The following is a 54,266-nucleotide window of genomic DNA, read 5'->3' on the forward strand; positions in this document are numbered from 1 at the left end:
GCCGCCGCGCCCGCGACGCTCGCCATGTTCAGCGGGCTGGTCAGCACCTCGCCCTGGCCGAACGCCTGCGAGGCGAACGCGGTGTCGTCCTTGGACGCCGGGAACGTGGCCCGGACGGCGGGCAGCCCGCCGACGATCGGCGCGTTGAACCCGAACTGCTGCGCTACCGACGTCAGCTTCTGCTGACCCAGCTTCTGCACCGCGAGCTGCGCGAACGTGGTGTTGCAGGAGTGCGCGAACGAGTCCCGCAGCGGGACCGTGCCGAAGCTCTCGTGCTGGTAGTTCTTGAACGTCCGGCCGCCGACGTTGATCGTCGCCGGGCAGGGCACGGGGGTCTGCGCGTCCATCCCTCCCGCGACGAGCGCGGCGGCCGTGACGACCTTGAACGTCGAGCCCGGCGGGTAGTGGCCGAGCAGCGCCCGGTTGAGTCCGCCCGGCTTGTTCGCGATCGCCAGGATCTCCCCCGTGGACGGACGCAGCGCGACGATCGAGGCGGGCTTGTCCGCACCGGTCAGCGCCTGCCCGGCCGCCCGCTGCGTCCTCGGGTCGATCGTCGTGCGCAGCGGCTGGCCGTCCTTGCCGCCGAACCGCTTGAGCGTCGAGACCGTCCGTCCGCCGGAATCCACGATGCGGACGGTCAGCGCGGGCGTTCCGGCGAGCCGCTTCTCGTACTGCTTGCTCAGGCCGTCCACGCCGACCGGGTCGCCCTTGCGGTAGGGCGCTCCGAGCTTCTTGGCCGCCTCGTCCGTCGCCGGGCCGACCGGCCCCACGATCTGCTGGACGGACCCCGATGGCGAGCCCTCCATGGACGAGCCGTCCGCATAGCTGACCTGCCCGCGGCTCGGCCACGTGCGGGAGGCGCTGAGGCGCTGGCCCTCCTTGAGGGTCGGGTAGAGGACGGTCGGCGACCAGTCCACCTTCCACTTGCCTCCGGACTTGGTGAAGCCGATCGTCCCGTCGTAGCTCCAGGTGCTGCCTCCGGCGAGCGTGAGCCGCGCGGAGTACGCGCCCCCCGCCTCGCCGCCCTTGGGCTTGCCGACCGAGGCGACCGTGTACTCCTGCGCCGTCGCGCCCAGGTCGTCGCGCTGCTTGGCGAGCCTCGTGGTGAGGTCGGCGGGAGCGTTGGCGGTGAGGTCGCGCATGGCGGCGTAGTCCCCCCTGGACCACGCCGCGGTGAACTTGCCGGCCGTGTCCTTCGGCCCGTCGTCTCCCCCGAGCCACCAGAACACCCCGGCTCCGACGAGAACGCCGACGGCGGCGGCGACCGCCGCCCACCGGGATCGCGTCATGACATCCCCCTCTTGGTGCGGTGAGCTCACAGAACACCAGGTCATCGAGGGTATGTCCAAGAGTGCTATCGATCCCGCAGCGTGACGGATTTTGATATCGTTCCAGGTCATGGACATTGTTGGGCATCTCGCCCACTTCGTCGTCGTCGCCGAGGAACTCCACTTCGGCCACGCGGCGGAGCGGCTCGGCATGGCCCAGCCCCCGCTGAGCCAGCGCATCCGCAGGTTGGAGGACGAACTCGGGGTGAGACTCTTCGACCGGACGAGCCGGAGGGTCGAGCTGACCGCCGCCGGACGGCTGCTGCTGCCGGAGGCGCGCGACGTCATCGCCCGCGTCGACCGGATCCGCGACCTCGCCGACCGCACCCGCAGTGGCGAGGTCGGCCTCGTGCGCGCGGGACTGCCTTCCGACCTCGGCGGCGACGTCGTCGCGGCACTGGTGTCGGCGTTCCGCGACCGGCGCCCCGACCTGCGGCTCACCCTGAGCGAGACGAGCACGGCCGAGCAGGTCCGCGCCCTCGCGGACGGCTCGCTCGACGTCGCCGTCCTGCGCCATCCGTGCGACACCCGCGGCCTGTCGCTCGGCCCGATGCTCGCCCAGCCCGTCGGCGTCCTGCTCGCGGCGGACGACCCGCTCGCCACCGCGGCCGAACCCCCGGTGGACGCCCTCGTGGGCCGTGACCTGGTGCTCTTCCCCCGCGACGAGGCCCCCGGCGTCCACGACGACCTGCTGGCCGCCTGCCGCCGGAACGGGTTCGATCCGCCGGTCGTCCACGAGGCCCGGCACCCGCAGTTCGCGCTGGGTCTCGTCCTGTCCGGGACGGCCGTCGCCCTCGTCCCGCGCCCGGCCGGCCCGGGCGACGCGAACGGCGCGGGCGGCGCGGTGTGGCGGCCGCTGGCCGGTGCGCCGCTGGCGCTGCGCACCTCGTGCGCCTGGCGGCGCGACGCGGAGGACGGACCGGTGGCAGACTTCGCGGCCGTGACCACCGATGTCCTGCGCGAGGTCGCCGCGATGCGGCCTCTCGACACCGCCCCGCCGCGACGCGTCGTCCTGCGCCCGTCCTCCGGGTTCCTGGCATGACCGCGCGCGACGCGGTCCTGGCGATCGAGCGGGCGTTCGCCGAGGCGGGCGTCTCCGGACGCCTCCACGCGGTGGACGTCGACACCGGACGCGAACTCGGCGTCGGCGCGGACGACCCGGTCGTCCTCGCGTCGGTCTACAAGGTGCCGCTGCTGGTCGCGTTCTTCCGGCTGGCCGCGCGCGGCGTCCTGGACCCGGCCGAGCGGATCACCCTGCGCGCAGGCGAGCGGTCCGAGGGCGGCACCGGCCTGTCGGTCATGCTGGACGACGTGACGATGTCGCTCCGCGACCTGGCCTGCCTGATGATCACGGTCAGTGACAACGCGGCGGCCGACGCCGTCTTCGCGCGCGTCGGGCGGGACGAGGTCGGAGCCGCCCTCGACGCGCTCGGCCTGCGCCGCGTCCACGTGATCGGCGACGGACGGGACGTGTTCGGCGCGCTGCTCGCCGACTCCGGCGCGGCCGACCTGGGCGAGCTGTGGCAGCGCCTGGACGAGCCCGGCATGATCGACCGGCTGAGCTCGCTGGACCCGTCCCGCACCAGCGACGGGACCCCGCGCGAGCTGACCCGCCTGCTGTCGATGATCTGGCGGGACGAGGCCGCCCCCGCGCCCGAGTGCGCGCTGATGCGCCGCCTGCTCGGCCTCCAGGTCTGGCCGCACCGGCTGTCCTCGGGCTTCCCGCGCGACGACGTCCGGGTCAGCGGCAAGACCGGGACCCTGCTCACCCTGCGTAACGAAATCGGTGTCGTCGAGTACCCCGACGGCGGACGCTACGCCGTGGCCGTCTTCACCCGCGCGTCCGAGCCGGTCGCCGTCGCGCCCCGTGCGGACGCCGTGATCGGCACCGCCGCCCGCATCGCGGTCGAGGCCCTGCGCCGGACGGTCTGAACCGGATCTGAACCGGAGGCGCGGAACGGCCGAGGAAGGGGACCTCAGCACGGCGGGATCCCGGACGGTTGGGGCCGTCCGGGATCCGCGCTGAGGGAGTGCCCGGCCAGAACGCAGCGGTCGTCATAAGGCCAGGCCAACGCTCGGCGCACCTGCCAACCCCCTGGAGGGGCGCCGACGTCGGTGACCCTGACACGAGTCGATCAACGCTGGATTACCGCGCAGCTCAGAGCCGGTTTCCGGCGGGGTTCCCCGGATGGCGGAGCGCGGCGCGGACGGCCGGTACCCGCCAACTGAGATTTCCACTCTCGACGGAACGGGTGGAAGGGCGGAGACTGACCGGGTCCGGCGGAGCACAGGCCGGGCCGGGCCGCGTGGTGCGGATCCCGGACCGGCGACACGTCCGGAAACGTAGGCTGTACCCCTGTTTTGGACGTCCCTGGGGAGAATGCGTTGCGGCTGCCGGAGCACCTGGAACTGCTGCTCACCGACGAGCCGGTCCTGGACGTGTACGCGCACGGCCCCTGGCGCGTCCCGGACGGCCTGTTCGAGGAGGTCGCCGCCCGGATCGACGCGCTCGCCGCGGACCCGCGCGCGGCGGGCCTGACGACCGACGAGCACAAGCTGCTCACCCTGCCCGCGTCCCTGGTCACGGCCGAGATCTTCGCGATCCTGGCGTTCCTGCCGGGCGGCGGCGCGATCAAGGCCGGGTCCTGGTCGCAGCTCCCCGAGCGGCTGCTGTACAAGCACCTGGCGAACCCGGCGCCGCTCAGCACCCGGATGACCCGCTGCGACGCGCCCGGCGGCCGGTGGCGGCCCCCGCTGGACTGGCTGGTCGAGGCCCCCGACCGTGAGCTCGCGATCGAACTGGCCCGCGAGTGCCTGGTCGCGCTGGAGGGCATCGAGCCGCTGGAGACCCGCCGCCGCGCGCTGATCGACCTGTACGACGCGCCGCCGTCCGGCGAGGTCAACCTGCCGAAGATGGAGCTGCGCGAGCAGTGGCACGCGCACGCTCCCGAGAGCGTCCTGGCGGCCGTCCCGGAGCTGCTCGGCCCGGTCGGGTACCTGGAGTGGGTGTGCGAGGGCCTGCTCGCCGCCCGCGAGCACCTGATGGCCGTCGCGCCGCGCGAGGAGTCGGTCGAGACCCACCTCGTCCAGCTGCTGCTGCAGGGCAGCATGGAGCACGTCCCGCCGGAGCTGGCGGTCGCGGTCGGCGAGGACCGGTACCGCGAGGTCCGCGCCCGCTTCCCGGTCGAGCGGCGCGGGTTCAAGGCGGCCGCGTGGCAGGAGCAGACCCGGTCGTGGCTGGTCGCGGCCCTGGTGTCGGGCGCGGCGGACGCCTGCCGCGCCTGGCTGGACATGTCGATGCGGTTCGTCGCGATCGTCCAGGGACTGCCCGGCGACCCCTGGTTCCCGCGTCCGGAGTGGATCCCGGTCGTGCAGTTCCAGACCGATCTGCGGCGGCTGTTCGCGCCGCGCCGCCGGGTGCCGAACCCGCTCGCCGACCGGCTGAGGCCCGCGCCGGGCGAGCCCGCGGCCGTGCCCGCCGCGCCGCCCACGGGCCTGGTGGACCAGCCGGAGCTGACCGCGGCCCTCGACGGCGTCCTCGCGGGCGCCACCGCGAGTGCGGGCGCGCCCCGTCCGGGCGTCCGGCTGCTGCTCGCCGGGCCGGACGGCACCGGCAAGCGGGACGCCGCGCAGGAGCTCAGCCGCGCCCTGTCCCTCGGCCGCGACCCGCTCTGGCTGACCGCGAACCTGCTGGTCGGGCAGCGCCTCCCGGACGCCGTCGCCAAGCTCCACGCCGACGTCCGGGACTGCGGCGCCGACCGCCTCCTGGTGATCGAGGGCCTGGACGCCGTCGTCGCCGACCCGAGCCTCGGCGAGGCCGTCGCCGAGGAGCTGCACCGGCTGCTCGCCATCCACCCCGAGCTGCACGTCGCCGCGCTCTGCGACACCGAGGGCGACCGCCGGATCGGCGAGGTCAACCCCGTCCTGCCGCAGCGGTTCCGGATCGCGCGGACCCGTCCGTTCACCGCCGACGGGCACGCCGAACTGTTCCGCCGCGCGCTCACCGTGCGCGGCGCCCGCGCGACCCGGCACGCCCTCGCCGCCGCCGGGACGCTGCTCGCCGCGACCCCGCCCGTCCAGACCCTCCGCAACGCCCGACTCGCCCCCCACCTGGCCGACCTGGTCCTCTCCGGCCTGAGGACCGCCGAGGGCGAGCAGCCGGTCGTCCGGAAGGGCGACGTCCCGGCGACGCTCGACACCGCGAAGGCCGCGGGCGACCCGATGGCCGAGCTCGCCGCGCTGACCGGGCTGGAGAACGTCAAGCACGAGATCGCGCTGCTCGCCGCGACCGCGCGCGTCGACCGGGCGCGCGTCCGCTCCGGCCTGCGGGTGAGCACGCCGACCCGGCACATGGTCTTCACCGGCAGCCCCGGCACCGGCAAGACGATGGTCGCCCGCCTGCTCGGACGGATCTACCGGCGGCTCGGCGTCCTGTCGTCCGGGCACCTGGTCGAGGCGTCCCGGACGCACCTGGTCGGCGAGTACATCGGCCAGACCGCGCCGCGCACCCGCCGCCTGGTCGAGCGCGCCGCCGGCGGCGTCCTGTTCATCGACGAGGCCTACACCCTCGCCCAGTCGCCGATGAAGGGCGACTACGGCCACGAGGCGATCGCCGAGCTGGTCAAGCTCATGGAGGACCACCGCAACGACCTCGTCGTGATCGTCGCCGGCTACCAGCGGGAGATGGCCGAGTTCCTCGCCGCCAACCCCGGCCTCGACTCGCGCTTCCCCAAGCAGGTCCACTTCCCCGACTACTCCGACGACGAGCTGGTCGCGGTGTTCGCCGCGCTCGCCGAGGACGACGGCTTCCGGCTAGACGACGAGCTCCCCGGCGTCCTGTCGGCCATGCTGCGCCGCGTCCCGCGCGGAGAGGCCTTCGGCAACGGGCGCCTCATGCGGAACCTGCTGGACATGGCCGTCGCCAACCAGGCGCAGCGGATCGCGTCCCTCCCGGACCGTCCGAGCCGCGACGCCCTGGTCACCCTCGTCTCCGACGACATGCCGCCCATCTGGGACCACCCCGAGGAGCTCTTCGGCCTCTACCTGTAGGCCCGCCCACGCGCCACCCTGTCTCAGTGAGAAATCCGCGCACGGACGAGAAGTCCGCGCGCCGCTCGTCCCGTGCCACCGACCGCTCACCGCAGGTGAACGACCGCTCAACGACGCGCCTTCGAAGCGAGTGAACCCGCGGTTCCGACCCCGCTAACTTCGTGCGCACCGAAGTGGATGGCCATCGCGCCAGGCCCAAGGGGGCGGAACGGAAGCGCTCGGGAAGGCGCGTCCGTTCCGGGCCTGACGCGCCGGGTCCGCCTGCGGTGTGGGGGGACGGGGTCACGGCGGTGCACCACCGCCGTGACTCCCCACACCCTCCGACGGGGCCGGGACAAAGCACCACCGAACCATCCCGCCCCGGCCCCTCACCCACGTCGTCCCGGTCGATCAGGACGGCATGTCGCGGCGCTTCAGCTTGGCCATCCGCCCGTCCGCCGCGTGCCACACGATCCCCTCGTACGGATGGGCGAGCAGCCACTCGCGCAACCCGTCGAAGTCGAGAGGGACGCCGATGAGGCGCTGCTCCCCGTGCGGGACGAGGGCGTGCGCGTCCACGCCCTCCGGGTTGCCGTTGACCTTCGGGCCGATCAGCTCGTAGGTGCCCGGCTCCCAGACGGCGTCCCCGGCGGCCTCGCGAAGGAACTTCTGGAACGAGGACGACTCGGCGGGCTCCCAGCCGACGGTCTTGCCGGTCGTCTCGTCCGTGGCGATCGGGACGAAGCCGTCCGGGGGCGTCCGGCCGGCGCGGACCTCGCGGCGGGTCCACCAGAGCTCGCCGTCGAACCGGGCGCAGGTGCCGTCGAACTTGCGGGTCGGGACGCCCTGGCCTGCGAAGACCCAGGCGCAGTCGGGGTCGGGGAAGCGGGTCACGTGCTTCGGATCTCCGGCCCAGTCACGGGTGAAAACGGTCGGAATCTTGCGCATGAGGTCGATTGTGCGGGATGCCTGGGCCTTCCTCGAGCGGTTTTCACAGGGCTAGGGTGCGGGCCATGATCCAAGATCACAAAGGCCGGGCGCGGCGGCTGACCGCGCTGGGAGCGGCGTCCGCGGCCGCGCTGTCCCTCCTCCTGGCCTCCCCCGCCTCAGCCTCCGCCGACACCGTCGGAGTCTCGATCCCCAAGGACGAGTCGCCGCACAACGCGACACGTGAGTGGTACTACTACACCGGCCACCTGAGCGGTGTGGACAGCAAGGGCAAGCGTCACGACTACGGCTTCGAGCAGGTCTTCTTCCGCAACCAGATCCAGTACCCGAGCCTGTCCGGGTACGCGGGGAACCTCTCGGTCACCGACCTCACGAACGACAAGTTCAAGTGGGAGTCGAAGGCCGCCGGTCTTCCGGACACCATCCCGGCGGACGGCGGATACGACATCGCCGTGGACGACTGGAACATGTCCGGGAAGAGCGGCAGCTACAAGCTGGGCGGCGGCTTCCAGGACGGCTCGTACAAGCTGGACCTGTCGCTCAACCAGAGCACCCCGCCCGCGCTGCACGGGAACTACCAGGGGGTGCGCGGCCTCATCGACTACGCCCAGTGGGGCCGGTCGTACTACTACTCGTACACCAACCTGAAGACCTCGGGCACGGTCTACGACCACGGTGAGGCCATCAAGGTCACCGGCCAGTCGTGGTTCGACCATCAGTACGGGGACTTCAAGTCCGGCTACGGCCGCTGGGACTGGTTCAGCATCCAGCTGACCAACGGCAGCCAGTACATGGTGTACCTGATCAGCGACAAGTCCGGCCTCGTCCGGCGGGCCGGGACCCTGGTCAAGCCCGACGGCTCGACCACCGACCTCGACCCGACCAAGCTGACGATGACCCCCGTCGGCAGCTGGACCAGCCCGGTCACCAAGCTGACCTACAGCAGCGGCTGGAAGGTCAAGGTCCCGGGCGGCCAGTTCACGGTCACCCCGCAGCGCAAGGACCAGGAGGTCGCCTGGGACGAGGCTCCCGGCGGCGGCTACTGGGAGGGCACCTCGACGGTGACCGGCACGGTCGACAACTGCAAGGTCTCCGGCCAGAGCTACGTCGAGATCACCAGCCCCGACACGGTCTTCTGACCCCACCGTCCGCGGCTCCGCCGTCCCGGTCTCGATCCGGGCGGCGGGGCTTCGGCTCGGGTTGCGGGGTTTCGCGCCGGGCGGCGGAGCTTCGGCTCGGACTGCGGGGCTTCGGCTCGGGCGGGGTCAGCCCGCCACGACGGGACGGGCCAGGGGCGTGCGGCCCCATTCGCGGAGCTGGGCGCTGAAGCGCGCGGCGTGCGCCTCCTCCGCCCAGGGCGCGGCGGCGGCCTCCAGGTCGCGGGCGCGCTGCCACACCGGACGGATCGGGACCGCACGGGTCAGTTCAAGCGCCCGGCAGCCGAGGCTCATGGCCCGCCGGACGTCCTCCCCCAGCAGCGCCGTGGCGACGTCGAGGCCGACGAGGGCCTCCGTCCAGCGGGATCCGGAGCCGCGCACCATCGGCTCGACGGCCGAGGCGTATTCGAGTGCCCGCTCCGTCTCGCCCATCGCGACGTGGACGGTGACGGCGCTGACCAGCGTCCGGGCCGTGCTGTAGGGGCCGAACGAGACGCACGGCGGGAATCCCGCGGGAAGCCGGTCGCGGCGTAGTTCCGACAGCTCAATGGCTTCGTCGAGCAGGCGTTCCGCGCGCGCGTGCGCGGTGGCGCCGCCAAGGCGGGCGAGCGGACGGGCCCGTCCGGTGGAGAGAAGGCGGATCGCCTGCGGGCCGGTCGGGTCCAGCCGGACGGCGGCCTCGGCGGCGGCGTCCGCTTCGCTGAAACGTCCCTGGTCGTAGAGGGCGAGCGAGCGCGTGCCCGCGGCCCACATGCGCGTGTCGACGTCGTCCGCGTACCCGGCGAGCAGTTCGGTCTCGGCGAGGTACGCCTCCGCGACGACCGGACGTCCCAGGTGGACGGCCATGTAGCCGAGCAGTCCGCCCGCCCGCGCGGCGGCGGCGAACAGCTCGCGGCGCTGCTTCGGGGGCTGCTGCCCGCGCAGCAGGACGTGCAGTGACCGGCGCAGCTCGCGCGCCTCGGGAGCGAGCGTCCAGGGTCCGAACTCCTCGTAACGGTCCACGATGCGGGCGAGGGACAGCCGCGCGATGCGCAACACGTCCGGGTCCGCGTTGGACGCGCCGAGCGCGCGGGCGTCGGCGAAGATCATGGTCGGGTCGCCCAGGTCGGGCAGCGTCCGGTCGTCCTCGGACGCGCCGCCCGGGTCGTCCTCGACGGGCTCTCCGGGCTCGGCGAACCAGGCCCGCACCCGCCCCGCCGGGACGTCCAGGATCCGCGCGATCTCCGCGATGTGCTGCGTCCGGGGCGCGCGCTCGCCCCGCTCCCACCGGGCCCAGGTCGAGGTGGCGACGTGGACCCGGTCCGCCGCGTCCGCCTGCGTCAGCCCCTGGAGCTCCCGTGCCCGCACGAGTTCCCGCCGCTGGTCGCTCATAGGAACCGCATTCTCACGCACGAGCACGGCGGAATGCCCGGGAAGTGCCTACTTTGTAGGCAAAAGATCACTGAGTGCGCCGGAGCCGGGCAGCGGATGCTCTCGCGCCCCGCCCGCGCGCGCCGCCAGCATAAGACGCCGAGGAGCCGCCCTTCCCCGCCACCGGGCCGGCCGGCGAACCCCCCGCTCGCCCTACCCCGAAAGGGAACATGAGTCCTTCCGCGCCCGCGTCGGACCCGTCCCTCTCCGCAAGGACGCTCTCGTACGCGCTCTGGACCTCGGCCGGCGCCACCCTCGCCCTCACCGCCGCCGGTCCGTGGCTGTCCACCGGCGGCGCCCGCTGGCCCGCCTGGGGCGTCGCCCTCGCCGCCGCGCTCGGGACCGCCGTCCTCGCCGTCCTGACCGCGCTGCGGGCGAACGCCCAGCGGACCCGGTCGGCGCGCCGGGAGGCCGGGCTGACCGCCGAACGGACCTCCCTGCTCTCCGAACGCGACGCGCTCACGACCGACCGGGCGCGCCTGCACGAGCAGTGGCGGCAGTACTCGGCGACGCTCACCGACGCCAACGGCCTGATGCGCAAGGGCGTCGAGCAGCTGCTCAGCGACGCCCTGCCCGCGGCGCTCGCCGACCGCGACGCGCCGAAGCCGCCGCCCGAGCAGGACGAGGCGTTCGGCGCCGACCTCACCGAGTTGCGTGACCGCGCTCTGGAGGACCTGCGGGCCACCGCGCGCGACAACGACCTCTCCCGCCGCGTCGCCGAGCGCGAGGCCCGGTACGCGCGGGAGGACGCCGCGGAGGCCGCCCAGGCCGCCGAAGCCGCCGCCGAGGAGGCGGCCAAGGCCGCGCAGGCCGCGCTCGACCAGGCCGCCGAGGCCGCGCAGGCCGCGCTCGACGAGGCCGCCGAGGCAGCGCGGATGGCCCTGGACGAGGCCGCGGACGCGACGCGCGCCGCGCTCGCGGACGCCGCCGAGGACGCCGACGGACGCCTCGACTCCCAGCGGATGGTCCTGGTCGCGCTCGGACGGCGGCAGCAGACGCTGATGCACCGCGTCCAGGCCGCCGCCGAACGCCTCGCCGAGTCCCGCCGCGACGACCCCGAGGTGTACGCCGCCGGGCAGGTCGTCGACCACCTCGCCGCGCAGGCCGCCCGGCTCGCGCAGAGCCTCGTCGTCGCCTGCGGGACGTGGGAGGGTCAGCACTGGCCCGAGCCGATGCGGCTCGCCGAGACCGTCCAGGCCGCGACCGCCCGCATCGAGGACTTCCGGCGCGTCCGGATCGAGGGCGACCCGCCGGTGGCCGTCCGCGCCGCCGTCCTGGAGCCGGTGATCCACCTGCTGGCCGAGCTGCTCGACAACGCGACCACGCTCTCCCCGAGCGCCACCGACGTCATCGTCGGGCTGTCGGCGGGGGCGGCGGGCGCGGTCGTCCGGATCGACGACCAGGGCACCGGCCTGGAGGAGCCGCGCCTGTCCGAGGCGCAGCTCATGGTCACCGGCGAGCGGGCGATCGACCTCGCCGAGCTGGGCGAGGTGCCGCGGCTCGGCCTGGCCGTCGTCGGACGCTACGCGAGCCGCCACGGCGTGCGCCTGGCGCTGGAGCCGTCCCCGTACGGCGGACTGCGCGTCGTCATCCGCGTCCCCGGCGACCTCACCACGACCGTCCGGTCGACCATCCTGGAACCACGGCCCGCCGTCACCGCACCACCGACGCCCGCACCCGCGCCAGCGCCCGCCGCCGCGCCAGCGCCCGCACCGACCGAGACGACCGTCGTCGAGGCGGCGGCCGCGCGGGACGGCGAGGAGCCGGCCGAGGTCCGCGGGCTGCCCAAGCGGACGTCGCGCCGCCGGGGCGAGTCACCGCGTCCGGCGTCCGAGCCGCTGGCCGAGCTCGCGCCCCCGCCGTCCAGCCCGGACGAGGCGGGCGCCTTCATCGCCTCGCTCTTCACCGAGCCGGAACCAGGACCCGAGCCCGACCGGCTGCCCGAGTTCGAAGACTCCGAACCGTCCGATTCGACACCGCACCCGTCCGAGGCCGACACGTCGGCCGAGACCTCTGAGCCGTCCCCTGGAGACGACCTTGACCGCTGACCAGGACTGGATGATCGACTCACTGGCCCGGGTCGCCGGCGTCCGCCATGTCGTGCTGTGCTCCCGGGACGGCCTGGTCATCGCGCGCTCGGCGTCCCTCGCCCGGGACGAGTCGGAGCGCCTGGCGGCGACCTGCACCAGCCTGCTGTCGGTGTCCCGGTCGGTGGCCGGGACGTACGGCACCGGCGGGCGCGCGCTGTACCAGGTGATGGCCCAGTACGAGGGCGGCGTGCTGTTCCTGCGCGGCGCCGCCGAGGGCACCTGCCTCGGCGTCCTCACCCAGGGCGTGATCGACCCGGCGCTGATCGGCCAGGAGATGCAGCGGCTCGTCCTGCGCTACGGCGAGACCGCGTTGCGGACGCCGCTCCGCGACGCCCCGGCTGGCGGCTTCGCCCCGGCCCCCGGCCCGGGCGCGGGCGCGTGAGGCCGCAAGTCCTTCGACAGCGAGTTCGTCGACGGCGTGCGGCGGCGGGTGCCTGACATGGCGGATGTCTGAGAAGGCGGGTGCGTGACATGACCGAACCGGACGAGGCCCGCGACACGCCACTGCGTCCGTTCGTGCTCACCCGGGGCCGCGCAGCGACCCGCCGCGGGCTCACGGTCGACACGCTGCTCAGCACCGCCCCGGCCGACGCGCCGCTCCGCGTGGACGCGCCGCCGCAGGCCCGCGACCTGCTCACGCTCTGCCGCCGCGGCGTGCTGTCGGTCGCCGAGGCCGCCGCGCACCTGCGGCTCCCGGTGAGCGTGGTGCTCGTGCTCGCCGACGACCTCATCACCTCCCACCACCTGACCGCACGCGCCGGCAGCACGACCGCCGCTCCCACCCCGTCCCTCCTGCAGGAAGTCCTGGATGGCCTCCGTCAGCTCTGAACCCGCCGCCGCCCCGGACACGCCCCCGGCCGCCGAAGAGGTCCGGTTCGTGCCGGGCACGGTCGAGCGCACCGCGAAGATCCTGGTCGTCGGGTCGTTCGGAGTGGGCAAGACGACCTTCGTCGGGTCGGTCAGCGAGATCGAGCCGCTGCGCACCGAGGAGCCGATCACCGCGGCCTCGGCCGGCGTGGACGACCTGCGCGGGCTGCCCGGCAAGACCACCACGACCGTCGCGCTCGACTTCGGCCGCGTGTCCCTGTCCGACCGGCTCGTCCTGTACCTGTTCGGGACGCCCGGACAGCGCCGTTTCTGGGACATGTGGGCCGGTCTCGCCGAGGGCGCCACCGGCATCCTGGTGCTGGTGGACGTGCGGCGGCTCGCCGACAGCTTCGAGGTCATCGACCAGCTGGAGGACGCCGGCCTGGAGACGTTCGCGGTCGCCGTGAACCACTTCCCCGACAGCCCCGACCACGACCCCGCCGCGCTGCGCGAGGCGCTCGACCTGCTCCCGCAGACACCCGTGCTGGCCTGCGACGCCCGCGACCGCGAGTCCGCCGTGGCGTCCCTGGTGCGGCTGGTCGAGCACGTCATCGACAGAAACGAGACCCGGTGACCGCCACCGATCTGTACGCGTTCCCCCAGGTGATGCCCCTCGCCGCGACCACCGCCGACCCGGACGCCGCGCTCGAGCGGCTGTGGCGCGAGCACGGCCCGGTCGCGCCCGTCGAGCTGATGCCCGGCGTCCGCGCCTGGCTGGTGATGGGGTACGCCGAGATCCGCCAGATCACCACGCAGGACCACCTGTTCAGCCGGAACGCCGACACCTGGCGCCTCGTCCAGGACGGCACGGTCGGCCCGGACTCGCCGCTCGGCCCGATGATGTTCCACCGGGACAACGTGATCGGCGCGGACGGCGACGAGCACCGGCGGCTGCGCCGTCCGATCGAGCAGGCCATGGCCGGGCTCGACCACCGCGCGCTGCGCCGCGCGGTCGAACGGCTGTCGACCGAGCTGATCGACCGGATCGCCCCGGCTGGACGCGGCGACCTCATCGCCGACTACGCCGCGTCCATCCCGGTGCTGGCGATCGGGGAGCTCATCGGCCTCGCCCCCGGGCGCGCGCGTGAGCTGCTCGAGGCGATGAACCTGCTGTTCTCCAGCGGCCCCCGCGCGCAGGAGGGCAACGCCAGATTCGAGGCGCTGCTGAACGAGCTGGTCACGTCCCGGATGGACGGCGGCTCACCCGACCTCACCGGATTCCTCGCCGCGCACGAGGACCTCGGGACGATGAGCGAGATCCTGCAGACGCTGGTCGTGGTCGTCTCCGCCTCCAACCACACGTCCATCTCGTGGATCGCCGAGACGCTGCGGCTGATGCTCGTCGACCCCCGGTTCGCCGGACGGCTCAACGGCGGGCGGCTGTCCATCGACGACGCGCTGGACGAGGTCCTCGCCCGCCAGCCACCGATGATCAACTTCCCGGCGCGCTACCCGCTCGCCGACACCGTCCTCGCGGACCGTCCGGTGCGCCAGGGGGACGCGCTGATCCTCGGCCTGGCCGCCAGCGCCCGCGACACCCGGGTCCACGCGTCCGACTGGTGGACGCGCGGCAGCCGCGCGCACCTGGCCTGGTCGGTCGGCCCGCACGCCTGCCCCGGCCGCGACCCGGCGCGCACCATCGCCCGGACCGCCGTCGCGACCGCCCAGCACCTGCTCGGCGACCTGCGCCTTGCCTGCGACCCGAGCGAGATCGAGTACCAGCCGAGCCCGTGGATCCGCACGGCCGTCGGCCTCCCGGTGACCTTCACCCCGCGAACCCCCGCCAGCACCTCGCCACCGGCCGCCCCCGCCACCGTCCCGCTCCCGACCACCCCGGAGACCGCCCCGCTCCCCACCTCGTAGACCGCCCGGCCCCGGAATCGTCATCCCGGGGCCGCGCCGCGGACGACAGCCTTGGAGACGCCATGACCTCAGTCCCGTCCCCCTCCGCCGAGATCCCCGTCATCGAACTCGACCCGACGGCAGCCGACCACCACGGCGAGGCCGCCCGGCTGCGCGCCGCCGGACCGGTCGTCCGCGTCGTCCTGCCGGGCGGCGTCCGCGCCTGGGCCGTCACCACGCACGAGCTGGTCGAACGGCTCGTCCGGCACCCGGACGTCAGCAAGGACTACCGGAACTGGACGGCGGTGAGGACCGGCGAGCTCGCCGACGACAACCCGATCATCGGAATGATCAAGGTGGACAACCTGGTCACCGCGGACGGCGCCGAGCACAGCCGGCTTCGCCGCCCGATCATCGGGCAGTTCACCCGGAACCGCGTCCAGGACATGGTCCCCGCGATCACCGAGGCCGCCACGACCCTGGTCGACGCCCTGCCGACCACCGAGGTCGTCGACCTCCGCGCGCACTTCGCCGCGCAACTCCCACTGCAGGTCATCTGCGAACTGCTGGGAGTCCCGGACGACCAGCGCCCGCGCCTGCGCCACCTCGTGGACGCCATCTTCCGCACCGACACGACCGCCGAGGAGGTCACCGAGGTCCAGGCCGCGATCCCGCGCCTGCTCGGCGACCTGATCCAGGCCCGCGCGGACGCCCCCGGCGACGACCTGACCAGCGCGCTCATCGGCGTCCACGCCGCCGACCCGGCCGCCCTGTCCGCCGAGGAGCTCGCCGGGACGCTCTGGGTGCTGCTCACCGCCGGCCACGAGACGACCATCAGCCTCATCTCCAACGCCGTCCGCGCGCTGCTCACCCACCCGGACCAGCTCGAGACCGCCCTGTCCGCCTCCGAGGACCCGTGGCCCGCCGTCGTCGCCGAGACCCTCCGCTGGGACGCCCCCATCGGCAACTTCCCGGCCCGCTACCCCCTGCACGACCTCACCATCGGCGGCGTCACCATCCCCGCCGGGGACGCGATCCTCGCCCCCTACACGGCCGTCAACCGCGACCCCGCCCACCACGGCGCGGACGCCGACCGCTTCGACCACACCCGCGAGCAGAAGGGCGACCTCGCCTTCGGCGCGGGCCGCCACAGCTGCCCCGGCTCACACCTCGCCGAGATCGAGGCGCGCATCGCCCTCTCCGTCCTCTTCGACCGCTACCCGAAGATGACCCTGGCCGTCCCGTCGGACGACCTCCCGCCCGTCCCCAGCCTCTTCACCAACAGCGTCGCCACCCTCCCCGTCCACCTCACCCCCTGACACCCCCGGTCCGGGCGGGCCTTGGGGCCCGCCCGGAGTGTTGCCCCAGGACCCGCCCGAACCGGGGGTTGAACCTCCCCTTGGGGGAGGTGCCAGGGTGAATCGCATGCAGGGCGAAGCGACCTACTCGATCGGCGAACTGGCCGACACGGCCGGCGTGACGGTGAAGGCCGTCCGCTTCTACACCAACCACGGGATCCTCCCCGAATCCCATCGGACGGCCTCGGGCCACCGCCGCTACGGCCCCGCCGCGGTCGCCCGCCTCGCCCTCGTCCGCACGCTCCGCGACCTCGGCCTCGACCTGGCCACCGTCCGGAGGATCGTCGACCGCGAGACCACCCCCGCCGAAGCGGCCGCCGCCCACGCCGACGCCGTGGCCGTCCAGATGCGCGTCCTGCGCCTGCGCCACGCCGTCCTCACCATGGCGGCCCGCCGCGACAGCACCCCGGAGGAACTGGAACTCATGCACCGCCTCGCCCGCCTCTCCACAGCCGAGCGCGACGAGCTCGTCGCCGGCTTCCTCGACGACGCCTTCGGCGCCCCCGACGGCCCCCTCCCCCGCCACATCCGCCGCTCCCTCACCCCCGAGCTCCCCGACGACCCCACGTCCGACCAGCTCGCCGCCTGGGTCGAACTCGCCGAACTCGTCCAGGACGAGGCGTTCCGCTCCTTCATGAGGACCCTGTACAACGAGCACAAGGCCGACCGGCCCGCCGGCCCGCCCCGCAAACACGCCGTGGCCGAGGTCACGGAGACCGTCCGTCCTCTCCTCGCCGAGGACGTCCCTCCCGACTCCCCGCGGGCGACCGCCGCGGTCACCCACGTCGCAGCCGCCTACGCCGCGTCCCTGAACATCCCGGACACCCCGTCCCTGCGCACCCGCCTGGCCGCCCACCTCACCGGCGCCAACGACCCCCGCCGCGAGCGCTACATGACCCTCCTCGCGACCATCAACGGCTGGTCCCCACCCGACCACCCCCGCCGCGAACTCACCTGGTTCCTCACCGCCCTCTCAACCACCTAGCCCCTCGCGAGGTCAACCGCCACCCGAACCTGGCCGGCCGCCGCCCCTGGCTCCGATGCGCTCGTTCAGGTCCCGGGGTCGGGATTGCCCTTGAGGCGGGCGGCGAGATCCCGAATCTTTTGCTTCGTCTCCTCGTCCCGAGTGTTGCGCGCCTCGGCCTCGGAGCGCTCCCTGCTCAGCCGACGGTCTCGCTCCTGCTCGTCCAGCCGGCGGAGGGCGTCGAGGCGAGCCTGGACGTTCTGGAGCTTGGCGTGCTTGAGGAAGACCTCGTGCGTCTCCATGTCGGCGGCGACATGGTCGGCCACCTGGCGGTCGTAGGCACTGAGTCCGGCCAGGCGCTTGGTCAGGATCGGCAGGCAGTCGAGGGTGATCAGGGCGATGCGAAGCAGCCAGACGAAGAGGAAGACCATCAGGTTCTGCCCCTGGAGGGCGAGCAGCGCGTCGTCCTCCTCCAAGATGCCGATCTTCCCGTCGGGACGCGGCAGCTGCTTGTCGATCTCCCTGGAGATCTCGGTCGCGTAGCGGGCGTTGACCGCGTCCTGGGCCTCGACGGCGTTCTTGGCCTTGGCCTGGAGTCCGGCGAGCTGCGCCTGCCGCTCCTGGAGCCTGGAGGTGCGCAGCAGCGACGCCCGCTCCTCCCGGATCTGACGGCAGTTCGGCCCCTCGCCGACGAGACCCGTGGTCTCGCCGCCGACGCGTTCGCCGCCGCATTCGGCGTGCCCCAGCCGCTCCAGCCTCTGCAATGCGGCCATGTCCTTGTCGATGCCCTTCGACAACGCCGACACCTGGTTGCCGAGCGAGATCACGGTGGCCGTCGCGCCCACCGGATCGGCGCTGACGGTGATGAGCAGCCTCCGGTCCCGGCACGACCTGGCGTCCTTCGATGGAAGCGTTCGGTAGGGGACGGGATTGCAGGCCGTCAGGGCGCTGAGCTTGTCCGCCCGCTCCACCCGCCGGTCCTCGGCCACCTGCCGGTGGATCGCGGGCTCGAACATCTTGATCAGCAGCGGTTCGGCCACCACGAACCCCAGCACGACGGCCAGCAGGACCCGGGCGAGGAACACCCCGCGGTTGCTCTGCGTCCCGTGCGAGCTGGCGATCAGCCACCGGTCCATCGAGAAGATGACCCAGCCCCAGAACAGCGCGATCGGCAGGACCAGCACGAACCGTGCGTCCGTGAACTTCTGCACCATGACGGACATGGACACGGAAGCGAGGATCCCGGCATTGACCACGATCAGGGCCATCGCGGTGTAGCGTCCGCGATCCAGCGGAGCCATGCTCAGCACCGACTCGTCCACGCCGATCAACGAGCGGAGCCACACACCCGGCCCTTTCGGGCCGCGCACCGGCCGCCGAGGCCGCTCTGTCTCGACCTCAGCGGCGGGGGCCGGCCGAAGCACCGTCATCAGAGGTCTTCCTCCCGATACGGAACGTCGTCATCCTCGGGCTCGGAAGCCGCCCGCAACTCGACGGGTTCATCCCGGGACTGCTCGGCCGGCGCCTCGATCTTCCTGTCGGGCTCCTGCCCCGTCGGCAGCCCCGTCGCCTGCCCAGAGGTGAGTTCGGCGAGAATGCCGTCGATCTCCTTCATGTTCCGCTCGTCGAGGAGGCCCTTCCTCACCATCTCCTTGACGACTTCGAACCGAGCCGCGATGCCCTGCATCATGGTGTCCCGGGCGAGCTGTGCGTTCTTGACCGAGTCGTCGTAGGCGCGGTCCTCACGCAGCCGTTCCAGCGCGTTCACCCGGTTGGCCTCATCCTGGTGGACGTCGGCCAGTTCCCTGATGCCGAGCTCGCCCCGCTCGGCGGCGAGGGCGTAGGCCAGCCGGGGATCGTCGCCCACCGCGTCGGTCAACTTCGCGGCCTGGTCGATGGTGAAGACCGTCTCCTGGTCGCGCCTGCGGTGCTCTGCGGCCAGCGCCTCCTCCTGGTGCTGCTCCAGCTGCGCCTCCTTCAGCCGGTCGCTGCGGAGCTTGTTGAGTTCTGGCTCGGTGCTCAGCTCATTCAGCCTGAGCTTCTGCAGCGTCGTCTCCGTCTCCTCCACCGCGTGAGCCCGGTCGTACTTCCCGCCCCGCGCCAGCGTCGCGAGCCGGTCCTGGTGGTCGAGGTCGTCCCGGACGGCCTTGTCCACATAGCCCCTGACCTCCACCGGCGCCGGGATCTCGACGTTCCCCAGGACCGCCGCCATTCCGGAGAGCGGGACCGGCAGGTAGTGGTTGTAGGCCAGCAACTCGGCGCGAACGTCCACCTGGGCCTTCAGGAAATCGGCGAGCCGGTACTTCGCCCCAGCCTTGAAGACGTCGTCGTGCGCCCTCAGATAGGCGGCCAGAGCCTCCCGGACGTCCCCGATCCCCGCCTCCACCACGGCGACCGGATCGTGGACGCGGCAGGCGAAGTCGACGTGGACGCTGAACTCGCCGCCCTCGGCCGAGGGAACGGAGATGTCGACCCTGACCTGCCTGTTCTCCGTCATGTCGACGACGCTCACGTGCGTCGCCGCCAGGACGGTCTCGTCATCCAGGCCCAGCCGTCCGTTGTCGAGCACGTACCTGCCGCCCGAGCGGAGCACGAGCACCTGGCCCGCCGTCGGGTTCGGGACCTCCGAGCTGTCGCGGCTCCGGGACCCCAGCCCGAGGAAGCCGGACTTCGGCACCGGCGGCAGGACCTTCTGCGTGATGATCGGGTAGGTCATGCTTCTTCTCCCATACGACGGTTCGCTCGATCGATGGCCGTGAGCAGGGCGGCGGCGACCTGGTCCGTTCCGTCCCGCCGGTCCGCGGGGAGCCCGGCGAGCTTCGAGAAGTCCCTGGCCAGGTCCTCCTGGTGTTCCTTGTCCATCAGCTCGCCCAGGACGTCGCCGAGTCGCTGGGCGACCAGCTCCGGGTTCTCGGTGTGGCGTGGCAGAGCGTCGAGATTGGCGTGCAGCGCCACCAGCGCGGCGTGCCTGACCGGACGGTTCACCAGCAGCATCGCCCAGGAGCCGCCGATGACGCCCGTCAGGTCGGGGCGCTCGCACAGCAGTTGCGCCGCCAGCGGCCGTCCCGTCGCGTCCTCCGTCTGGAAGACGGCGAGCATCGCCCGGAGCGCGGCGTTGTACGTCTCGATCCGCGGCAGATCACCGTGAAGCGTCCTGATCTTCCTCTCCAGGAACCGGATGACGCGTGCGCGCCCCTCCGCGTCGTCCTGGGACAGGAAGAGGCCGCCGAACCCCTCGATCGCGAGCGGCCCCAGGACGGCCCCCCGGTTCCGCGCCAGCCGCCACAGGTTCTTCACGGCCTCGATCGGATAGAGCCGCCCGAGAACTCCCGAGAACGCGATGATCGCGTTGTACTTCTGCCCGGGTGTGCGGCCCTTCGCGGCCCATCCCGCGGCCACCCGGAGCGCGACCGGTGCCAGGTCCTCGTCGAAGCACATGAACCAGAGCACGTGCACGGTCGTCAGCCGCTTCTGCCGCGCGTGCGAACGCGCCGGTTCCCCTCGTCCCACCGCGATCGACCAGGGATCCAGGTAGGACCCCTCGACCTCGTCGAAGTTCGACGCGGCCAGCCTGGCCAGGCCCGCGGCGATGTGGAGGGCGAGCTCCGGCCGGGTCAGGACCTCCTCGAGCCAGATCCGGACCGCGTCCCAGAAGTACTCGTCGAACCGTCCCACCATCTCGGCGAAGACGAAGCGCTGGGCCTCGGGCTCCCGCAACTCGATCAGCCGCCGGGGCCGTCCGTCGACGACCACCTTCCTGATCCGGATCAGAGGGTTCTCCAATTGCCTCCCTCTGACCTGGGGAAAGGTGTCCTCCATCGGCCTCTGCTGCTGGTCCCCGGGCTCGGCCGCCTGGACGCCTCCCTCGGGCACCATCGTCGCCAGCGCGACCTTCAGCATCTCCCGGCACTGCCCGAACCGCCGCTCCGACAGGCCCGGGAGGAACGCCAGCACGGTGACGTCCAGCACCTGGTCCCGGGTGGGTCCCTGCTCGAACCACTCGTGCGCCTGGCGCTGCGCCGTTTCCCGCAGCACCAGCGAGATCGCGTCCGCGGGCGGGAGACCCTTGGCGAGCAGGCCCGTGATCTCGACCAGGCTCGCCATCGTCATGTCGCCGGGGAGCTCCTCGACCGCCTTCGCGACGTCCGCGTCCGCCAGAACCTCGCCCGCGTGCGCGCGGATGACCGCTCCCCTGTCCGCGGGCGGCGACCACTCGACCCGGGCGGTCAGCGCCGTGCGTCGGCCGTCCTCCGAGGAGGTCACCACCAGGAACGAGCCGTGCTCGAACAGCTCCGCCTGGACCCGCTCCCAGTGATGTTCGGCCTCCTGGTCGAAGGTTCCGAACCAGCCGGGCAGCAGGTAGCCGGTGTCCGGGTCGAACCGGTGCTCGGCCAACTCCCTCAAGCTCTTGTCCGGGCCCAGCTTGACGATCGGCGCCTCCTCCCCGAGCCGGCGGACGAGGAGGTTGACGGCGCCGGTGTGTTTGCCGCTGCCGTCCGGCCCGCACAGCGTGACCACGGCATGCTCCCCCAGCGCCTCGAACGCCGCGCCGAAGCACCCGGGCTCCACGAAGTGGCGGATCAGCGGGGCGACGCGTTCCCGGGGCATCGGCCCGCTCACGGCCCGGCGGCTGGCCCGGCTCGCCGCCTCGCCGAACCCGAAGTTCGCGCCCGCCGCCTCCACATCGCTGCGGAAGATGTTGATCAGTTGGTTGACCGGCGGATGTTCGGCGGGCGGGACCTCGGCGCGCCCGCTCGTCTCCGAGGGGTTGTCGACGGGCTGGAACGGCTGGCCGTCGTCGGACGCGTGCACGCCTTCGCCGGTGGCTTCCTCGGACATGGACTCAGCTCCGGAACCCGAAGTTGGCACCGTTGGCGTTCACCCGCTCATGGAACTCGTTGTGCACCGATGCAGCCTGCTTCGACGGCGATCCATCACCCTTGCCCCTCGGCTTCGAGCCGTCTCCTTCGGCCTTCGGAGCCGAGTCCTCGTTCCCGTCCTTGGGCTCCGGCGCCTGGGACGCCGGAATGGCGAGAGCGAGGGAGTGGACGTCGCGGCCACGGGGGATCCAGAGCCAAGCGCGCGCACGGAAGGTCTTCACCTCGACCATCACCTCCCGGAAATCCTCGGGAGCGACGGAGAGCGCGTGGCCGTTCCTCACGATGTCGGCGAAGACCCGGTCGGACAGCATGACGGCCAGATCGGCCTTGGACTCCTTGAGGGCGACGCGCAGCGGGGGGCTGTCGCAGAGCCGGGCGACCTCGACGGGTCCCTGGCCGCTCCGTCCGTTCACATCCGCGATGGCCGTGCCGTAGTGGATGGCCAGCCGAAGCCGAAGGCGGTTCTCCCACGGCGCGTCACCGTTGCGCCGGTTCAGGAAGGCGGCGAGGTGGCGGGGGAAATCCCCGACCAGACGCCCCTCTGCGGTCTGCGGAAGCAGGACCGCGAACTCGCCGTCTCCGGCGCCCTGCCGCTCCCAACTGCCCCGGTCAAGTCCGGCCGACTCCGCGGCCTGGTCCAGGACGTCCAGGAGCCCCTTCTGGATGTCCGATTGCCGCTGGTCATCGCCGCTTCCGTACCCCGTGGCGTCGACGGAGATCATCGGACGCCGCTCGAATGCCCCTACCACCTTTGTCTCCTTGGCTGGTCAGAGTCAGGAGACCGGATCTTCGCACGCCGAGCACCGGAAGAAGAAGTAGAAATACCTGATTTGCGGGAGTCATCTAGGCCACTCCATCTTTTGGCATTTGTACCAAATCTCGGGGCCTCCCCGGTGCTTCGCTGGAGCCACGTGAAGATAGGAAACCCAGGGGAGCACATGGACTCCGAATCCGTCGCCCAGAGCCCCGCACACGACGCGATGGTCGCCGTGGCCGCGGTGGGGACCTTCCAGAACTACCTGCAGCACGCCGACACGAAGGTCTCGGCACTGTCCGCGGTGCTCGCCGGGGCGGCCGGGGCGATGCTGAGCACCGGCAGCGGCTCCGCGACCTCCGCCGTCTTCTTCCTGGTCACGTTCCTCGGCGCGGGCTTCCACCTCGTCCAGGCGCTCCGGCCACGACTCGACGGCGACCCCACGACCAGCGCCTTCGGCATTGTGGGCATCACCAGACACCTCCCCGCCGATGCCGTCGCCCAACGCGACGAGGCGTGGGCGATGGCCAGGATCCTCGCTCACGCGGCCACGCTGAAACACCGCCACGTGGTCCGGGCGATCCCGTGGACGGCGGCGTCCGTGCTCGTCGCCGTCACCCGGATCCTCTGGAGTTCGCTCAGCGGCTGACCGTCGCGAAGGCCTTCAGGCCCTCGAAATCGGCCACGATGATCCGCCGGTAGCCGGTCCTGACCAGCCCGGCGTCGCGCAGCTCCCTGACGGCCTTGATGGCCGACTCCTTGGCGGCGCCCACCAGCTTCCCCAGCTCTTCCTGGGTGAGCGCGATCCCGAGGTCGACGCCGCCCTCGACCGGGCGGCCATGCCGTTCGGCGAGCTGGACGACCACACGGGCCAACCGCCGGTCGACCGGGTAACCCGTGAAGTCCAGGCGCCGCTGGTTGGCCCAGTCGAGCCGATCGCCGAGCATCGTCGCGAGGAGTCTCCACGCCTCGGGATTACGGTCGAGGAATCCGAGGAACCGCTCTTTCGGCAGCCGGTGAACCGCCCCGTCCGTGCAGGCGATCACAGTCGCGGACCGCTCGGTCTCACGAATCGCGGCGAGCTCGCCCACCAGGTCCCCACTGACCCTGATCCCGAAGAGCACCTCCGCTCCGTTCTCCAGGCAACCGATCACCTTCACACACGCCGGCGATCTACTCCCTCGCGCCTTCAGCACCAGCACCTGGTCGGTGAACGCCCCCTGGGCCATCAATGTCTGCCCGGCACGAACGCGCTGCTCGGAGGCTATCGCCAGCAGCTCGCTTCTAAGTGATGTCTTCAATCCCGCCAGGAACGTCCCGATCGGCCAGCCTTCTCCGCCTGATTCGCCCACATCCCCACTATCCCCGCCGGGCGGCGCTGGCACGCGAAACGGAACCACAGCGAATCCGCGTAGCCCCTCCCCCCTGAAACCACCGACGCGTGCAGCCACCTTGAGGGCGCTGAGCACAGCACAGTGTCAGCGCGTGGAGTTGAGACGAGGGAGCGGGCACCACAAGACCCCACGGCGCAACTGAGAGCGCCTCGGCCGTGGTCCTACCCGGGCTGGGACGGCAACCCGGCACGTCCAACGACCGTTCTCCACGGGAGCCGGTCAGCGTGCTCTCCCGGCGCCCTCCAAAGGCCGCTCGCCCTGGACGCGCTCTTCCCGAGAAACGACCAAGGGCCTGATCGGATGTTCTCCGATCAGGCCCTTGACCTGCAATCACGCGGTGGAGCTGAGGGGATTTGAACCCCTGACCCCCTCGATGCGAACGAGGTGCGCTACCGGACTGCGCTACAGCCCCGCGGACGTGACTAGGTTAGCGCACTTTCGCAGTGCTCCGCGCGTCAGAAAACCGCGCCCCGCCCACCACCAGCACGCCCCCTCCGCCGACGCGCCCCTCCAGCCGCGACAGCCTCTGGGGGCCGGGGCTCTGGGCGCGGGCCCCGGACCGCGCGGCTGCTCGCCTTTGTGAGGGGCTTCGGGAGGAGGGGCGCTCGGGGGCGCGGAGGCGTCGAGGGTGTGCGAGGTCACTCGCCGACGGCGCGGCGGTCTTCGACGGTGCGGCCGTCCTCGGCGTACTGGTCGAAGACCTCGTCCCCGGAGCGGCCGACGAACTCCAGCACCTCGGCGGACGGCTCGTGGATCACCGGTTCCGGGGTCGCCGGTTCGGCGGCCTGCTCGGTCTCGGCGAGGACGCGGGCGGCCTCGGCGCGGGCGACCTCGGCCTCCTCGTGGGCGCGCGCCTGGTCCATCTGGACGGCGACGCGGAGCAGCGTGAGGTGGCCCACCATGAGCAGGACGGGCGGCGCGGTGATCCACCAGGGCGCGAAGCCCAGGGCTGCCACGGAGACGGCCGTCAGGACGAGCAGGGTGAGGCCGACCGTCCTGCGGCGGCGGCGGGCGATCACGGCGGCGCGTCCGGAGCGCCGCTGGACCGACGACTCCTCTGCGGTCCCGGCCTCGACGTGTGCCTCGTCCTCGGCCTGGATCTCCTGTCCGGCCCCGGGCTGGCCGGACTCGGCCGTCTCGCCGTCCTCGTGGGCGCGGTCGACGGCGTCGAGATCGATCTCGCCGGTGTCGAAGTCGAGGTCGTGGTCGGCGGTGTCCAGGTCCACACCGTCCTCGTCCGCGCGCTTGTGGAGGAGGCGGCGGGAGATGCCGGTCGTCGCCTCGGTGTCGCGGCGGAGCCACATGGGCACCAGCACCACGGCCCAGACCGCGACGATGGCGAGGTAAAGGAAGGTGCTGCTCACCGGATCACCGCCCGGTCGAGCCGTTCCCGGGCACGGCGGGACGACGGGCCGACTTTCGGCGCGCGCACGTGCATTGGGAACAGGGTCACGCCACGCACGGTACGAGTCGGTGTCAGAGATTGACGAGTATTAGGGGCGGTGTGTCGCGAGATCGATCCTGCGGTTACTCTCTGTTTGCCAGACCTTCTCTTCCGGAGGATTCTTACGGGACGGGTCTGCCCGAATGCCTCCGCCCCGGACGGGGTCAGGAGGGAGACCGGGGAAATGCCTGCTTGGCGCTGGCCAGCCACCGTGATCGCAGACCACCGGGCACGTCCTCGACGGTCAGCGCGTAGCAGATGTGATCACGCCAGGCGCCGTCGATGTGCAGTTGGCGGCGGCGAATTCCCTCTTCCCGGAATCCGAGCTTTTCGACGACGCGCCGGCTCGCGGTGTTCTCCGGCCGGATATTGGCCTCCACCCGGTGCAGCCCGACCGTGAAGAAACAGTGGTCGACGGCGAGGGCGACGGCGGTCGGAATGACGCCGCGTCCGGCGACCTGCTTGTCCACCCAGTAGCCGATCTGCGCGGAACGGGCCGAACCCCACACGATCGCGCCGATCGTGAGCTGTCCGGCGAAGTTCCCCTCGTAGGTGACCACCCAGGGCAGCGCCAGTCCCTGCCGCGCCTCGCGCCGCATGGTGTGGACCATGCTGACGTAGGGACCGAGCCCCGTGCGGAACAGCGGCGTCTCCGGGTTGGTCGGCTCCCACGGCCGCAGCCAGTCGGCGTTGCGAACCCGCAGGTCACGCCACACGGCCGCGTCGCGATGCCGCAGCGGACGCAGCCCGACCGGGCCCTCGCTCAAGGTGACCGGCCATCCACGCATCCGTTCCACGGCTCCCATGATTCCCCGGACGACGGTTCGGACGCCATCAATTGTCCCCGACGATTCGATCCGCCCGCCGACCCGGTCCGGGATGGCCGCGGCCCGGCCGCCCGGAACCGTTGTACGGGCCACTCCGGAAGGCGTTCCCGCACCCGGACGGGAAAACCCCGCCCATGACGGTTACGGAGCGTAGTAGAGCTATGCGTGAAGGACGGCGAGGAGGCGTGTGATCTCGGTCGCGACGGCGTTCCGGGCCGGACCCGCGTACTTGCGGGGGTCGACCATGGCCGGGTTCTCGTCCAGAACGCGGCGCAGTTCGCCGGAATAGACCTTGTTGAGCTGGGTCGCGATATTGATCTTGGTCATGCCCCTTTCGACGGCGGCGGTCAGCGTGGCGTCCGGCACCCCGGACGATCCGTGCAGGACGAGCGGGACCGGCACCGCCTCGCGCAGTTCACCGATCAGGTCGAGGTCGAGCACGGCGTCCCGGGTGAGCATCGCGTGCGAGCTCCCCACCGCGACCGCCAGCGCGTCCACCCCGGTCGCGGCGGTGTAGGCGACGGCCTCGGCCGGCTTCGTCCGGGCCCCCGGCGCATGCACGCCGTCCTTGCCCCCGACCTCGCCGAGTTCCGCCTCCACCCACACGCCGCGCTCGTGGCACCAGTCGACGACCCCGGCGGTCACGGCCAGGTTCTCCTCATACGGCAGCGTGGACGCGTCGTACATCACCGATCCGATGCCGAGCAGCACCGCCTCGCGCACGAGATCGGCGGACGTCGCGTGATCGAGATGGACGGCGACGGGCACGGCGGCGGCGCGAGCGACCGCGAGCGTCCCGGCCAGGATCGGCTCCAGCGCGCCGTGGTAGCGCACACAGTTCTCGCTGATCTGAAGGATCACGGGCGCGCCCGCGGCCTCCGCACCGCGCGCGATCGCGGTGGCGTGCTCCAGATGAATGACGTTGAACGCACCGACGCCGCGCCGCCCGGACACGGCCGTGGTGACGATCTCACCGGTTCCTACGAGGGGCATGAGAGTCCTTCGATCGTGATTTCGGGGAGGAGACGTGCATACAGATCGGGGTCGAAGTCGCCCGCGACGGGCGCGGCGACCGCCGCCGCGGACAACGCGACCGCGTCCCGCAACAGCTCGTCCCAGGGGTGTCCGAGCAACAGCGCACGAGCCGTGGCGGCGACGGCCGCGTCCCCCGCGCCGGTCGGATTCCCGACCACGGCACCAGGCGGAACGGCCCGCCAAACCCCATCCGCGGTGACCGCGACCATCCCGCCCGCACCCAGCGAGACCAACACCGCCCCGGCCCCCGCGGACCGCAACTCCCAAGCCCGCCCGACAACCGCCCGAACCTCGGCACCCACCGGCCCCTCAGCCCGTCCGCCAGCCGACGATTCCTCGGGTCGCCCGGCGACCGCCTTCGCCTCAGGAATCCGCAACTCCTCGGGCCGCCCGGCAACCGGCCGCTCCCTGCCCCGTCGCAGCCCCTGTTCCTGTTCGAAAACCGGCGGCCCCTCGACATCTCGCGGTCGCCGGACCCATTCCGCAGCCGACCGCTCCTTGCGTCTACGCAGCCCCTCGGCCTGTTCGACACCCGGCGGCGATGCCTCGGTATCTCGCAGCTGCTCGGCCCATTCGGCAACCGGCCGTTCGGCGTCCGTCCAAGCGGTGGCGCGCGCCAACTCGTCCGCGTTGGGTTTGACCACGTCAGGACGGCCGCGGATGCCCTCCGTCAACGCCGCCCCATCAGCGTCAAGGACGACCTGCCCGGGCGCTCGCCGCACAAGTTCGGCATACGCGTCCGGCGGAACCCCGGGCGGAAGGCTCCCCGAAAGCACAACGACCGAAGCAGACGCGGCGAGAGCGGTGAAATGCTCCAGAAACGCCCGCCACTCCTCTTCTCCCACCTGCGGCCCGGCCTCGTTCAGGACGGTCGCCTCGCCGCTCTCCGTCTCCACGACGGTGAGCGTCCGGCGCGATGTCCCAGAGACGGTCACGAAGTCGTGGACGACACCCGACCTGCGCAGATCGTCCCGGATGAGCTCGCCGACCAACCCGCCGACCAGCCCGGTCGCCGTGACCTCGCACCCAAGGGCATGGGCCACGCGCGCCACGTTGATCCCCTTGCCCCCGGCCCGCTCCCGGACGGTCTGGACCCGGTGCGAACCACCCCGTTCCAACGTGCCGACCTCGTAGGTGACGTCCAGCGCCGCGTTCAGCGTGACAGTGAGGATCATCGCCACCGGCCGTCCTTCATCACCCGGGCAACGGACCATCCCTCTCCGAGAACCACCAGGTCAGCGCGCTTCCCGACGTCCAGTGACCCGATCTCCCGATCAAGCCCGAGCGCCCGGGCCGGGACCAGCGACGCGGCATGCGAGGCGTCCGCCGGCGGAATCCCGACGACGGCGACCGCCCGCCGGAACGCGTCCGCCATGGTGATCGTGCTGCCCGCGATGGACGTCCCGTCCTCGAGCGTCGCGCGCCCGCCGGAGACGGTGACCGTCATCACTCCAAGCCGGTACGAACCGTCGCCCATCCCGGTCGCGGCCATCGCATCCGTGATCAGCGCGACGCGTCCCGCCGCCGAGGCGAACACCAGCCGAACGACCTCGGGCTCCACATGCACGCCGTCGTTGATCAGTTCCACGGTGACCCGCGCGTCACCGAGCGCCGCCGCGACCGGCCCGCCTTCCCTGTGATGCAACGGCCGCATCCCGTTGAACAGGTGCGTCGCGACACGCGCGCCCGCGTCGAACGCCTCCCGGACACGCGCCCCGGCCGCGTCCGTATGCCCCACCGCCGCGACGACCCCAGCCCGAACGGCGTCCCGGACGAGATCCACGGCCCCCGGCAACTCCGGTGCCAGCGTGACCATGCGGACATGCCCACGCCCCGCCTCGACCAGCCGCGCGAACTCATCCCGATCGGGCGCCCGCAACAAGGCCGGATCATGCGCGCCACACCGGCTCTCCGCCAGGTAGGGCCCCTCCAGATGGATCCCGGCGACCAGCCCCTCATCAGCCGCGTCAGCGAGCCCGGCGACCGCGTCCGCCAACTCCTCCGGCGACCCCGTCACCAGGCTCGCGACCGTCGTGGTCGTCCCGCATCCCAGGTGGTACTCGGCAACCCGGCGAGCCTCGTCCAGCCGCCCCGACTGGTACGAAGCCCCCGCCCCACCATGAACGTGCATGTCGACGAACCCGGGCACGACGAACCGCCCCTGAAGATCCTCGACGACCTCCCGTCCGGCTCCCCTGGAGCTTCCCTCAGACTCCCCTGCCGGAGGAACTCCGGTCCCAAGCCCGACAATGCGCCCGTCCTGGACCCGAACCCACCCGTGCACCACTCCGTCCAGGAGCACCAGACGAGCGTTAACCAACGTCAACACAGCACAGCCCCCTCACACCAACCCGCCCGAACACAGACACCACCCCACCAACCACCACCCGACCCACACCGCCGACGCACGCCTCACCGCCGGCACACCCAGACACCAACACCCTCAAACCACACCCAAGCGCCCTGCCCCACCCGAACACCGGCCGCCCACGCCACCCCCAACACGGGCCAACCGCACCCGCAACCCCAGACACGACCGCAGGCACCCCCTGAACCCGAGCGCGAGCCTGCCCCCAAGACGCAGACAGCGCGCAGACACGGCCCCGGACGCAGCCACGGACCCGGACGCAGACACAGACGCGGACGCAGACACAGACGCGGACGCAGACACAGACGCGGACGCGGACATGGGCACAGGCAAAGGCGCAGGCACAAACGCGGACGCTGACGTGGGCACGGACGCAGACGCAGACGCAGACGCAGACAAGGACCTGAACGCGATCACGGACGCAGACCCGAACGTCCACACGCACATACAGGCGGACGCGGACCTATGTCCGGACACGAGCGCCAGCACAGACCTGGACCTGGACTTGGACCTAGCCGCGGACGCGAACCTGCCCGTGAGCAGGGCCCCGCCCGTATGTGGGGACCCACCCGTGAGCAGGGGCTTGCCCGTGAGCAGGGGCTTGCCCGTGAGCAGGGGCTTGCCCGTAGGCGGGGACCCACCCGTAGGCGGGGACCCACCCGTAGGCGGGGACCCACCCGTAGGCGGGGACCCACCCGTAGGCGGGGACCCACCCGTGACTAGGGGCTTGCCCGTGAGCGGGGGCTTGCCCGTGAGCGGGGGCTTGCCCGTGAGCGGGGAATTGCCCGTGAGCGTTGGCCGGCGCGTTGGTAGCCCGCGCGTCGGGGTGGGGGTCCGGGTGGGGGCTGGAGGCGGCTTGGGTGGGGGCGCGGAGGGCATCAGCTGAGGATCACGGAGCGGGTGAGGTTGCGTGGGGTGTCCGGGTCGTAGCCGGCCTGGCGGGCGAGGTGCAGGGCGAGGCGGTGGACGCGGACGAGGTCGGCGAGGGGGTCGAGGGCGCCGGCGATCATGGTGCCGCCGACGCCGGTGACCTGGTCGGTGAGGCCGGACGGCGGCTCGCCGAACATCCAGGCCACACGGCCGGGACCCGTGATCGCGATGGGGCCGTGGCGGTATTCCATGGCCGGGTAGGACTCGGTCCACGCCGTCGCGGCCTCGCGCATCTTCAGTGCGGCCTCGTGCGCGAGGCCGACCGTCCAGCCGCGTCCGAGGAACGTGAACTGCTCAGCCGTCAGCGCCGCCTCGGGAAGGGGCTCCGCCAGCGCTCGTTCCGCGTCCGCGATGGCCGGGCCGAGGTCCTCCCCCAGGTGCGCGCGCAGGAGGACGAGCTGGCTCGTCGCGAACCGGGTCTGGACGACCGAGCGCTCGTCCGCGTAGTCGAGCACGATCACCTCGTCCGCCGCCGTCATCACCGGAGTGGACGGGTCGGCGGTGATCGCGACGGTCGGCAGGTCGGTGCGGTCGAGCAGGGCCAGGACCTCGCTCGTCGTCCCGGACCGGGTGAGCGCGAGCACCCGGTCGTAGCGCCGCCCGAACGGGAACTCCGAGGCGGCGAAGGCGTCCGTCTCGCCGAGCCCGGCGCCCTCGCGGAGCGCGGCGTACGACTGGGCAATGAACCAGGACGTGCCGCAGCCGACCACGGCGACCCGTTCGCCGGGACGCGGCAGCGCGTCGGCGACGACGCTCGCCCCGTCGGTCGCGGCGCGCCGCCACAGGTTCGGCTGCGAGCCGATCTCACTCTCAGTGTGCTGCCCCGTCACGATAACCCTCCCGTGATGCTCATTAATGCTCGTTTCTTATCCCAAACAGACACAAAGAAACAAGGCGTGCCCGGCTAGACTCCCCTGCGTGACCCGTCACGAACGCTTGAACGCGCTGCTGGAACTGCTCGCCGACGCAGGCCAGCTGAGCGTCGAGGAGGCCGCCACGCGCATGGCGGTGTCAGCCGCGACGATCCGGCGTGACTTCGACGAACTCGCCCAGCAGCAGATGCTCACCCGGACCCGCGGCGGCGCGGTCGCCAACAGCGTCAGCTACGACCTGCCGCTGCGCTACAAGACCGCCCGGCACGCGTCCGAGAAGCAGCGCATCGCCGCCGCGACGGCCGGGATCGTCCCGCCCGGCGCGATCATCGGCCTGAACGGCGGGACCACCACGTCCGAGGTCGCCCGTGTCCTCGCCACCCGCCCGGACCCGGGCGGCGGCCGTCCCGCGCTCACCATCGTGACGAACGCCCTCAACATCGCGAGCGAACTGGCCGTCCGCCCGCACGTGAAGATCGTCCTCACCGGCGGCGTGCCCCGTCCCCAGTCCTACGAGCTGACCGGGCCGCTGGCCGCCGGCATCTTCGACCACGTCACCCTCGACATCGCCGTCCTCGGTGTCACCGGCATCACCGCCGAGCACGGCGCGACCTGCCCCAACGAGGACGAGGCCGCCGTCAACCGCCTCCTCGCCGACCGTGCCGACCACGTCGTGGTGGTCGCCGACGGCTCCAAGATCGGCCGCCGCGACTTCGCCCGCATCTGCGACACCACCACCATCGACACCCTCGTCACCGACGAGACCCTCACCGACGAGGCCGCCGCCCCCTTCATCGAAGCAGGCGTGGAAATCATCCGCGCCTGACCCTCAGAGGTGCCGGTCGCGCCGATCGCGCCGACTGAGCTCGGGTGCTTCCGGCCGGGCAGCCCAGGTGCCTCGCCCGCCTGGACTCACGGTCACGGCGCCCACACCACTCACCGGCCCACAGCACCAACACCCGAAACGCACACCCCAAGTCTCAGCCGCCGACCGCGCCATGCTGCCGATCGACGTCCGGAACGCCGCGGTTGCGGCCTACGCGGACATCCGTGCCATCGCGCGAAGGGGATCCCTACAGGACGCCGGGGACGCGCTCCAGGAGCTCCTCGTGAACGCCTGGCGCCAAGGGCTAGAGGTAGAAGATGCGGTCGGCGTTGGCTTTGAGGAGTTGCGCGTTGTGGTCGGTGCTTCCCGGAAGGTTGACGGAACGGAAGACGGGCGGGGTGAGGCCGCGGGCGAGCAGGCGTTCGATGATCGCCGCGGTCAGGGCTTGGAGCAACGCGCTGACGATCACGCCGGACGTCGCACAGAACGGCTCAGGGACGGACGGATCGCGGAGGATCGCGTCGCCGACGGGCACGTGGTTGTCGAGGACGATGTGTGCGACCTCGGCGAGGCGGGTCTCGTACGCACGGGACGTCACGGCCAGGACGGTCAGCCCGCGCACGACGGCGAGCTCCGCGACTTCGACCGGGAGTGCGTTGCGACCGGAGACCGAGACCACGATCAGGACGTCGCCCTCCCGGACGGGCCCGTTCTCCAGGAGCGCCGACGCGTAACCAGGAAGGCGTTCGAGCGCCGTGCCCAGTGTGGCGGGCCGGGTCTCGACCCCGGCGAGGCCCGGGGCGAGGATCGGGTTGACCAGCATCAGGCCGCCCGCGCGATAGACGATGTCCTGCACCGGCAGGGCCGAGTGCGCACTGCCGAACGCGAACAACCGCCGTCCGGCGGCCAGCGCCGCCGCGGTCGTCTCGGCCGCCGTGTCGATCCGTTCCCGCTCGGCGTCCCGGACGGTGCGCAGCAGTTCGGTCACCGCGTCGAAGTACGCGTCGCTCATCCGGCTCACACCGGCATGTTCCGCCGTTTCGGCCGGCTCGTGAACCCTCTTCCACATCCATGTTCACGAGCCTAGAAAGCCGTCCGGGCATCCGAAAGTCCACGGCCGAACTGTGGATAACTCACATCGGAGCAGGTCAGGCGGGCCGCGGATGATCTCCGCCGGCGATCTGGTCAACGGCGTGGGCGAGCACCGGCGCCAGCACGGCCATCCCGTCCCGGACGCCACCGGTGGAGCCGGGGAGGTTGACGATCAGGGTGCGCCCGGCCGTCCCGGCCAGCCCCCGCGACAGGATCGACGCGGGGACGGCGTCCCTGCTCACGGCGCGGACGGCCTCGGCGATGCCGGGGATCTCCCGGTCCAGGACGCGCCTGGTCATCTCGGGAGTGCGGTCGGTCGGGGTGAGGCCCGTCCCGCCCGTGGTCACGACGACGTCGTACCCCTCGGACACGGCGGTGCGCAGGGCCTCCTCGACCGGCTCACCATCCGGGACGACGCGCGGCCCGTCCACCTGGCATCCCGCCTCGGTGAGCAGTGTGACCAGCACCGGCCCGGACTTGTCCGCGTACACACCGGCCGAAGCGCGGTTCGAAACGGTCACCGCCAACGCGCGGATCATCGATGCCCTCCTCTGCGGACGTGGCCCGCCCCGCGAAGGTCGCAAGGCAAGCGCCGACCACTATCCCAAGCCATCAGCACCCACACGGACTCCCCGTGCGCGCGCACGGGACGGCCCGCCTTGTACGCGCAGGACGGCCCGCCTCGAGCGCGTGTCAGCGCGTCCTTCCCGGGTTGCGCTGCCAGAGGCCGGTCTTGCCACCGGTCTTCTCCTCCACGCGCACGTCCGTGACGACCGCGGCCGGGTCGATGGCCTTCACCATGTCGATGAGCGCCAGCGCCGTGACGGTGACCGAGGTGAGCGCCTCCATCTCGACGCCGGTGCGGTCGGCCGTGCGGACGAGCGCCTCGATCCCCACGCCGTCGTCCTCGACGGACAGTTCCACGTCGACGCCGTGGATGGCGATGGGGTGGCAGAGGGGCACGAGGTCCGGTGTGCGCTTCGCGCCCATGATGCCCGCGATCCGCGCGACGGACAGGGCGTCCCCCTTGGGCACCTCGCCCGCGCGCAAGGCCGACACACACGCGGGTGACAGGCGGACGAACCCGGTCGCGGTCGCCGTGCGCGTCGAAACGGACTTGGCCGAGACGTCCACCATCCGGGCCGCGCCCTTGTCGTTCAGGTGGGTGAATCCGCTGAACTCAGAATCCATGGTCACGACGGCAACCTCATCACCTCGACGTGGGAACCCGCGGACACCAGGTCGACGTCCTCGGGCAGGACGATCAGCGCGTCGGCCGACGACAGCGAGCCCATCTGGTGCGAGCCCTGCCCTTCGGCCGGCGTCACCGTGTAACCGCCGGGCCCGTGGCTCAGACGCGCGCGCAGGTAGTGCCGGATGCCCGGGGGCGACTTCAGGTCATCGTCCAGAACGGCCGAGACCGACGGCAGCGATTCGGGCGGCAACCCCTGCATCGCGCGTAGGGCCGGACGGACGAACACCTGGAACGACACATACGCGCTGACCGGGTTGCCGGGCAGAGTGAAAACCGGGGTGCCATGCAGGAGACCGAACCCCTGCGGCTTGCCGGGACGCATCGCGACTTTGTGGAACTCCACGGTTCCGGTACCCGTCAGGACTTCCTTGACCACGTCCCTGGTGCCCATGGAAACCCCGCCGGACGTGACGATCGCATCCGCGCGCATGAGCTGGTCCTCGATCGTCTCCAGGACCTTGTCGGGCTCGTCCCCGACCGTGCTCTGCCGGTAGCCGACTCCCCCCGCCTCGGCGACGGCGGCGGTGAGCATGAAGCTGTTGGAGTCCCAGATCTGCCCGGGCGCGAGTGGCGAACCGGGTTCGCGCAACTCGTTCCCCGTGGACAGGACGACCACGCGCGGACGAGGCCGGACCACCGCGCGGGACCGTCCGACGGCGGCCATCATGCCGAGCTGGGTCGCCCCCAGGCGGGTCCCGGCGGGGGCCACGACCTGCCCTTCGACGACGTCCTCCCCGGCGCGCCGGATGTAGTTCCCCGACGGCGCCGAGCGGCTGATCCGGACGGTCGTGCCGCCGCCGTCGGTCCATTCGACCGGGATGACCGCGTCCGCTCCGGCGGGCACCGGCGCGCCCGTCATGATGCGCGCGGTGAGCCCGGGGCGGATCGCCGCCACGCCGTCGTCACCGGCCACGATGTCGCCGACGACGGGCAGCGTCACCGGGGTCTCCTCGGACGCGCCCGCGATGTCGGACGCCACGACCGCATAGCCGTCCATCGCCGAGTTGTCGAACGGCGGCAGCGGTATCGGTGAGGCGACCGCCTCGGCGAGCACGCCGCCGCGCGCCTCCAGCAATGCCAGGTCAAGCGGCGGCAGCACCGGCACGGCGGCCAGGATCTGCGCCAGGTGCTCTTCGACCGTCCTCATCGTCCGTCCTTCCGGCGGGTCGTCACACGTCGTCGTGTGCCGTCGTCACGCGTCGTCGGCGTTTCCGCGGCGGGCCGTCACGCGTCCTGCGCGGCGCCCACGCCGTCCTGCTCGCGCACGAAGCCGCGCAGCCAGGCCATGAACTCGGCGGACAGGTCCTCGCGCTCCGAGGCGAACTGCACGACCGTCTTCAGGTACTCGAGCTTGTTGCCGGAGTCGTAGCGGCGGCCCCGGAACTTCACGCCGTACACGCCTCCGCCTTCGGCGGCGGGCATGTCGGCGAGGGTACGCAGCGCGTCGGTGAGCTGGATCTCTCCCCCGCGCCCGGGCGGGGTCTTCTCCAGGACGTCGAAGACCGCGGGGTCGCAGACGTAGCGTCCGATGACGATCCAGTTGCTCGGAGCCTCTTCGCGCGCGGGCTTCTCGACCAGGTCGGTGATCCGGACGACGTCGTCCTCGTCGGTCGCCTCGATCGCGGCGCAGCCGTAGGCGGAGACCTGGTCGGGCTCGACCTCCATCAGCGCCACGACGCTGCCGCCGTACTGGTTGCGAACCTCGACCATGCGCTTGAGCAGGGGGTCGCGGGCGTCGATCATGTCGTCGCCGAGCAGGACCGCGAACGGCTCCGTCCCGACGTGCTGGCGGGCGCAGAACACGGCGTGGCCGAGGCCGCGAGGCTCGCCCTGCCGGACGTAGTGCATGATCGCGAGGTCGGCGGACTCGCGGACGGCCGCCAGGCGCTCGTCGTCGCCCTTGGCGTTCAGCGCCTCCTCGAGCTCGTACGCGCGATCGAAATGGTCCTCGATGGAACGCTTGTTGCGTCCTGTGACCATCAGCACATCGGTGAGACCCGCGTCCACCGCTTCCTCGACGACGTACTGGATCGCAGGTTTGTCGACGATGGGCAGCATTTCCTTGGGAGTCGCCTTGGTGGCGGGCAAGAATCGGGTCCCGAGCCCTGCCGCCGGAACGACGGCCTTGCGTACAGGTGCGAAGTCGGCCATGTAGAGACCCTAGTCACCGTGAAGGACCAGAGCGTGCACGACATCGGTTCCAAACCCGCGCTGCGGGCTGAACTTTTGGCCAACCGGGCGGAACTGTCCGCCGACGCCCGTTCGACGGCGGGGCGCTCCATTCGGGACACCCTCCTAGGCGTCCCCCAACTGGAGATGGCCGGAACGGTCGCCGCCTACGTCTCCCTAGGCACCGAGCCAGAAACGCATGGGCTGCTCTTCGCCTTGTGGAAGCGCGGCACTTACGTGATCCTCCCCCGGCTGCTCCCGGACGGCGAACTCGACTGGGCCTCCTATGAGGGGCCCGATTCCCTCGTCCCCGGCAGGTTCGGCCTTATGGAGCCCAGTGAGCCCGCACGTGGCGTCGAGGCGATCGCGAGCGCGGACGTCGTCCTCGTACCGGCCCTGGCCGTGGACCGGACCGGTGTCCGCCTCGGCCGTGGGGGCGGTTCCTATGACCGGGCCCTCGCGCGCGTGAGCCCGGCCGTCCTGACCGTGGCGCTGCTCTACGAAGGCGAGCTGGTCGACGCCCTGCCCATGGAGCCGCACGACCAGCGGGTCCGCGCGGCCGTGACCCCGGAGTCGGGGCTTCACCTGCTGGGAGGCGCCGATTAGGGTTGCCCCCGCACACAGGGATCTGTCGGCCGCTTCGAACCGTCACGCTTTCCACCCCGGCGTGACGATCACCTGGAGTGGCCCCGCCCGCGCAGCCGCCGCCCGGTGAGGCCGACGCGCGCACGCGCGAGGCGAACGTCAGATCAACTGCGGCAGGACGGCCGATCGCCTGACCGGTACCGGTCGTCCACATGCGGCTTTGGCCGCAGAGCCGGGGGACCCTGGCAGCGCCGTCCCGGCGGCGGATCCTCGTGCGCACGCGACCGGTCATCGGCGGGAGAAGGATGGCGAGGACGGTATGACGACGACACCTTGGAACGTGCTGGCGCTGGCCCCTCTGGGCGAGGACATCATCAGGGGGCTGTTCGCGCCACTGGGGGATGCAGTCGAGGTCTCGTTCCCGTCCTCGCGCGACCGCGCGGGCGTGCACGCCGCGATCGCCGAGGCTGACATCGTCGTCTCCGACTTCTCCGGCGACCTGACCCTTGACGCCGATGCCGTGGCCGCAGCCCCTCGGCTCGCGTTCGTCCAACTGCCACAAGTCGGTTCGGACAATGTCGACATGCAGGCCCTGACGGAGGCGGGCGTTCCGGTCGCCAACACCGCAGGCGTCAACGCGCGCGCGGTGGCCGAGTGGGCTGTCGGGGCCGCGTTCTCGCTCTGCCGTGGCCTCGCCTGGGCTGACCGAGCCGTCCGGGCCGGCGCCTGGCCCCAGATGGAAACGCTCGTGCGCGGGGGACGCGAGCTCCACACGCAGCGCGTCGGGATCGTCGGATACGGCGCGATCGGGTCGGAAACGGTCCGCCTGTTCTCAGCGCTCGGCTGCCCAGTCTCCTACTGGACACGTCGCCGCCGTCCGGAAGCGCCCGCCACCTACCGTGAGCTGGACGACCTCCTGGCGCACTCCGACATCCTGGTGGTCGCCCTGCCGTTGACGGACGACACCCAGGGCCTGCTGGACGACGCCAAGCTGGCGCTCCTCCCAGCCAACGCCCTGCTGATCAACGTCGCGCGCGGGGGGATCGTCCCGGAGGACAGCCTTCTGGCGGCGCTCGATTCGGGCGCTCTCGCAGGCGCGGCACTCGATGTCTTCGAAGTCGAGCCCCTGCCGGCGGACCACCCCCTGCGCGCGCACGAGAGCGTCCTTCTGTCGCCTCACGCGGCGTGGGCGACCACACAGGCGCAGATCAACAGCGCCGTTGTGATCCAGGACAACGTGAAGGCCGCCATCGAGGGCCGTCCAGTGCGCAACGTCATCAACGGCCTGTCACCCAAGATCGATCGCCGCTGACCCGCCGGAGGGCAGCGGACCGTCCGCACACCTCACCACAAAAGCCCAGGTCACAGGGATTACTGAACGCCCGTTATGCGATTGATGGGTGAACTGCATAGGATCTCTTAACGATCACCTAGGCGAAAGGTGGGATGTGCAGCTCGACCTCTGGCTACTCCTTGGAGCCTCGCTCATACTCTGTGCGATCATCGCCGTGCGATTGTCCACAAGTGCGGGACTCCCGACTCTGCTCGCCTACCTGGGCCTCGGCCTGCTGATCGGCGAATCCGGCTTCGGACTGCGGTTCGACAACGCCGAACTCGCCGAAGTCCTCGGACTCGCGGCCCTGGTGCTCATCCTCGCCGAGGGTGGCATCACCACCGACTGGAAGAAAGTACGCGGCTCGGTGCCCGCCGCGTTGTCGGTGTCGACGATCGGCACGCTGGTCAGCATCGGCATCGTCGCCGTGGCCGCCGCATGGCTGCTGGGCATGGACTGGCGGCTCGCCTTCCTCCTGGCCGCGGTTCTGGCACCGACCGACGCCGCAGCGGTCTTCTCCGTACTGCGGCGATTGCCCCTCCCCTCACGCCTGACGGGCCTCCTGGAGGCCGAGTCCGGTTTCAACGACGCCCCCGTGGTGATCGTCGTGGTGACGCTGAGCGCGGCGAAGGCCGCGAGCGAGGCGCCGAACCTCGTCGAGCTGGCCGGGGTCATGCTCTACGAGCTGGTCGTCGGCGGTCTCATCGGCGTCGCCGTCGGCTGGGCCGGGGTGTACGCCCTGCGCCGGCTGGCGCTCCCCGCGTCCGGCCTCTACCCCATCGCGGTGCTGTCCCTGTCGGTCGGCTCCTACGGCGCGGCGAACCTTCTGCACTCCAGCGGATTCCTGGCGGTCTACGTGAGCGCGCTGGTGCTGGGCAACGCCCGTCTCCCGCACCGTCCCGCCACACGTGGTTTCGCTGAGGGAATCGCCTGGCTGGCCCAGATCGGCCTGTTCGTCATGCTCGGCCTACTGGCGTCCCCCAGCGACCTGCCCGCTCAGATCGTCCCCGCGCTGGTGATCGGTTTCGTCCTGCTCCTCGTGGCGCGCCCGGCGTCGATCCTGATCTCCACGATCGGATTCAAGTTCTCCATGGGGGAGAAGCTGTTCGCCTCGTGGGCGGGCCTGCGCGGAGCGGTCCCGATCGTCCTCGCCACGATCCCCATGGTCAAGGACGTGCCGGGCGCCAGCCGCCTGTTCGCGATCGTGTTCACCATCGTGGTCCTGTTCACCCTTCTCCAGGGGCCGACCCTGCCCCTGGTGGCTCGCTGGTGCGGCCTGAAGGAGGACTCGCGCGCACGCGAGCTGGGCGTCGAAGCAGCTCCCCTCGAGGAGCTCAACGCCGATCTCCTGGAGGTCCGCATCCCGGACGACTCCAGCCTGAACGGTGTCGAGATCTTCGAGCTGCGCCTGCCCCATGGGGCGCAGATCACACTGGTCGTCCGGGACGGCGAGAGCTTCGTCCCCGAACCCACCACCACCCTGCGGGCGCGGGACACCCTCCTGGTCGTGACCACAGCGGAGGTCCGCGAAACCGCGGAACGCCGCCTGCGGGCGGTGAGCCGCCGCGGCAAACTCGCGGGCTGGTTCGGTGAGACGGGCGTTTAGGAGCGAGATGGCCAGGGGCACCCTGACCTGGCCTGATCGCCCCCCGCGCGCGGGCGGGAGGCCGGGCTGGGAACAGATCGGTTGCGAATCCTGTTCACTACATCGGTACCATTAGCAGTCATCTACGGCGAGTGCCAGTCCGGAATACCCCCGGTCTGAGGCGACAAGGAGGGACCGTGCCGACGTATCAGTACGTTTGCACCGAGTGCGGCGAGCCTCTGGAGGTCGTGCAGAAGTTCAGCGATGACGCGCTGACCGAGTGCCCGGCGTGCGGTGGCAAGCTCCGCAAGGTCTTCTCGGCCGCCGGCATCATTTTCAAGGGGTCGGGCTTCTATCGCACCGACAGCCGGGGCGGTTCGTCCTCGACCGTCAGCACCCCGGCCTCCGCCAAGTCGTCCTCGGGGAACGGCTCGTCGGAGAGCTCTTCCTCGACGCCGTCCTCTTCGGACTCGTCGTCCTCGTCCTCGTCTTCGACGAGCACCGGTTCGGCATCGTCCGAAAAGGTCGCCTGACCGCCTGACGGCTCATTCGGCTTTCCGACGGCCGGGGTCTCCCATGCGTGGAGACCCCGGCCGTCGGCGTCTGCACGGGGCCGCGAACGTTCCGTTTGGGCGACTGGCAAATCCCCGCCGAGCAGGGACGACGCCCGTACGCGTATGGGCCGGACCTCGCTTGCCGGCGAGTTATCCACAGTTGGCCGCCGAACTTCAGTGATCTCCGGTGGGCTGACTAGGGTCGGCGGCATGTCCACTACGACTTCCGCGTCCGCCGAGATCGGCGTCATCGGCGGCTCAGGCTTCTACTCGTTCCTCGACGATGTCACCGAGATCGAGATCGAGACCCCGTACGGCCCGCCGAGCGATCCGATCGCCGTCGGCGACCTGGGCGGCCGCCGCGTCGCGTTCGTCCCGCGGCACGGCCGCGACCACCGTTTCCCGCCGCACCGCATCCCCTACCGGGCGAACCTGTGGGCCCTGCGCTCCCTCGGCGTCCGGCAGGTCCTGGCGCCGAGCGCCGTCGGCTCGCTCACCACCGAGCACGGCCCGGGAACCCTCGCCGTCCCCGACCAACTCGTCGACCGGACGTCGGGCCGTCCGCAGACCTTCTACGACGAGGACGCGGCCGTCCACCTCTCGTTCTCCGACCCGTACTGCCCCGCGGGCCGCCACACCGCCCTGTCCGCGGCCCGCACGGCCGGCTGGCCCCCGGTGGACGGCGGCACCCTCGTCGTCATCGAGGGCCCCCGCTTCTCCACCCGCGCCGAGTCCCGGTGGTTCGCCGCCCAGGGCTGGACCCTCGTCGGCATGACCGGCCACCCCGAGGCCATCCTCGCCCGCGAGCTCGCCCTCTGCTACACCCCGCTCTGCCTGGTCACCGACCTCGACGCCGGCATCGAGGAGGGCGAGGGCGTCACGATGAGCGAGGTCCTCCGCGTCTTCACCGAGAACATCGGCCGCCTCCGCCCCCTGGTCGCCGACATCGTCGCCAACCTCCCCGAGGACCGCACCTGCCCCTGCCCGACCGTCCTGGACGGCATGAAGCTCCCCATCACCCTCCCCTGATCGGGGACACCGGACTGCCGCCCATCTGACGATCACCCCGTCACCCGGCCGCGGCCGCTCCCCTCTTCAACCAGGTCTGACGTCAGCGTCCAGCCGCTAACGACATCGTTGTTGCGGCTCGATGCCCCACACCCACATCCCACTCCATATAGCAACAAATCAACTACGGAGAGCGAGTCGACATGGCCTGCAAGGCCCCCGCCCCCTTACGGGCACTGAGTCCGGGCATCTGAAGGCCCGGGCGCCCCAAGGGGGCCTGAGCATCCGAGAGAGCCCGAGTGCCTGAGCGGACTTAGGTCGCACCTGGGGTACACAACCCCCCAAGCCCGGCCAATAACAGACAAGGCATCACATCTGAGGGCCCTGGTCACTGAAGGGCCGTTGTCACCTGAGACGGCCGAGGAGCTCGGTGAGCACCCGTCTCCAGCGGGTGGTCGGAACTGCCGGCGCGGTCTTTCCCTCCCAGCCCGTCCCAGACCGGCGGCCAACAAGCGCCAGCCCTCGCCCTCAAAGTCCAGATCACAGAAAGCGCGAACGACATGCCAGCAGTACCGAGAGTCCAGGGGCCCCGGCAAGAGACGGGCCTGCCTTGGATGCAGAACTCCGCGCAGGCTTTAGCGCGCCTCGGAGGACGGGATGAGTGACGGGTTCGGGCTTCGCCGACGACTCATAGCCGCTCTATTCGCAGCACTCGGAGCCGGGCTCGCCATCTTGGCGGTCCAGCCGCCCATGCCGCAGACGGTGCGGATCGCGGTCGCTGCGCGAGACCTCGCGGCCGGCGCCACTCTCCGGCCGGGCGACATTCGAATCACCGCACTTCCGCCAGCGGTTCGTCCCGACGGCGCCGTTCGGAATCCGCCGGTCGGCCGCGTCCTCGCTGGGGCCGTCCGAAAAGGCGAGGCCCTCACCGACGCCCGCTTCCTCGGGCCAGGTCTTCTGGACGAGCAGCCCCCAGGAACGGTGGCCACGCCCATTCGCGTGGCGGATTCGGCGGCCGTGCGGCTCCTTCATCCGGGCGACCGGGTCGATGTTCTTGCGGCCACGCCTCCAGGAACAGCGTCAGATCCTCCCCCAGTTCCTGACATCCCCGCCCCGACGCCCAGCCCAGACGAGACCAGGACGCCGCGAGCCGGAAAGCCTGCCGTCGCCGCGACCGCCAAACCGGATGTCGACACGCTGGTCGGTCCCGAAAGGGAGCCAACGCAGCCGTTCTTCAGAACGGTGCGGGGGGTTCCGGAAGGGGGGCCAGCGCGATTGCTTGAACGCGGTCCGTGGGTCGGCGAGCGAACAACTGCTGGACAGCGCGTTGGCCTCCGAAGCCTGGGAGGCGGAGGCCGAAGGAGCGGCTTGGTCGACTGGTCTCGGGTCGTGGTCGCCTCGGTGCTCGTTCTCGCAGTACCCCGAGAAGAAAGCGGCCTCGGTGGTGCGGGCCAAGGAGCTCTGGTCGTGCTGGCGACGAGTCGCATGCAGGCCGCCGCCTTGGCGGGGGCCGGAGGGCCGCTGGTGGTGGTGCTTGTGAAGGATTGATCGCTTCAATAAGTTACCTTCTTGCGACTCTCGGCAACGAAGGGCGAATATCCGTGGACGGATTCAAGAAGTTCTTGCTCCGGGGCAACCTGGTCGATCTCGCCGTTGCCGTCGTCATCGGCGCCGCGTTCAGCGCCCTGGTCACCTCCTTCGTGGACTCGTTCATCGGCCCGCTACTGGCTCTGATCGGCGGCCAGCCGGACTTCAGCGACCTCAGTTTCAAGATCAACGGAACGGTGTTCCCCTACGGCAAGTTCCTCACGGCGGGGATCTCCTTCCTGATCATCGCAACGGTGGTCTACTTCTTCGTCGTCCTGCCGATGACGCACCTGCTGCAGCGCGTCACGCGGAAGGAGGAAGCGTCGGAACACCCCTGCCCGCGCTGCCTGAGCGAGATCCCGCTCGAAGCGACCCGCTGCAAGTTCTGCACGTCAGAGGTTCAGCCCGCCTGATCAACTGCGGGACGCCCTCATCGGCGGTTCCCTCCGATCTCCTACTCGGCCCACAGTCTCCGTGCGTCAGCTATCGACGAATGCTTCAGGCGTGCGTCGGTTGGGTCCTGGCCAGCGCGTTCGCCACCGCATTCGAATTCCGCCTGCGCGTCCCCGCGAGGTTGCCCGGGTCTCTCACACCGCCCCGGGCCGGGTCTCTACGCCAGCCTGAGCCGCTCACGCTGGGCCAACTCCCCCAACCCGCTCACACCGGCCCAGCTCCTCGCACCGGTCTGGTCTCTCGCGCTGGCCTGGGGACTCGCGCTGGCCTTGGGGTCTCGCGCTGCCTTGGGGTCTCGCGCTGCCTTGGGTCCATCCTGACCTTGGGGTCCCATCCTGACCCTGGGGTCCCATCCTGACCTCGGGTTCCCCAACTGGCCCGGGGTCTCTCAGACCGGCCCGGGCCTCTCGCGGCTGACCTGGGCCTCTCGCCCTGACCTGGGCCTTTCAGACTGGCCCGGACCTCTCGGGGCTGGCCTGGACCTCTCGGGGCTGGCCTGGGTCTGTTGCCCTGGCCTGGGTCTCTCGGGGCTCGGGCGGGCTGACGGTTCTTGGGCCTCGTGGGCAGCACGTTGGTGGGGGCTGCTCGCGTCGGCATGCCGGAGGTGGACGGGTGGGGCGGGGAGGTTGGTGAGCGGTGGGAGGGGGATTCTGTGGGGGCGTGTCACAAGGGGGAGGGGTTAGTCGTCCTTGATGGCATGACCACCCAGGGTAGGACCATCACCATTGTCGGCGGCGGGCTTGGCGGGCTGACCGCGGCCATCGCGTGTGCTGAGAAGGGGGCTTCCGTTGTTCTCCATGAGGCGCACAAGAAGGTCGGTGGACGTGGACGGGCGACGGCGTCGGCGCTTCATATGGCTCATGACGGGGCGCATGTCTTCTACGCGGACGGGCCTCACTACCAGTGGTTGAAAAAGCGTGGCCTGGTGGCAGGGCTGGGCTGGCCGTCGCCCCTGGCCTTCTCTCGCGTGCGATTCCGTGTGGACGGACGGCTGCGCGCCGCTCCCCCGCCAGGGGTGCTGCGCGCGCAGTCACGCGGATGGTTGAAGGCGCCGGTGGACGAGGATTTCCACAGCTGGGCGTCCGGGAGGTGGGGTGAGGAGACGGCGCGGCGGCTGGCCAGCATGATCGCCGTGACCACGTACGACGCCGACACCGGACGCCTGTCCGCCGCGTTCGTTTGGGACTTGTTCCAGCGCGTTCACGGGCCGCGCGTGCCGGCCGTCCGGTGGGTGAAGGGCGGCTGGCAGAACGTCCTCGACCGGATGGCACGGCGCGCGGCCGAGCTCGGCGTGCGGATCGAGACCGGATCCCGCGTGGACGCCCTGCCCGAGGACGGTCCAGTGATCGTCGCGACGCAGGTGGCGTCTGCGGCCCGGCTGCTAGGTGATGAGAACCTGTCCTGGACGAGCGGACATTGTGCCCTGCTCGACATAGCCGTCCGGGCCGACCGGAGGGACCGCACGATCGTCTTCGACCTGGACGAGGGCGCCTTCCACGAGTGCTACACCATGCAGGACGACTCGATCGCGCCACGCGGTGAGTCCCTGTTCCAGCTGCAGGTGCCCGTCCACCGGGATGAGCGGCGTCAGGAGGCGCATGGGCGGCTGCGCGCGTTCGCCGATCAGGTCCTGCCGGGGTGGGGCGATCGGGTGACGTTCGAGCGGACCGCGATCGCGAAGGGACGCACCGGGGCGCTCGACCTGCCCGGTCAGACCTGGCGGGACCGTCCGTCCATCGACCGTGGGGACGGGGTCTACCTGGTCGGGGACATGGTGGCGGCGCCGGGGATGCGCGGCGAGATCTCCATCAACAGCGCCATCGCCGCCGCTCGCCTGGCCACGACCTACGGGACTGCCAAGCCTGCCAGGACCCGGCAGGCGACCATCCGGGCAAACCGCTGACGAGCGAACGCGGCGGGCGAACCGAAAGGCTCGTCCGCTACGTCCGCTACGTCCACTACGTCCGGAAGGCGTTCGACATCGGGATCACCGACGAGGACCCCCACGACCGCCGGCGCCGCACCGGCTGAGCGACTCTCCGGCAGGGAAAGCACTCGGCCGGGGCGGGCTGGGTTGTCAGCGGCGGGATTGGCGGATTATGCCTGCGATGACCGCGATGGCAGCTACCGAGAGGGTGAGGATCAGGGAGCGGCGGGTGTCGGAGTGGGTGGCCAGGAAGATCAGCATTGCGCCCAGCACCACCACGACCAGCCATGTGAGGTAGGGGTGTGCCCACATGCGGACGGTCGGGACGAAGCCCTCGCGGTCGGCGCGGGCGCGTGCGCGGAGCTGGGTGACGGCGATCGTCAGGTAGAGCAGGACGATCACCGAGCCGCTGGAGTTCACCAGGAAGTCGAACACGGCGGTGGTGCTGACGAAGTAGTTGGCGCAGACCGTGACGAATCCGGCGATGGACGCCAGCAGGACGCCCGCCACCGGCACGCCCTGGCGGTTGGTGCGGCCGAGGATGCGGGGCGCCTCGCCGTTCGCGGCCAGGGCGAACATCATCCGGGACGAGGTGTAGATGCCCGAGTTCAGGCAGGACAGGACGGCGACGAGGACGATCACGTCCATGGCCGTCCCGGCGTGCGGGAGGCCGAGGGTGTCGAGCACCGCCGCGTACGGGCTGGTGGTGACGCTCGCCGAGTCGTGCGGGAGCAGCGTCACGATCACCGCGACCGAGCCGATGTAGAAGATCAGGATCCGGGTCACCGTGGACCGGACGGCCTTGCGCACCGCCTCGGCCGGGCGGACCGCCTCTCCGGCCGCGATCGTGACGACCTCGGCGCCGTTCAGCGCGAACATCACCACGAGCGCCGCGGGCACGACGGCGTACCAGCCGTGCGGCGCGAACCCGCCGTGGTGCACCAGGTTGCTCGTGCCCGGCGCGTCCACGCCCGGCATGAGGCCCGCGATGGCGAGCACGCCCAGCACGATGAACAGGACGATCGCGATGACCTTGATGAGCGCGAACCAGAATTCGGACTCGCCGTAGGCGCGCACCGCGACCAGGTTCGCGCCGGTCAGGACGACCATGAACAGCAGTGCCGCGGACCATCCGGGCACGTCGGGCAGCATCTTGTGGACCAGGCCGCCGCCGACGACGGCCTCGACGCCGACGGTCACCGACCAGGAGTAGGCGTACATCCAGCCGATCGCGAGGCCGGCCCAGCTGCCGAGCTCGCGGGAGGCGTAGGCGGCGAACGAGCCGGTCGCGGGGGTGGTCACCGACAGTTCGGCGAGCATCCGCATCACCAGCACGACCAGCAGGCCGGACGCGGCGTAGGAGACCAGCGCGGCCGGTCCGGCGGACTTGATCACGCTGCCGCTGCCGACGAACAGGCCGGCGCCGATGACGCCGCCGATCGCGATCATGCTCATCTGGCGGTCCGCGAGGGCCGGCTTCAGCGCCGGGTCGTCCTGCGGGGCCGCGGTCTCGGTTCGGGTTTCGGGAATGGTCACGGCGCCTCCAGGGGGGCGAGGTCGCGCATTCGCGGGGTCCAGGGGGTGGGGCGGCCGGCCGGATCGATCTTCACGATCGTCCGGGTTCCGGTCGCGCTGGGCGCCGCACCCGGCTCGGTGCGGCAGGCGAACGCCCACTCGGCGCTGGTGCGGCCGAGGCGGCGCAGGGTGAGTTCGACGAGCAGCGGTCCCGGGCGGGACACGGGCGCGGCGAACTCGATCGTGAACGCGGCGACGGCGTAGCGCAGGTCGTCGTCGCGGTCGAGGGTGGCGGTGGTGTCGAATCCGGCTCGGGCGAACAGCGCGGTCGTGGCGCGTTCCACGTGCAGCGCGAAGCGCGCGTTGTGCAGGTGGCCGTTCACGTCGAACTCGTCGAAGTGGACCGTCGTGGGGATCTCCCACGTGGGCGGGGACGTCACGTCCATGCGCCGGACGTTCCGTCGTAGGTGGGGCTGGTCGAGAGCAGGTTTCGGACGGCCGCCTTGGAGACGCGTTCGGACGCCGTGCGCGGAAGTTCGTCCATGTATGTCCAGTAGCGCGGGACCTTGAAGTAGGCGAGCTGGGCACGCCCGTGGGCGATCAGCTCGTCCGGCGGAACGGTGTCCGCGCCGCCCTCGACGACGACGACCGCGTGCACCTCCTCGCCGCGCAGCTCGTCCGGCTCGGGCAGGACGGCGGCCAGCGTGACCCGCGGATGCAGTTGCAGGACGGTCTCGACCTCCTGCGCGGAGACGTTCTCGCCGCTGCGGCGGATCATGTCCTTGGTGCGCCCGACGTAGTAGACGCGGCCCTCATCGTCCATCCGGGCCAGGTCACCGGTGTGGAACCAGCCGCCGGCGAACGCGCGCGCGGTGGCGTCGGGGTCGCGGAAGTAGCCGTGCATCATGCCGGTCCCGCGCAGGACCAGCTCACCGGTCCCACCGCGCGGCACGGGCGTCGCGCCGTCCGGTCCGACGATCATCGCCTCGCGGCCGGGGACGGGACGGCCGAGGCATCCGGTGCCGACGGTCGCGTCGTGGTCCTCCGGGCCGAGCCGGATGTCGCTGCCGGTTTCGGTCATCCCAAATGCCTCGAACCAGGGGACGCCCCAGCGCTCCTCCAGCGCGGCGTGCAGCGCGGGCGGGATCGCGGACGCGCAGATCGCCCGGACCCGGTGGTTCCGGTCGTCCGGCGACGGCGGCATGTCGAGCAGCAGTCTCGGCATGAGGCCGAGGCAGTAGAACCAGGTCACGCCGTGTTCGCGCACCTTGTCCCAGAACGTCGTGGGGTGGAACCGGTCGAGCACGACCAGCGACGCCCCCGCCATCAGCCCGACGGCGACGTTCCACTGCGGGTCCATGTAGTGGAACGGCTGCGCGGTGAGGATGACGTCGTCCTCGCCCAGGTTCGGCCACCCGTCGACGAGCCCGGCGGCCAGGCTCGTCCAGTAGCGGTGCGGCAGCACGCATCCCTTAGGTGCGCCCGTCGTGCCGGACGTGTACTGGACGTTCGCCACACTCTCCGCAACCGAAACCGGCTCTGGGGACGGCAGGCTGTAGAGGACGGTCCCCTCAGGAAGCGCGCCGTTGGGCGGCACACCGTGCGGAAGCGCGTTGACCGGACGGTCACCCTCCGGAGGCGGGGGCGCGATGCGATCGAGGTCGATCACGTGGACGAGGTCGGTCGCGGACCGGATCTCCTCGATCAGCGGGACGAACTCGCCGGTCGTGAGGATCACGCGGCAGCCCGCGTGCGCGATCACGTGCGTCGCGTCGTACTGCCGGTAGCCCGTGTTGACCGGGACCATCGCGGCGCCGGCCTTCGCCGCCGCGAGCCAGCTCAACGGGAACTCGGGCCGGTTGCGGACCATCACGCCGACCCGGTCGCCCGGCCTCACGCCGTGCCCGGTGAGCAGCGCGGCGAGCGCGTCCGTCCGGCGGTCGACCTCGGCGAACGTCAGCCGCTCGCCCGTCTCGTCGAACGTCCAGGCGACCCGCTCCGGCCACAGCGCCGCGGCCCGCCGGACCAGCCCGTCCAGGGTCTCCACCCGCGCCCCGGCCGACACTTTCTCCGCCTTGGCCTGCGGAAACACATCCGAGGCGGATGGGGCCGCCTGTGGAGCCAGGGGGTCGGGAGAGGCGGGCATCAAGCGTTCCTCGCCCGGCTGCCGCGCAGGGCGGCGCGCGCGGACTCCTCGTCGGCGATCGCGGCGTCGGTGACCAGGGCGTGCGCGATCTCCAGGGCGAGCGCGCTCTGGAGCGTCCCGTCGGTGCCCTCGTCCAGCGCGGCCTTGGCGAGGGACGTCGACAGCGCCGGCTGGGACGCGAGGCGGCGGGCCCATTCGAGGGCGGCGTCGAGCTGGGCGCCCGCCGGGACGACCCGGTTGACCAGGCCGATCCGCTCGGCCTCACGCGCGGGGACGGGCTCGCCCAGCATCACCAGTTCCTTGGCCTTCGCCGGGCCGACCAGCGCGGGCAGCAGGCGGCTGACCCCGCCGGTGACGCTCAGCCCGATCCCGACCTCGGGGAAGCGGAACACCGTGTCCTCTGCGGCGACGACCAGGTCGCAGCCGAGCGCGAACTCCGCGCCGGCGCCGACCGCGTGGCCGTGGACGGCCGCGATCACCGGGACGGGCAGGGCGCGGATCCGGCGGGTGACCTCCTGGAGCCGGTCGAGGCGCTCGACCAGCGGGGTCGGCTGCTCGCGCGGCTCCTTCAGGTCGTGTCCGGCGCAGAAGGCGCGGCCGTTCCCGGTGAGGACCACCGCGCCGATCTCCGTCCCGGCGGCCTCCGCGCAGCGGGCGAGCGCGTCGAGCAGGCCGTCCACCAGTTCGGGGTTGACCGCGTTCAGCCGGTGCGGGCGGTCGAGGCGGACGACGGCCACCGCGCCGTCGAAGGTCACCTCCACCGGCCGCGTACCGGACGCGGCGAGAGGGTCTTTCACCTGGGCCATCCTGCCTCCATCGTCGCGATGCCCTATCCTCGATCGATCGATCGATTGGGCTGGACGCTAAACCGGGTGCGGCCGCTCCGTCAAGAGTCCGAACGAGGCCGCACGACCCGCCTATACGCTGGGAACCCGCGGCCCGGACACCGTCCGGAACGCCTCGGGGCGGCCGGAACCCGTCCCGTCCCCGCCCCGCGAAGCCCGGGCCGGGGCCCGATCCGGCGGAACAGAAAGCGACGGCATTCCATGGCACGAGCGAGCGTCCCGAGGACGCGCGGGAGCGGGGCCGCGGCCGGCGGCACCGAGGAGCAGATCCGGCGCGCGGCGGTGCATCTGTTCGCCACCCGGGGGTTCCACGCGACCGGGATCCGCCAGCTCGCCAAGGCCGTCGGCATCAACTCCTCGACGCTGTACCACTACATGGGCACCAAGGAGGAGCTGCTCTTCGCGATCACGCAGGACAGCTCGCGCCGCCTCATCGACGCCGCCGGCCGCCTCTCCCCCGACCTGAATCCGCAGGCCCGCCTGTGCGGCCTGGTCTACCTGCACGTCTGGTCGCACGCCACGCATCCCGAGGAGACCGCGGTCGTCGACAACGAGCTGCGCAGCCTGGACGGCGACCGGCTCGACCGGGCCGTCGAGCTCCGCGACCGCTACGAGAAGTTCTGGGCGGACACGATCGCGGACGGATGCGCGTCCGGAACCTTCGCCGTCCAGGACCAGCGCATCGCCCGGATCGCGCTCCTCCAGATGTGCTCGGGCGTGGCGGGCTGGTACTCGACGTCCGGGGAGATGTCGCTGCGCGACCTCACCACCACCTACGCGCAGATGGCGCTGAGCCTGCTGTCCTGCAGCCGTGACCATCGAACGATCGAGCGACTCCTGGACGACCTCGACCTCCAGCCCGCCGTGGCCGCCGCCTGGCCGGAGACCACCCCGTCCGTCCGCTGAGCCGGACCGTCCATGCGCTGAACCAGCCCGTTCGCTGAGCTCGTGGGTCAGACGTCGAAGGTGATGCCGGGCGCCCGGTAGGCGAACTCGCCGTCCACCATGGTCGCGAGCACGCGGACGTCCTTGATCCGCGCGGGGTCGACGGCGGTCAGGTCGTTGTCGAGAACGGCCAGGTCGGCGAGGCGGCCGGGCGTGATCGTCCCCATGTCGCGCTCGTCGAATCCGGCGTACGCCGAACCCGCCGTGTAGGACGCGAGGGCCTCGATCGGGCTGACCGCCTCGCCGGGGGCGAGCGGTTCGCCGCTCTGCGTCCGGCGGTTGACCATGTCGTGGATGCCGAGCAGCGGGTTGCCCCGGACGACCGGACGGTCCGAACTGCCCGGAACGACCAGTCCCGCGTCCAGGAACGACCGCTGCCGGTAGCACCACGGTTCCCGCGACTCGCCCAGCGCCGCCCGCATCCCGTCGCCGATCTGCCCGACGAACGTCGCCTGCGGCACCGGCACGACGCCGAGCTCGGCCAGCCGTTCGACCTGGTCAGGACGGGTGACGGCGCAGTGCTCGATGCGGTGCCGCGTGTCCGGGCGCGGCTGGGCGGCCTGCGCCTCGGCATACGCGTCCAGGACGATATCGATCGCTCGATCGCCGATCGCGTGGGTCGCGACCTGCCATCCGCCGGCGTGCGCCCGCAGGATCCGCTCGCGCAGCGCCTCGGCGTCCATCTGCAGGTAGCCGCTGTTGCCCGCCTCGCCCTCGAAGTCGCAGCACATCGCCGCCGTCTTCCCGATCAGCGACCCGTCCGCGAAGATCTTCATGGCCCCGAGGCGCAGCCACGCGTCCCCGAACCCGGTGCGGAACCCCAGGTCGAGACCGTTCGCCGGGGCCAGCCCCGGCTCCCGCTCGAGTTCCCGCGCCGAGTCGGACGCCACCATCAGCCGCACCCGGACACCGAGCAGCCCGCGTTCCCGGGCGACCTGGTACGCGGCGCCCTCGACCGGCGAGTGCCCGATCCAGCCGCGCCCGATCCCGGCTTCGGTGCAGGTCGTGATGCCTTCACTCAGGTACTGCCCGCTCGCCGCCCCGATCGCCTGGACGATCTGCTCCTCCGGGAACGGGTACCGCAACCTGCGCAGCAGCATCTGCGCCTGCTCCTCGAGCAGGCCGTTCGGCCGGCCGTCCGGATCGGTCGCGACCTTGCCGCCCTCCGGAACCGTCGCCCCGTCCAGCGCCGCCGACAACGCCCGCGAGTTGGCGACCGACATGTGCGCCGACGTGTGCCGCAGCCACACCGGATGATCGGGCGCGACGGCGTCCAGCCCGTCCCGGTGCGGATGCCCGCCGATCTTGTTCTGGTCGTACCCGGACCCGATGATCCACGTCCCGGCCGGCTGCGTCCGGGCCCGTTCGGCGACCGCCGCGTACACGTCCTCGACCGTCCGCATCGGCGGGCTCGCGAGGTCGATCTCCGTCCGGGACATCCCGAAGAGCGTCATGTGGTTGTGCGCGTCGTTGAAGCCGGGGACCACGCACGCCCCGTCCAGGGAGACCACCCGCCGGGCAACGACCCCGTCGAGTTCCTCGTCCACCCCGACGATCCGCCCCTGATGCACGCCGATCCGCCGCACCACGGGCCGCCCCGGATCCACGCTCAGCCCGACCAGATCCGTCAGAACCGCATCGATACGCACCTGAAACTCCAATCGATCGATCGATTGATCGGATGCTACGCACTCCACCCCGCGGCCGTCACGCGCGGCGGCCTGCGCGGCCGGGGTCGTCCCCCCCCGGTACGAACTACCCACGAACGTCCGACGGCGACGCGCACACCGCGTTCTCCGCCGCGGACAGCGCTCGTGGCAGGGGCGGCCGCCGTCACACCTCATCGGTTGCCCAAATCCCGCGCCGAATTTGTACGTGATCACCAAGGAACGTGATCTTGAGGGACCTTCCCCCGCCGTCGCCTTGACGGGACGGATGGCCAGAGCGATCTTGACGGAGGCGGATGCACACCACGTCGCGGACGGGAGTGGGCGGATGGGCGAGGAGGAGCGGCTGCGGATTCTCCTTCTTGGACCGATCGAGGCGTGGCGCGGCGGGGACCGGCTGCAGCTCGGCGGGGTCAAGCAGCGGACACTTCTGGCCGGACTGGCCTTACGTGCGGGCAGACCGGTCTCGTCCGACCGGATCATCACCTGGCTCTGGGGTGAGGAGCCTCCGACGACCGCCGTCCAGCAACTCCACAAGCAGATCTCGCAACTTCGCGCACTGCTCGGTCCAGGCGTGATCGAGCGGCACGCGCAGGGCTACGCCCTCCATGTCGAACGGGATCAGATCGACCTGACCGGGATGGAGGCCGCGAGCAAGGCCGCCCGAGTCCACCTGGCCGAAGGGCGGTTCCAGGAGGCGGCCGAACGGTTCCGTGCGGCGTTGTGGGCCTGGCGGGGGCGGTCGATCTCGGACGCGGCTCCGGGGCTGAGCGGCGACGGGCACTTCCTGGAGGAGCGGAGGCTGGCCGCGGCGCTCGAGTGGGCCGACGCCGAATCGAGGTTCGACGAAAGCGCCGAACTGGTGGCCGGGCTGCGGATCCTCGTGGCCGAGCACCCCTACCAGGAGCGGCTCTGGGCACAGCTGATCCTCGCTCTCCATCGCGCCGGGCGGGTCGCGGACGCGTTGTGCTCCTACGAGGAGTGCCGTGCCGTCCTCGCGGACGGCCTGGGCCTGGATCCGGGGGTTGAGCTGCGCAGACTCCAGCAGACCATCCTGGAGGGCGACCAGGGTCTCGAGGTTGCGCCGTCCGTGCCCGTTCTGAGGCCGGCTCCGAGGCCTGAGCCAGCACCGGAGCCAACGCCAGTGCCAGAGCCGGACCCAGGACCGGAGCCAGAGTCGGCAGTGCCGCGGCCGGTGAATCTTCCGGCGGCGATCGGTGATTTCGGCGGTCGGGAGGCGCAGGTGGAGTGGGTTCGGGTGCGGTTGGCTCGCGGCGC

The 54,266-nt window shown here is 71.5% G+C and carries 47 protein-coding genes, 1 tRNA gene and 1 pseudogene (1 of these 49 running past the window's edge); 23 read left to right on the plus strand and 26 right to left on the minus strand.

What is annotated here, in order from left to right; genetic code table 11:
• Positions 1-1,289, minus strand: partial view of a penicillin-binding transpeptidase domain-containing protein gene (locus AB0L06_RS37510; RefSeq protein WP_500235964.1) — the 5' portion only. Its footprint begins 358 nt before the window's first position; 1,289 of the gene's 1,647 nt are visible here — the first part of the coding sequence; its start codon is at positions 1,287-1,289; its stop codon lies off the left edge, out of view.
• Positions 1,290-1,398: 109 nt separating this feature from the next.
• Between AB0L06_RS37510 and AB0L06_RS37515 the strand changes: the two genes are divergently transcribed.
• The 3 genes from AB0L06_RS37515 to AB0L06_RS37525 all read left to right on the plus strand — a co-directional run bounded on the left by AB0L06_RS37515 (position 1,399) and on the right by AB0L06_RS37525 (position 6,377).
• Positions 1,399-2,370 (plus strand): LysR family transcriptional regulator, encoded by a 972-nt coding sequence (locus AB0L06_RS37515; protein ID WP_500235965.1) that lies wholly within the window; start codon positions 1,399-1,401, stop codon positions 2,368-2,370.
• Complete coding sequence (locus tag AB0L06_RS37520) at positions 2,367-3,260, plus strand: serine hydrolase (protein ID WP_500235966.1); 894 nt, start codon at positions 2,367-2,369, stop codon at positions 3,258-3,260. Before AB0L06_RS37515 ends, AB0L06_RS37520 begins: the two co-directional genes overlap by 4 nt.
• A gap of 453 nt (positions 3,261-3,713) precedes the next feature.
• On the plus strand, positions 3,714-6,377 hold the full coding sequence (locus tag AB0L06_RS37525) for an AAA family ATPase (protein WP_500235967.1): 2,664 nt from the start codon (positions 3,714-3,716) through the stop codon (positions 6,375-6,377).
• A gap of 390 nt (positions 6,378-6,767) precedes the next feature.
• On the opposite strand, the gene AB0L06_RS37530 is transcribed toward AB0L06_RS37525, so the two are convergent.
• Positions 6,768-7,304, minus strand: a complete 537-nt coding sequence (locus AB0L06_RS37530; RefSeq protein WP_500235968.1) for an RNA ligase 1 family protein — start codon at positions 7,302-7,304, stop codon at positions 6,768-6,770.
• Between the two features lie 65 nt (positions 7,305-7,369).
• Here AB0L06_RS37530 and AB0L06_RS37535 point away from each other — a divergent pair, with 65 nt between their 5' ends.
• Entirely contained in the window at positions 7,370-8,443 is a 1,074-nt protein-coding gene (locus tag AB0L06_RS37535) for a lipocalin-like domain-containing protein (protein ID WP_500235969.1), read from the plus strand.
• A 126-nt stretch (positions 8,444-8,569) separates the two neighbouring features.
• On the opposite strand, the gene AB0L06_RS37540 is transcribed toward AB0L06_RS37535, so the two are convergent.
• The gene (locus AB0L06_RS37540) at positions 8,570-9,832 is read right to left on the minus strand and encodes a helix-turn-helix transcriptional regulator (protein WP_500235970.1); all 1,263 of its coding nucleotides are present in this window, start codon (positions 9,830-9,832) and stop codon (positions 8,570-8,572) included.
• Positions 9,833-10,041: 209 nt separating this feature from the next.
• On the opposite strand from AB0L06_RS37540, the gene AB0L06_RS37545 reads away from it, so the two are divergent.
• The 7 genes from AB0L06_RS37545 to AB0L06_RS37575 all read left to right on the plus strand — a co-directional run bounded on the left by AB0L06_RS37545 (position 10,042) and on the right by AB0L06_RS37575 (position 17,013).
• Positions 10,042-11,919, plus strand: coding sequence for an ATP-binding protein (locus AB0L06_RS37545; RefSeq protein WP_500235971.1), 1,878 nt, complete (start codon positions 10,042-10,044; stop codon positions 11,917-11,919).
• Positions 11,909-12,343 carry a roadblock/LC7 domain-containing protein gene (locus AB0L06_RS37550; protein ID WP_500235972.1) on the plus strand — a complete coding sequence of 145 codons (435 nt, stop codon included), beginning with the start codon at positions 11,909-11,911 and terminating at the stop codon, positions 12,341-12,343. Before AB0L06_RS37545 ends, AB0L06_RS37550 begins: the two co-directional genes overlap by 11 nt.
• An 89-nt stretch (positions 12,344-12,432) precedes the next feature.
• Positions 12,433-12,789 carry a DUF742 domain-containing protein gene (locus AB0L06_RS37555; protein WP_500235973.1) on the plus strand — a complete coding sequence of 119 codons (357 nt, stop codon included), beginning with the start codon at positions 12,433-12,435 and terminating at the stop codon, positions 12,787-12,789.
• A complete protein-coding gene (locus tag AB0L06_RS37560) occupies positions 12,770-13,402 on the plus strand; it encodes a GTP-binding protein (protein WP_500235974.1) in 633 nt (210 codons plus the stop codon). The genes AB0L06_RS37555 and AB0L06_RS37560 overlap by 20 nt, the downstream gene beginning before the upstream one ends.
• On the plus strand, positions 13,399-14,691 hold the full coding sequence (locus AB0L06_RS37565) for a cytochrome P450 family protein (protein WP_500235975.1): 1,293 nt from the start codon (positions 13,399-13,401) through the stop codon (positions 14,689-14,691). Before AB0L06_RS37560 ends, AB0L06_RS37565 begins: the two co-directional genes overlap by 4 nt.
• A gap of 62 nt (positions 14,692-14,753) precedes the next feature.
• Positions 14,754-15,989, plus strand: a complete 1,236-nt coding sequence (locus tag AB0L06_RS37570) for a cytochrome P450 family protein (protein ID WP_500235976.1) — start codon at positions 14,754-14,756, stop codon at positions 15,987-15,989.
• Positions 15,990-16,095: 106 nt separating this feature from the next.
• Positions 16,096-17,013, plus strand: a complete 918-nt coding sequence (locus AB0L06_RS37575) for a MerR family transcriptional regulator (RefSeq protein ID WP_500235977.1) — start codon at positions 16,096-16,098, stop codon at positions 17,011-17,013.
• Positions 17,014-17,078: 65 nt separating this feature from the next.
• Here the strand turns inward: AB0L06_RS37575 and AB0L06_RS37580 are convergent, their stop codons facing one another.
• The 4 genes from AB0L06_RS37580 to AB0L06_RS37595 are packed head-to-tail and all read right to left on the minus strand — an operon-like array spanning position 17,079 to position 22,621.
• Positions 17,079-18,422 carry a DUF4407 domain-containing protein gene (locus AB0L06_RS37580; RefSeq protein WP_500235978.1) on the minus strand — a complete coding sequence of 448 codons (1,344 nt, stop codon included), beginning with the start codon at positions 18,420-18,422 and terminating at the stop codon, positions 17,079-17,081.
• The gene (locus AB0L06_RS37585) at positions 18,422-19,708 is read right to left on the minus strand and encodes a hypothetical protein (RefSeq protein ID WP_500235979.1); all 1,287 of its coding nucleotides are present in this window, start codon (positions 19,706-19,708) and stop codon (positions 18,422-18,424) included. Before AB0L06_RS37585 ends, AB0L06_RS37580 begins: the two co-directional genes overlap by 1 nt.
• The gene (locus AB0L06_RS37590) at positions 19,705-21,831 is read right to left on the minus strand and encodes a hypothetical protein (RefSeq protein ID WP_500235980.1); all 2,127 of its coding nucleotides are present in this window, start codon (positions 21,829-21,831) and stop codon (positions 19,705-19,707) included. The genes AB0L06_RS37585 and AB0L06_RS37590 overlap by 4 nt, the downstream gene beginning before the upstream one ends.
• Positions 21,832-21,835: 4 nt before the next feature.
• Entirely contained in the window at positions 21,836-22,621 is a 786-nt protein-coding gene (locus AB0L06_RS37595; protein ID WP_500235981.1) for a hypothetical protein, read from the minus strand.
• 189 nt (positions 22,622-22,810) lie between these two features.
• Here AB0L06_RS37595 and AB0L06_RS37600 point away from each other — a divergent pair, with 189 nt between their 5' ends.
• Complete coding sequence (locus AB0L06_RS37600) at positions 22,811-23,275, plus strand: Pycsar system effector family protein (protein WP_500235982.1); 465 nt, start codon at positions 22,811-22,813, stop codon at positions 23,273-23,275.
• Here the strand turns inward: AB0L06_RS37600 and AB0L06_RS37605 are convergent.
• From AB0L06_RS37605 to AB0L06_RS37640, 8 genes are all read right to left on the minus strand, one after another.
• Complete coding sequence (locus AB0L06_RS37605) at positions 23,265-24,095, minus strand: Crp/Fnr family transcriptional regulator (protein WP_500235983.1); 831 nt, start codon at positions 24,093-24,095, stop codon at positions 23,265-23,267. The two genes, AB0L06_RS37600 and AB0L06_RS37605, sit on opposite strands and share 11 nt — an antisense overlap.
• Positions 24,096-24,358: 263 nt before the next feature.
• Positions 24,359-24,432, minus strand: a tRNA-Ala gene (locus AB0L06_RS37610).
• A 226-nt stretch (positions 24,433-24,658) separates the two neighbouring features.
• Positions 24,659-25,384, minus strand: coding sequence for a divisome protein SepX/GlpR (gene sepX / locus AB0L06_RS37615; RefSeq protein ID WP_500235984.1), 726 nt, complete (start codon positions 25,382-25,384; stop codon positions 24,659-24,661).
• Positions 25,385-25,628: 244 nt separating this feature from the next.
• Positions 25,629-26,252: a GNAT family N-acetyltransferase gene (locus AB0L06_RS37620; protein ID WP_034486649.1), complete on the minus strand. Its 624-nt coding sequence runs from the start codon at positions 26,250-26,252 to the stop codon at positions 25,629-25,631.
• A gap of 198 nt (positions 26,253-26,450) precedes the next feature.
• Complete coding sequence (locus AB0L06_RS37625) at positions 26,451-27,284, minus strand: class II fructose-bisphosphate aldolase (protein WP_500235986.1); 834 nt, start codon at positions 27,282-27,284, stop codon at positions 26,451-26,453.
• Positions 27,272-28,540 carry a 1-phosphofructokinase family hexose kinase gene (locus AB0L06_RS37630; protein ID WP_500235987.1) on the minus strand — a complete coding sequence of 423 codons (1,269 nt, stop codon included), beginning with the start codon at positions 28,538-28,540 and terminating at the stop codon, positions 27,272-27,274. Before AB0L06_RS37630 ends, AB0L06_RS37625 begins: the two co-directional genes overlap by 13 nt.
• Complete coding sequence (gene nagA, locus AB0L06_RS37635) at positions 28,498-29,655, minus strand: N-acetylglucosamine-6-phosphate deacetylase (RefSeq protein WP_500235988.1); 1,158 nt, start codon at positions 29,653-29,655, stop codon at positions 28,498-28,500. Before nagA ends, AB0L06_RS37630 begins: the two co-directional genes overlap by 43 nt.
• Before the next feature lie 917 nt (positions 29,656-30,572).
• Positions 30,573-31,454 (minus strand): SIS domain-containing protein, encoded by an 882-nt coding sequence (locus AB0L06_RS37640; protein WP_500235989.1) that lies wholly within the window; start codon positions 31,452-31,454, stop codon positions 30,573-30,575.
• Between the two features lie 88 nt (positions 31,455-31,542).
• Here AB0L06_RS37640 and AB0L06_RS37645 point away from each other — a divergent pair, with 88 nt between their 5' ends.
• Positions 31,543-32,322, plus strand: coding sequence for a DeoR/GlpR family DNA-binding transcription regulator (locus AB0L06_RS37645; RefSeq protein ID WP_500235990.1), 780 nt, complete (start codon positions 31,543-31,545; stop codon positions 32,320-32,322).
• Between the two features lie 304 nt (positions 32,323-32,626).
• Here the strand turns inward: AB0L06_RS37645 and AB0L06_RS37650 are convergent, their stop codons facing one another.
• The 5 genes from AB0L06_RS37650 to galU all read right to left on the minus strand — a co-directional run bounded on the left by AB0L06_RS37650 (position 32,627) and on the right by galU (position 36,820).
• The gene (locus AB0L06_RS37650) at positions 32,627-33,334 is read right to left on the minus strand and encodes an SIS domain-containing protein (protein WP_500236009.1); all 708 of its coding nucleotides are present in this window, start codon (positions 33,332-33,334) and stop codon (positions 32,627-32,629) included.
• A 136-nt stretch (positions 33,335-33,470) separates the two neighbouring features.
• Positions 33,471-33,953: a MogA/MoaB family molybdenum cofactor biosynthesis protein gene (locus AB0L06_RS37655; RefSeq protein ID WP_500235991.1), complete on the minus strand. Its 483-nt coding sequence runs from the start codon at positions 33,951-33,953 to the stop codon at positions 33,471-33,473.
• Positions 33,954-34,107: 154 nt separating this feature from the next.
• A complete protein-coding gene (moaC, locus tag AB0L06_RS37660; RefSeq protein WP_500236010.1) occupies positions 34,108-34,605 on the minus strand; it encodes a cyclic pyranopterin monophosphate synthase MoaC in 498 nt (165 codons plus the stop codon).
• Positions 34,606-34,607: 2 nt separating this feature from the next.
• Positions 34,608-35,816, minus strand: a complete 1,209-nt coding sequence (glp, locus tag AB0L06_RS37665) for a molybdotransferase-like divisome protein Glp (protein ID WP_500235992.1) — start codon at positions 35,814-35,816, stop codon at positions 34,608-34,610.
• A gap of 77 nt (positions 35,817-35,893) precedes the next feature.
• Complete coding sequence (gene galU / locus AB0L06_RS37670) at positions 35,894-36,820, minus strand: UTP--glucose-1-phosphate uridylyltransferase GalU (RefSeq protein WP_500235993.1); 927 nt, start codon at positions 36,818-36,820, stop codon at positions 35,894-35,896.
• Positions 36,821-36,838: 18 nt separating this feature from the next.
• Here galU and AB0L06_RS37675 point away from each other — a divergent pair, with 18 nt between their 5' ends.
• The 4 genes and pseudogenes from AB0L06_RS37675 to AB0L06_RS37690 form a co-directional block, all read left to right on the plus strand.
• Positions 36,839-37,444 carry a 5-formyltetrahydrofolate cyclo-ligase gene (locus AB0L06_RS37675; RefSeq protein ID WP_500235994.1) on the plus strand — a complete coding sequence of 202 codons (606 nt, stop codon included), beginning with the start codon at positions 36,839-36,841 and terminating at the stop codon, positions 37,442-37,444.
• Between the two features lie 319 nt (positions 37,445-37,763).
• A complete protein-coding gene (locus AB0L06_RS37680) occupies positions 37,764-38,735 on the plus strand; it encodes an NAD(P)-dependent oxidoreductase (protein WP_500235995.1) in 972 nt (323 codons plus the stop codon).
• A 136-nt stretch (positions 38,736-38,871) separates the two neighbouring features.
• Entirely contained in the window at positions 38,872-40,362 is a 1,491-nt protein-coding gene (locus AB0L06_RS37685; protein ID WP_500235997.1) for a potassium/proton antiporter, read from the plus strand.
• 176 nt (positions 40,363-40,538) lie between these two features.
• Positions 40,539-40,679, plus strand: a pseudogene (locus tag AB0L06_RS37690) (FmdB family zinc ribbon protein); the annotation flags it as partial.
• A gap of 14 nt (positions 40,680-40,693) precedes the next feature.
• Here AB0L06_RS37690 and AB0L06_RS37695 read toward each other — a convergent pair.
• Entirely contained in the window at positions 40,694-40,843 is a 150-nt protein-coding gene (locus tag AB0L06_RS37695; RefSeq protein ID WP_500236012.1) for a hypothetical protein, read from the minus strand.
• 262 nt (positions 40,844-41,105) lie between these two features.
• Between AB0L06_RS37695 and AB0L06_RS37700 the strand changes: the two genes are divergently transcribed.
• The 4 genes from AB0L06_RS37700 to AB0L06_RS37715 all read left to right on the plus strand — a co-directional run bounded on the left by AB0L06_RS37700 (position 41,106) and on the right by AB0L06_RS37715 (position 45,846).
• Positions 41,106-41,924, plus strand: a complete 819-nt coding sequence (locus tag AB0L06_RS37700) for an S-methyl-5'-thioadenosine phosphorylase (RefSeq protein ID WP_500235998.1) — start codon at positions 41,106-41,108, stop codon at positions 41,922-41,924.
• 729 nt (positions 41,925-42,653) lie between these two features.
• Positions 42,654-43,451 carry an SAF domain-containing protein gene (locus AB0L06_RS37705; RefSeq protein WP_500236011.1) on the plus strand — a complete coding sequence of 266 codons (798 nt, stop codon included), beginning with the start codon at positions 42,654-42,656 and terminating at the stop codon, positions 43,449-43,451.
• A 53-nt stretch (positions 43,452-43,504) separates the two neighbouring features.
• Positions 43,505-43,903: a large conductance mechanosensitive channel protein MscL gene (gene mscL / locus AB0L06_RS37710; protein WP_500235999.1), complete on the plus strand. Its 399-nt coding sequence runs from the start codon at positions 43,505-43,507 to the stop codon at positions 43,901-43,903.
• A 737-nt stretch (positions 43,904-44,640) separates the two neighbouring features.
• The gene (locus tag AB0L06_RS37715; protein WP_500236000.1) at positions 44,641-45,846 is read left to right on the plus strand and encodes an FAD-dependent oxidoreductase; all 1,206 of its coding nucleotides are present in this window, start codon (positions 44,641-44,643) and stop codon (positions 45,844-45,846) included.
• Positions 45,847-46,020: 174 nt separating this feature from the next.
• Here the strand turns inward: AB0L06_RS37715 and AB0L06_RS37720 are convergent, their stop codons facing one another.
• The 4 genes from AB0L06_RS37720 to AB0L06_RS37735 all read right to left on the minus strand — a co-directional run bounded on the left by AB0L06_RS37720 (position 46,021) and on the right by AB0L06_RS37735 (position 50,337).
• The gene (locus tag AB0L06_RS37720) at positions 46,021-47,406 is read right to left on the minus strand and encodes an amino acid permease (RefSeq protein WP_500236001.1); all 1,386 of its coding nucleotides are present in this window, start codon (positions 47,404-47,406) and stop codon (positions 46,021-46,023) included.
• On the minus strand, positions 47,403-47,831 hold the full coding sequence (locus AB0L06_RS37725) for an acyl-CoA thioesterase (RefSeq protein ID WP_500236002.1): 429 nt from the start codon (positions 47,829-47,831) through the stop codon (positions 47,403-47,405). The genes AB0L06_RS37720 and AB0L06_RS37725 overlap by 4 nt, the downstream gene beginning before the upstream one ends.
• On the minus strand, positions 47,822-49,450 hold the full coding sequence (locus tag AB0L06_RS37730; protein ID WP_500236003.1) for an AMP-binding protein: 1,629 nt from the start codon (positions 49,448-49,450) through the stop codon (positions 47,822-47,824). The genes AB0L06_RS37725 and AB0L06_RS37730 overlap by 10 nt, the downstream gene beginning before the upstream one ends.
• Before the next feature lie 80 nt (positions 49,451-49,530).
• Positions 49,531-50,337: an enoyl-CoA hydratase/isomerase family protein gene (locus tag AB0L06_RS37735; protein WP_500236004.1), complete on the minus strand. Its 807-nt coding sequence runs from the start codon at positions 50,335-50,337 to the stop codon at positions 49,531-49,533.
• Between the two features lie 240 nt (positions 50,338-50,577).
• On the opposite strand from AB0L06_RS37735, the gene AB0L06_RS37740 reads away from it, so the two are divergent.
• Positions 50,578-51,282, plus strand: a complete 705-nt coding sequence (locus AB0L06_RS37740; RefSeq protein ID WP_500236005.1) for a TetR/AcrR family transcriptional regulator — start codon at positions 50,578-50,580, stop codon at positions 51,280-51,282.
• A gap of 47 nt (positions 51,283-51,329) precedes the next feature.
• Here the strand turns inward: AB0L06_RS37740 and AB0L06_RS37745 are convergent, their stop codons facing one another.
• A complete protein-coding gene (locus tag AB0L06_RS37745) occupies positions 51,330-52,970 on the minus strand; it encodes an amidohydrolase (protein WP_500236006.1) in 1,641 nt (546 codons plus the stop codon).
• Positions 52,971-53,316: 346 nt separating this feature from the next.
• On the opposite strand from AB0L06_RS37745, the gene AB0L06_RS37750 reads away from it, so the two are divergent.
• On the plus strand, positions 53,317-54,266 hold a 950-nt coding region (locus tag AB0L06_RS37750), incomplete at its 3' end, for an AfsR/SARP family transcriptional regulator (protein ID WP_500236007.1).

This window comes from Spirillospora sp. NPDC052269 (assembly GCF_040679435.1).
Lineage (GTDB): Bacteria > Actinomycetota > Actinomycetes > Streptosporangiales > Streptosporangiaceae > Spirillospora.

What these genes read in the sequence shown, in the direction of transcription:
- AB0L06_RS37515 (WP_500235965.1), top strand. Translation starts at nt 1,399, where the DNA reads ATGGACATTGTTGGGCATCTCGCCCACTTCGTCGTCGTCGCCGAGGAA.
- AB0L06_RS37520 (WP_500235966.1), top strand. Translation starts at nt 2,367, where the DNA reads ATGACCGCGCGCGACGCGGTCCTGGCGATCGAGCGGGCGTTCGCCGAG.
- AB0L06_RS37530 (WP_500235968.1), bottom strand. Translation starts at nt 7,304, where the DNA reads ATGCGCAAGATTCCGACCGTTTTCACCCGTGACTGGGCCGGAGATCCG.
- AB0L06_RS37535 (WP_500235969.1), top strand. Translation starts at nt 7,370, where the DNA reads ATGATCCAAGATCACAAAGGCCGGGCGCGGCGGCTGACCGCGCTGGGA.
- AB0L06_RS37540 (WP_500235970.1), bottom strand. Translation starts at nt 9,832, where the DNA reads ATGAGCGACCAGCGGCGGGAACTCGTGCGGGCACGGGAGCTCCAGGGG.
- AB0L06_RS37545 (WP_500235971.1), top strand. Translation starts at nt 10,042, where the DNA reads ATGAGTCCTTCCGCGCCCGCGTCGGACCCGTCCCTCTCCGCAAGGACG.
- AB0L06_RS37555 (WP_500235973.1), top strand. Translation starts at nt 12,433, where the DNA reads ATGACCGAACCGGACGAGGCCCGCGACACGCCACTGCGTCCGTTCGTG.
- AB0L06_RS37560 (WP_500235974.1), top strand. Translation starts at nt 12,770, where the DNA reads ATGGCCTCCGTCAGCTCTGAACCCGCCGCCGCCCCGGACACGCCCCCG.
- AB0L06_RS37570 (WP_500235976.1), top strand. Translation starts at nt 14,754, where the DNA reads ATGACCTCAGTCCCGTCCCCCTCCGCCGAGATCCCCGTCATCGAACTC.
- AB0L06_RS37575 (WP_500235977.1), top strand. Translation starts at nt 16,096, where the DNA reads ATGCAGGGCGAAGCGACCTACTCGATCGGCGAACTGGCCGACACGGCC.
- AB0L06_RS37580 (WP_500235978.1), bottom strand. Translation starts at nt 18,422, where the DNA reads ATGACGGTGCTTCGGCCGGCCCCCGCCGCTGAGGTCGAGACAGAGCGG.
- AB0L06_RS37585 (WP_500235979.1), bottom strand. Translation starts at nt 19,708, where the DNA reads ATGACCTACCCGATCATCACGCAGAAGGTCCTGCCGCCGGTGCCGAAG.
- AB0L06_RS37590 (WP_500235980.1), bottom strand. Translation starts at nt 21,831, where the DNA reads ATGTCCGAGGAAGCCACCGGCGAAGGCGTGCACGCGTCCGACGACGGC.
- AB0L06_RS37600 (WP_500235982.1), top strand. Translation starts at nt 22,811, where the DNA reads ATGGACTCCGAATCCGTCGCCCAGAGCCCCGCACACGACGCGATGGTC.
- AB0L06_RS37620 (WP_034486649.1), bottom strand. Translation starts at nt 26,252, where the DNA reads ATGCGTGGATGGCCGGTCACCTTGAGCGAGGGCCCGGTCGGGCTGCGT.
- AB0L06_RS37625 (WP_500235986.1), bottom strand. Translation starts at nt 27,284, where the DNA reads ATGCCCCTCGTAGGAACCGGTGAGATCGTCACCACGGCCGTGTCCGGG.
- AB0L06_RS37630 (WP_500235987.1), bottom strand. Translation starts at nt 28,540, where the DNA reads ATGGTCCGTTGCCCGGGTGATGAAGGACGGCCGGTGGCGATGATCCTC.
- AB0L06_RS37650 (WP_500236009.1), bottom strand. Translation starts at nt 33,334, where the DNA reads ATGAGCGACGCGTACTTCGACGCGGTGACCGAACTGCTGCGCACCGTC.
- AB0L06_RS37655 (WP_500235991.1), bottom strand. Translation starts at nt 33,953, where the DNA reads ATGATCCGCGCGTTGGCGGTGACCGTTTCGAACCGCGCTTCGGCCGGT.
- moaC (WP_500236010.1), bottom strand. Translation starts at nt 34,605, where the DNA reads ATGGATTCTGAGTTCAGCGGATTCACCCACCTGAACGACAAGGGCGCG.
- glp (WP_500235992.1), bottom strand. Translation starts at nt 35,816, where the DNA reads ATGAGGACGGTCGAAGAGCACCTGGCGCAGATCCTGGCCGCCGTGCCG.
- galU (WP_500235993.1), bottom strand. Translation starts at nt 36,820, where the DNA reads ATGGCCGACTTCGCACCTGTACGCAAGGCCGTCGTTCCGGCGGCAGGG.
- AB0L06_RS37700 (WP_500235998.1), top strand. Translation starts at nt 41,106, where the DNA reads ATGTCCACTACGACTTCCGCGTCCGCCGAGATCGGCGTCATCGGCGGC.
- AB0L06_RS37705 (WP_500236011.1), top strand. Translation starts at nt 42,654, where the DNA reads ATGCCGCAGACGGTGCGGATCGCGGTCGCTGCGCGAGACCTCGCGGCC.
- AB0L06_RS37715 (WP_500236000.1), top strand. Translation starts at nt 44,641, where the DNA reads ATGACCACCCAGGGTAGGACCATCACCATTGTCGGCGGCGGGCTTGGC.
- AB0L06_RS37725 (WP_500236002.1), bottom strand. Translation starts at nt 47,831, where the DNA reads ATGGACGTGACGTCCCCGCCCACGTGGGAGATCCCCACGACGGTCCAC.
- AB0L06_RS37735 (WP_500236004.1), bottom strand. Translation starts at nt 50,337, where the DNA reads ATGGCCCAGGTGAAAGACCCTCTCGCCGCGTCCGGTACGCGGCCGGTG.
- AB0L06_RS37740 (WP_500236005.1), top strand. Translation starts at nt 50,578, where the DNA reads ATGGCACGAGCGAGCGTCCCGAGGACGCGCGGGAGCGGGGCCGCGGCC.